The organism is Streptomyces brasiliensis (assembly GCF_014647875.1).
Classification (GTDB): Bacteria; Actinomycetota; Actinomycetes; order Streptomycetales; family Streptomycetaceae; genus Streptomyces; species Streptomyces brasiliensis.
Genome location: NZ_BMQA01000050.1, coordinates 1 through 48246 on the forward strand (window position 1 = coordinate 1; position 48246 = coordinate 48246).

51 protein-coding genes and 9 pseudogenes are annotated in these 48246 nt (G+C 68.9%); 30 read left to right on the forward strand and 30 right to left on the reverse strand.

Features of this window, described 5'->3' with window-relative positions:
* The first annotated feature begins 496 nt into the window (after nucleotides 1-496).
* From IEZ19_RS38735 to IEZ19_RS38745, 3 genes are all read left to right on the forward strand, one after another.
* On the forward strand, nucleotides 497-1204 hold the full coding sequence (locus IEZ19_RS38735) for a FadR/GntR family transcriptional regulator (RefSeq protein WP_189316132.1): 708 nt from the start codon (nucleotides 497-499) through the stop codon (nucleotides 1202-1204).
* Between the two features lie 344 nt (nucleotides 1205-1548).
* Nucleotides 1549-2910 (forward strand): MFS transporter, encoded by a 1362-nt coding sequence (locus IEZ19_RS38740; protein WP_189316089.1) that lies wholly within the window; start codon nucleotides 1549-1551, stop codon nucleotides 2908-2910.
* Nucleotides 2911-3442: 532 nt separating this feature from the next.
* Nucleotides 3443-3724: a hypothetical protein gene (locus IEZ19_RS38745; protein WP_189316090.1), complete on the forward strand. Its 282-nt coding sequence runs from the start codon at nucleotides 3443-3445 to the stop codon at nucleotides 3722-3724.
* A 170-nt stretch (nucleotides 3725-3894) separates the two neighbouring features.
* On the opposite strand, the gene tatC is transcribed toward IEZ19_RS38745, so the two are convergent.
* The 8 genes from tatC to IEZ19_RS38785 all read right to left on the reverse strand — a co-directional run bounded on the left by tatC (nucleotide 3895) and on the right by IEZ19_RS38785 (nucleotide 10312).
* Nucleotides 3895-4842, reverse strand: coding sequence for a twin-arginine translocase subunit TatC (gene tatC, locus IEZ19_RS38750; protein WP_189316091.1), 948 nt, complete (start codon nucleotides 4840-4842; stop codon nucleotides 3895-3897).
* A 388-nt stretch (nucleotides 4843-5230) separates the two neighbouring features.
* Entirely contained in the window at nucleotides 5231-5512 is a 282-nt protein-coding gene (tatA, locus tag IEZ19_RS38755; protein ID WP_189316092.1) for a Sec-independent protein translocase subunit TatA, read from the reverse strand.
* A 2-nt stretch (nucleotides 5513-5514) separates the two neighbouring features.
* A complete protein-coding gene (locus IEZ19_RS38760; protein WP_189316093.1) occupies nucleotides 5515-6327 on the reverse strand; it encodes a hypothetical protein in 813 nt (270 codons plus the stop codon).
* A 169-nt stretch (nucleotides 6328-6496) separates the two neighbouring features.
* Nucleotides 6497-6913: a hypothetical protein gene (locus IEZ19_RS38765; protein WP_189316094.1), complete on the reverse strand. Its 417-nt coding sequence runs from the start codon at nucleotides 6911-6913 to the stop codon at nucleotides 6497-6499.
* 287 nt (nucleotides 6914-7200) lie between these two features.
* Nucleotides 7201-7623 carry an ATP-binding protein gene (locus IEZ19_RS51530; protein WP_229841304.1) on the reverse strand — a complete coding sequence of 141 codons (423 nt, stop codon included), beginning with the start codon at nucleotides 7621-7623 and terminating at the stop codon, nucleotides 7201-7203.
* Between the two features lie 559 nt (nucleotides 7624-8182).
* The gene (locus tag IEZ19_RS38775; protein ID WP_189316095.1) at nucleotides 8183-8656 is read right to left on the reverse strand and encodes a transposase; all 474 of its coding nucleotides are present in this window, start codon (nucleotides 8654-8656) and stop codon (nucleotides 8183-8185) included.
* Nucleotides 8657-8895: 239 nt separating this feature from the next.
* A complete protein-coding gene (locus IEZ19_RS38780; RefSeq protein WP_189316096.1) occupies nucleotides 8896-9684 on the reverse strand; it encodes a zf-HC2 domain-containing protein in 789 nt (262 codons plus the stop codon).
* Between the two features lie 25 nt (nucleotides 9685-9709).
* The gene (locus IEZ19_RS38785; protein WP_189316097.1) at nucleotides 9710-10312 is read right to left on the reverse strand and encodes a sigma-70 family RNA polymerase sigma factor; all 603 of its coding nucleotides are present in this window, start codon (nucleotides 10310-10312) and stop codon (nucleotides 9710-9712) included.
* Between the two features lie 778 nt (nucleotides 10313-11090).
* Between IEZ19_RS38785 and IEZ19_RS38790 the strand changes: the two genes are divergently transcribed.
* From IEZ19_RS38790 to IEZ19_RS38805, 4 genes are all read left to right on the forward strand, one after another.
* Nucleotides 11091-11384, forward strand: coding sequence for a plastocyanin/azurin family copper-binding protein (locus tag IEZ19_RS38790; RefSeq protein WP_189316098.1), 294 nt, complete (start codon nucleotides 11091-11093; stop codon nucleotides 11382-11384).
* A complete protein-coding gene (locus tag IEZ19_RS38795; RefSeq protein ID WP_189316099.1) occupies nucleotides 11384-12385 on the forward strand; it encodes a metallophosphoesterase family protein in 1002 nt (333 codons plus the stop codon). The genes IEZ19_RS38790 and IEZ19_RS38795 overlap by 1 nt, the downstream gene beginning before the upstream one ends.
* A complete protein-coding gene (locus IEZ19_RS38800) occupies nucleotides 12382-12804 on the forward strand; it encodes a hypothetical protein (RefSeq protein ID WP_189316100.1) in 423 nt (140 codons plus the stop codon). Before IEZ19_RS38795 ends, IEZ19_RS38800 begins: the two co-directional genes overlap by 4 nt.
* A gap of 523 nt (nucleotides 12805-13327) precedes the next feature.
* Complete coding sequence (locus tag IEZ19_RS38805) at nucleotides 13328-13600, forward strand: hypothetical protein (protein WP_189316101.1); 273 nt, start codon at nucleotides 13328-13330, stop codon at nucleotides 13598-13600.
* A 63-nt stretch (nucleotides 13601-13663) separates the two neighbouring features.
* Here the strand turns inward: IEZ19_RS38805 and IEZ19_RS38810 are convergent.
* Nucleotides 13664-14076, reverse strand: a pseudogene (locus IEZ19_RS38810) (NADP-dependent phosphogluconate dehydrogenase); the annotation flags it as partial.
* Between the two features lie 24 nt (nucleotides 14077-14100).
* Complete coding sequence (locus IEZ19_RS38815; RefSeq protein WP_229841305.1) at nucleotides 14101-14733, reverse strand: acyl-CoA-like ligand-binding transcription factor; 633 nt, start codon at nucleotides 14731-14733, stop codon at nucleotides 14101-14103.
* Nucleotides 14734-14851: 118 nt separating this feature from the next.
* Between IEZ19_RS38815 and IEZ19_RS38820 the strand changes: the two genes are divergently transcribed.
* The 8 genes and pseudogenes from IEZ19_RS38820 to IEZ19_RS38855 all read left to right on the forward strand — a co-directional run bounded on the left by IEZ19_RS38820 (nucleotide 14852) and on the right by IEZ19_RS38855 (nucleotide 20205).
* Nucleotides 14852-15679, forward strand: coding sequence for a mycofactocin-coupled SDR family oxidoreductase (locus IEZ19_RS38820; protein ID WP_189316102.1), 828 nt, complete (start codon nucleotides 14852-14854; stop codon nucleotides 15677-15679).
* A 17-nt stretch (nucleotides 15680-15696) separates the two neighbouring features.
* On the forward strand, nucleotides 15697-16551 hold the full coding sequence (locus IEZ19_RS38825) for a mycofactocin-coupled SDR family oxidoreductase (RefSeq protein ID WP_189316103.1): 855 nt from the start codon (nucleotides 15697-15699) through the stop codon (nucleotides 16549-16551).
* Between the two features lie 106 nt (nucleotides 16552-16657).
* A pseudogene (locus tag IEZ19_RS38830) lies at nucleotides 16658-17499 on the forward strand (IS5 family transposase).
* 83 nt (nucleotides 17500-17582) lie between these two features.
* The gene (locus IEZ19_RS38835; RefSeq protein WP_189316104.1) at nucleotides 17583-18164 is read left to right on the forward strand and encodes a TetR/AcrR family transcriptional regulator; all 582 of its coding nucleotides are present in this window, start codon (nucleotides 17583-17585) and stop codon (nucleotides 18162-18164) included.
* Nucleotides 18165-18220: 56 nt separating this feature from the next.
* Nucleotides 18221-18994: an SDR family NAD(P)-dependent oxidoreductase gene (locus IEZ19_RS38840; RefSeq protein ID WP_189316105.1), complete on the forward strand. Its 774-nt coding sequence runs from the start codon at nucleotides 18221-18223 to the stop codon at nucleotides 18992-18994.
* 13 nt (nucleotides 18995-19007) lie between these two features.
* A pseudogene (locus tag IEZ19_RS38845) lies at nucleotides 19008-19151 on the forward strand (tyrosine-type recombinase/integrase); the annotation flags it as partial.
* A complete protein-coding gene (locus IEZ19_RS38850) occupies nucleotides 19148-19456 on the forward strand; it encodes a helix-turn-helix domain-containing protein (RefSeq protein WP_189316134.1) in 309 nt (102 codons plus the stop codon). The pseudogene IEZ19_RS38845 and the gene IEZ19_RS38850, both read left to right, overlap by 4 nt.
* A gap of 164 nt (nucleotides 19457-19620) precedes the next feature.
* The gene (locus tag IEZ19_RS38855; RefSeq protein ID WP_189316106.1) at nucleotides 19621-20205 is read left to right on the forward strand and encodes a hypothetical protein; all 585 of its coding nucleotides are present in this window, start codon (nucleotides 19621-19623) and stop codon (nucleotides 20203-20205) included.
* 24 nt (nucleotides 20206-20229) lie between these two features.
* Here the strand turns inward: IEZ19_RS38855 and IEZ19_RS38860 are convergent, their stop codons facing one another.
* Nucleotides 20230-20385, reverse strand: a complete 156-nt coding sequence (locus tag IEZ19_RS38860; RefSeq protein ID WP_229841306.1) for a S1 RNA-binding domain-containing protein — start codon at nucleotides 20383-20385, stop codon at nucleotides 20230-20232.
* A gap of 47 nt (nucleotides 20386-20432) precedes the next feature.
* On the opposite strand from IEZ19_RS38860, the pseudogene IEZ19_RS38865 reads away from it, so the two are divergent.
* A pseudogene (locus tag IEZ19_RS38865) lies at nucleotides 20433-20744 on the forward strand (IS3 family transposase); the annotation flags it as partial.
* A gap of 271 nt (nucleotides 20745-21015) precedes the next feature.
* Here the strand turns inward: IEZ19_RS38865 and IEZ19_RS38870 are convergent.
* The 6 genes and pseudogenes from IEZ19_RS38870 to IEZ19_RS38895 form a co-directional block, all read right to left on the reverse strand.
* A pseudogene (locus IEZ19_RS38870) lies at nucleotides 21016-21256 on the reverse strand (IS1380 family transposase); the annotation flags it as partial.
* A gap of 417 nt (nucleotides 21257-21673) precedes the next feature.
* Complete coding sequence (locus IEZ19_RS38875) at nucleotides 21674-23461, reverse strand: S8 family serine peptidase (protein ID WP_189316107.1); 1788 nt, start codon at nucleotides 23459-23461, stop codon at nucleotides 21674-21676.
* Between the two features lie 207 nt (nucleotides 23462-23668).
* Complete coding sequence (locus tag IEZ19_RS38880; RefSeq protein WP_189316108.1) at nucleotides 23669-24169, reverse strand: hypothetical protein; 501 nt, start codon at nucleotides 24167-24169, stop codon at nucleotides 23669-23671.
* A 273-nt stretch (nucleotides 24170-24442) separates the two neighbouring features.
* On the reverse strand, nucleotides 24443-24721 hold the full coding sequence (locus tag IEZ19_RS38885) for a hypothetical protein (protein WP_189316109.1): 279 nt from the start codon (nucleotides 24719-24721) through the stop codon (nucleotides 24443-24445).
* A gap of 262 nt (nucleotides 24722-24983) precedes the next feature.
* Nucleotides 24984-25283 carry a hypothetical protein gene (locus IEZ19_RS38890; RefSeq protein WP_189316110.1) on the reverse strand — a complete coding sequence of 100 codons (300 nt, stop codon included), beginning with the start codon at nucleotides 25281-25283 and terminating at the stop codon, nucleotides 24984-24986.
* A gap of 298 nt (nucleotides 25284-25581) precedes the next feature.
* Nucleotides 25582-26034, reverse strand: a complete 453-nt coding sequence (locus tag IEZ19_RS38895; RefSeq protein WP_189316111.1) for a hypothetical protein — start codon at nucleotides 26032-26034, stop codon at nucleotides 25582-25584.
* A 1079-nt stretch (nucleotides 26035-27113) separates the two neighbouring features.
* Here IEZ19_RS38895 and IEZ19_RS38900 point away from each other — a divergent pair.
* Complete coding sequence (locus IEZ19_RS38900) at nucleotides 27114-27446, forward strand: hypothetical protein (RefSeq protein ID WP_189316112.1); 333 nt, start codon at nucleotides 27114-27116, stop codon at nucleotides 27444-27446.
* 200 nt (nucleotides 27447-27646) lie between these two features.
* Here the strand turns inward: IEZ19_RS38900 and IEZ19_RS38905 are convergent, their stop codons facing one another.
* Complete coding sequence (locus IEZ19_RS38905) at nucleotides 27647-27814, reverse strand: hypothetical protein (RefSeq protein WP_189316113.1); 168 nt, start codon at nucleotides 27812-27814, stop codon at nucleotides 27647-27649.
* Nucleotides 27815-27953: 139 nt separating this feature from the next.
* Here IEZ19_RS38905 and IEZ19_RS38910 point away from each other — a divergent pair, with 139 nt between their 5' ends.
* A complete protein-coding gene (locus tag IEZ19_RS38910) occupies nucleotides 27954-28247 on the forward strand; it encodes a hypothetical protein (RefSeq protein WP_229841307.1) in 294 nt (97 codons plus the stop codon).
* On the opposite strand, the gene IEZ19_RS38915 is transcribed toward IEZ19_RS38910, so the two are convergent.
* Nucleotides 28178-29014 carry a hypothetical protein gene (locus tag IEZ19_RS38915; RefSeq protein WP_189316114.1) on the reverse strand — a complete coding sequence of 279 codons (837 nt, stop codon included), beginning with the start codon at nucleotides 29012-29014 and terminating at the stop codon, nucleotides 28178-28180. The two genes, IEZ19_RS38910 and IEZ19_RS38915, sit on opposite strands and share 70 nt — an antisense overlap.
* A gap of 175 nt (nucleotides 29015-29189) precedes the next feature.
* Here IEZ19_RS38915 and IEZ19_RS38920 point away from each other — a divergent pair.
* A pseudogene (locus IEZ19_RS38920) lies at nucleotides 29190-30508 on the forward strand (Tn3 family transposase).
* On the opposite strand, the gene IEZ19_RS38925 reads toward IEZ19_RS38920, so the two are convergent.
* Complete coding sequence (locus IEZ19_RS38925; protein WP_189316115.1) at nucleotides 30463-31290, reverse strand: class I SAM-dependent methyltransferase; 828 nt, start codon at nucleotides 31288-31290, stop codon at nucleotides 30463-30465. The pseudogene IEZ19_RS38920 and the gene IEZ19_RS38925 sit on opposite strands and share 46 nt — an antisense overlap.
* Before the next feature lie 72 nt (nucleotides 31291-31362).
* On the opposite strand from IEZ19_RS38925, the gene IEZ19_RS38930 reads away from it, so the two are divergent.
* From IEZ19_RS38930 to IEZ19_RS38940, 3 genes and pseudogenes are all read left to right on the forward strand, one after another.
* Nucleotides 31363-31965 carry a TetR/AcrR family transcriptional regulator gene (locus tag IEZ19_RS38930; protein WP_189316116.1) on the forward strand — a complete coding sequence of 201 codons (603 nt, stop codon included), beginning with the start codon at nucleotides 31363-31365 and terminating at the stop codon, nucleotides 31963-31965.
* A gap of 369 nt (nucleotides 31966-32334) precedes the next feature.
* Nucleotides 32335-32878: pseudogene (locus IEZ19_RS38935) on the forward strand (hypothetical protein); the annotation flags it as partial.
* A gap of 71 nt (nucleotides 32879-32949) precedes the next feature.
* Nucleotides 32950-34629 (forward strand): phytoene desaturase family protein, encoded by a 1680-nt coding sequence (locus tag IEZ19_RS38940; RefSeq protein ID WP_229841308.1) that lies wholly within the window; start codon nucleotides 32950-32952, stop codon nucleotides 34627-34629.
* Between the two features lie 299 nt (nucleotides 34630-34928).
* On the opposite strand, the gene IEZ19_RS38945 is transcribed toward IEZ19_RS38940, so the two are convergent.
* Both IEZ19_RS38945 and IEZ19_RS38950 read right to left on the reverse strand, forming a co-directional pair.
* The gene (locus tag IEZ19_RS38945) at nucleotides 34929-35210 is read right to left on the reverse strand and encodes a hypothetical protein (protein WP_189316118.1); all 282 of its coding nucleotides are present in this window, start codon (nucleotides 35208-35210) and stop codon (nucleotides 34929-34931) included.
* A 278-nt stretch (nucleotides 35211-35488) separates the two neighbouring features.
* Nucleotides 35489-36445, reverse strand: coding sequence for an AraC family transcriptional regulator (locus IEZ19_RS38950; RefSeq protein WP_189316119.1), 957 nt, complete (start codon nucleotides 36443-36445; stop codon nucleotides 35489-35491).
* A gap of 94 nt (nucleotides 36446-36539) precedes the next feature.
* Between IEZ19_RS38950 and IEZ19_RS38955 the strand changes: the two genes are divergently transcribed.
* The gene (locus tag IEZ19_RS38955) at nucleotides 36540-37607 is read left to right on the forward strand and encodes an acyl-CoA dehydrogenase family protein (protein ID WP_189316120.1); all 1068 of its coding nucleotides are present in this window, start codon (nucleotides 36540-36542) and stop codon (nucleotides 37605-37607) included.
* 763 nt (nucleotides 37608-38370) lie between these two features.
* Here the strand turns inward: IEZ19_RS38955 and IEZ19_RS38960 are convergent.
* The 3 genes from IEZ19_RS38960 to IEZ19_RS38970 form a co-directional block, all read right to left on the reverse strand.
* Complete coding sequence (locus tag IEZ19_RS38960; RefSeq protein WP_189316121.1) at nucleotides 38371-38517, reverse strand: DUF4240 domain-containing protein; 147 nt, start codon at nucleotides 38515-38517, stop codon at nucleotides 38371-38373.
* Nucleotides 38518-38679, reverse strand: coding sequence for a DUF4240 domain-containing protein (locus IEZ19_RS38965; RefSeq protein WP_189316122.1), 162 nt, complete (start codon nucleotides 38677-38679; stop codon nucleotides 38518-38520).
* Nucleotides 38680-39569: 890 nt separating this feature from the next.
* On the reverse strand, nucleotides 39570-39854 hold the full coding sequence (locus tag IEZ19_RS38970) for a hypothetical protein (protein WP_189316123.1): 285 nt from the start codon (nucleotides 39852-39854) through the stop codon (nucleotides 39570-39572).
* A gap of 580 nt (nucleotides 39855-40434) precedes the next feature.
* Here IEZ19_RS38970 and IEZ19_RS38975 point away from each other — a divergent pair.
* The 5 genes from IEZ19_RS38975 (at nucleotide 40435) to IEZ19_RS38995 (ending at nucleotide 43005) form a co-directional block, all read left to right on the forward strand.
* Nucleotides 40435-40680 (forward strand): hypothetical protein, encoded by a 246-nt coding sequence (locus IEZ19_RS38975; RefSeq protein ID WP_189316124.1) that lies wholly within the window; start codon nucleotides 40435-40437, stop codon nucleotides 40678-40680.
* Between the two features lie 132 nt (nucleotides 40681-40812).
* Nucleotides 40813-41229, forward strand: coding sequence for a hypothetical protein (locus IEZ19_RS38980; protein ID WP_189316125.1), 417 nt, complete (start codon nucleotides 40813-40815; stop codon nucleotides 41227-41229).
* A 192-nt stretch (nucleotides 41230-41421) separates the two neighbouring features.
* Nucleotides 41422-41784: an ArsR/SmtB family transcription factor gene (locus IEZ19_RS38985; RefSeq protein WP_189316126.1), complete on the forward strand. Its 363-nt coding sequence runs from the start codon at nucleotides 41422-41424 to the stop codon at nucleotides 41782-41784.
* A complete protein-coding gene (locus IEZ19_RS38990) occupies nucleotides 41768-42340 on the forward strand; it encodes an SRPBCC family protein (RefSeq protein ID WP_229841309.1) in 573 nt (190 codons plus the stop codon). The genes IEZ19_RS38985 and IEZ19_RS38990 overlap by 17 nt, the downstream gene beginning before the upstream one ends.
* On the forward strand, nucleotides 42340-43005 hold the full coding sequence (locus IEZ19_RS38995; protein ID WP_189316127.1) for a dihydrofolate reductase family protein: 666 nt from the start codon (nucleotides 42340-42342) through the stop codon (nucleotides 43003-43005). The genes IEZ19_RS38990 and IEZ19_RS38995 overlap by 1 nt, the downstream gene beginning before the upstream one ends.
* A gap of 452 nt (nucleotides 43006-43457) precedes the next feature.
* On the opposite strand, the gene IEZ19_RS39000 is transcribed toward IEZ19_RS38995, so the two are convergent.
* From IEZ19_RS39000 to IEZ19_RS39015, 4 genes are all read right to left on the reverse strand, one after another.
* Nucleotides 43458-43796, reverse strand: a complete 339-nt coding sequence (locus IEZ19_RS39000) for an MDR/zinc-dependent alcohol dehydrogenase-like family protein (protein ID WP_189316128.1) — start codon at nucleotides 43794-43796, stop codon at nucleotides 43458-43460.
* A gap of 62 nt (nucleotides 43797-43858) precedes the next feature.
* Nucleotides 43859-44605 carry an SDR family oxidoreductase gene (locus tag IEZ19_RS39005; protein WP_189316137.1) on the reverse strand — a complete coding sequence of 249 codons (747 nt, stop codon included), beginning with the start codon at nucleotides 44603-44605 and terminating at the stop codon, nucleotides 43859-43861.
* Nucleotides 44606-44674: 69 nt separating this feature from the next.
* Nucleotides 44675-45745, reverse strand: coding sequence for an aldo/keto reductase (locus IEZ19_RS39010; RefSeq protein WP_189316129.1), 1071 nt, complete (start codon nucleotides 45743-45745; stop codon nucleotides 44675-44677).
* Between the two features lie 69 nt (nucleotides 45746-45814).
* The gene (locus IEZ19_RS39015) at nucleotides 45815-46540 is read right to left on the reverse strand and encodes an SDR family oxidoreductase (RefSeq protein WP_189316130.1); all 726 of its coding nucleotides are present in this window, start codon (nucleotides 46538-46540) and stop codon (nucleotides 45815-45817) included.
* Nucleotides 46541-46678: 138 nt separating this feature from the next.
* Here IEZ19_RS39015 and IEZ19_RS39020 point away from each other — a divergent pair, with 138 nt between their 5' ends.
* A complete protein-coding gene (locus IEZ19_RS39020) occupies nucleotides 46679-47242 on the forward strand; it encodes a TetR/AcrR family transcriptional regulator (protein ID WP_189316131.1) in 564 nt (187 codons plus the stop codon).
* 131 nt (nucleotides 47243-47373) lie between these two features.
* Nucleotides 47374-47775 (forward strand): annotated as a pseudogene (locus IEZ19_RS51535) (transposase); the annotation flags it as partial.
* Here the strand turns inward: IEZ19_RS51535 and IEZ19_RS39025 are convergent.
* Nucleotides 47766-48246 (reverse strand): annotated as a pseudogene (locus IEZ19_RS39025) (IS701 family transposase); the annotation flags it as partial. The pseudogenes IEZ19_RS51535 and IEZ19_RS39025 sit on opposite strands and share 10 nt — an antisense overlap.

Here is a 48246-nt window from a genome sequence, read left to right on the forward strand (position 1 = left end):
ATACAAGATCACACACTACCCGTTAGACGGAAGTTGGGGTACCTAACGAAGCCCTACTAGGAGGGCGGCGCGCCCACCGATCCCGGCTGTCGGCCAGTCTGAACTGGGCGTTGGCTTCGGCGGATGATTCCTGTGCGCCCTTCGAAGGTGATCACACGCCGCCGCGACGGGTGGATCTATGCCTACGTGATGGAATCCGGCGTTCTCGGGGCGCTGGAGCCCGCTGCGCTGTTCCGGCCGCGACCCTGCGACGAGGTCGTGGAACCGGCGGTCCGGCTCGATCTGGAGCCAGTCGTGTATAGCGCGGAAGACCCCCTGTACCAGGAGGCGTCGACCATCTTGCGCGTCGGGTGGGCCCCACTCTCTGGGAGCGTGATCCCGACAGGGCAGATTGAGCTGGACCGCTGGGCTACAGTGCTCAGTTGGGGACCGAACAGTTGCCGAGGGGGCAGCTTCGTGGTTCGGGGGGACCCCATCGGGGAAGGGACCTGTGTCTGTGACGGAGTCGCTGCGCCCACTGACACGGCCGCGCATCTACGAGCAGGTGGTCGCGAGGCTGCGGGAGTACGTGGAGCGGGAACACCTGCACGCGGGGGACAACCTGCCCCCGGAGCGTGAGCTCGCCGAGCGGCTGGGCGTCAGCCGCACTTCGGTACGGCAGGCCATCGTCGCCCTCGAGGTGCAGGGCCTGGTCGCGGTGCGGCACGGCGGCGGCACATATCTGCTGCGCGACCGGCTTGACGCCGAACCCCTGGAGACGATGATCGACCGGCGGCGCCGGCTCCCGGACGTCCTGGACGCCCGGGACGCGCTGGAGACCAAACTCGCCGCGCTCGCAGCCGCACGCCGCACCGACGAGGACCTTCGGGAGATCGACGCGGCCCTGACGGCCATGGCCGAGGCCATCGACCGCGGCGAACTCGGCATCTCCGAGGACAAACGCTTCCACGCCGCTGTCACCGCGGCCGCCCACAGTGCGCTGCTCGCCGCTTTCATGGCGGAGATCGCGCTGCCCATCGCCGAGAGCCGTGCCGAGTCACTGCGTCAGCCCGGACGCCCGGCGCTGTCGCTGGAACAGCACCGCGGCATCGCCGAGGCGATACGCGCGGGTGACCAGGAGGCTGCCGCGCACTCGATGCACCACCACGTGGTGACCGTCGGCCACGTCAAATTGCTGGGCTGGCAGGCAGAGGCCACGGACTGATCAGCGCCTGGACGGTGTGCTTCCGGACCGATGACGTCCAGGCCACGGCGGAGGCCGTCGAGCGGCGGCCCGTGTCGGCCGCGGACGTGCCGGACGGCGGCGGGATTGCGGCTCGCGGACACCTCGGATGCGGTGTGCGCGGTGCTCCATGCTCTGCTTCAACGCCTGGATGCGGCAGGGCAGATGACAGGCAGTTGCAGGCGGCGCGGCCGGGGCGGTCGGCCGCTTGGTGATGCGCCCTCACTCACGGCCACGCGCCCCCTTGACATGTCCGCAGCAGGGTAGCACCCTCACCGCAATTCACTCATTGGTCCAGTGGTTCAACCAGTTGCCCGGGAGGCGTCATGACCGCACCTGCGCCCTCTGCCACCACCGTCCCCGAAGGGATGTACAGACACCGCCGCCGTGCCGTGGTCGCCAGCACGGTGGGCACCGCGATCGAGTGGTACGACTTCTTCCTCTACGGCACTGCCGCCGCTCTGGTGTTTCCCCACGTGTTCTTCCCCGGCTCGGACCCGTACACCGGGGTGCTCGCCTCGTTCGGCACGCAGTTCGTCGGCTTCGCGGCCCGTCCGCTGGGGGCCGCGATCTTCGGGCACGTCGGAGACCGGATCGGCCGCAAGTCCACACTCGTGACCACCCTCGTCCTGATGGGGGCCAGCACTTTCCTCATCGGTGTACTGCCGGGCTATGCCTCCATCGGCCTCGCCGCACCCGTACTGCTGGTCCTGTTGCGGATCGCCCAGGGCATCGGTGTAGGCGGCGAATGGGGCGGCTCGGTCCTGCTGTCGATGGAATGGGGCGACGAGCGCCGCCGCGGGCTGATGGCCAGCTGGCCGCAGCTCGGCGTACCGCTGGGTCTTCTCGCCTCGACGGGCATGGTCAAGATGACGAACGCGATGTCCGGCGACGGCTTCGACAGCTGGGGCTGGCGGATACCCTTCCTCGCCAGCGTCGTACTGATCGGCATCGGGCTCTATGTGCGGCTGCGCGTGCTGGAGAGTCCGGCCTTCACCGAGGTGAAGCAGGAGCGCGTGGTGGTGCGCCAGCCGGTCTGGCGCGTGCTGCGGCACCAGCCGCGCGCCGTGCTGACCTCTGCCTTCGTCCGGATGTCGGAGCAGGCGCCCTTCTACCTCTTCATCACCTTCGTGCTCACCTATGGAACGCAGAAGCTGAGTATCCCCAGAGGCGACCTGCTGAACGACACGCTCGTCGCGGCGGCAGTCGGGTTGATCACCGTCCCGCTCTTCGGCCACCTGTCCGACCGTTTCGGGCGGCGCCTGGTCTACGCCATCGGTATCTGCTGCACCGGGCTGTTCGCGTTCCCGTACTTCGGTCTGCTCAACACCGGCAGCTCCGGTCTCGTACTCCTCGCGATTGTGCTCTCCCTGGTCTTCCACGACATCCAGTACGGTCCCCAGGCCGCACTGATCGCCGAGGGGTTCGGGACCAACGTCCGCTACAGCGGTGCCGGGATCGGATATCAACTCGCCTCGGTGATCGCGGGCGGACCAGCGCCGCTCATCGCGGCGGCGATCCTCGAGCACACCGGCTCCAGCACAGGGATCAGCTGGTACATCGCCGGCTGCTGCGCGGTCGCCGTGATCGCGCTGTTTTTCATGCCACGTCAGGCGCCGGCGCTCACGGCCTCGCACGGTACGGCTCCGTCGCGCAGCAAGGCCGCGTCCTCGCCGGGAGAGCTCTGACCGGCGGGGCGGTACAGACCTCGACCCGGTCGGGGCCGTACTCCCGAATCCCCGTTCTCCGATCACGCGGCTGTTCTCGGGTTCGTCCCGGGGATGGTCACGAGATCCCGATGCGACAGTAGCGGTCCGGGAGGCGGGCGCGCGCAGGACCGGGCAGTGCCAAGCCTGTCCCTGCCAGGCAGCCGTCGATGATCCGGGGCTTGTAAAGCTGACGATTTCGTTGCCGGATGAACAGGCGGAGGAACTGAAGCCGCTCACGCCCGGCAAGGGGGAGACCTCGGAGTTCGCGTCGCGGGCGATCGCCGGCGCGCTGGCGCAGCGACGGTCCGACCGGTTCTTCGACGCATATTTCGCCGAGGTGGGGACCCGTCATCGGCCGATGAGGCGTGGATCGAGGCGCAGTTCGCGGAGCGCCGCGCAGCCAGATGCGAGTGCCGCGGGAAGGGGTTGATGCTCGACACCGGTGCGCTGATCGCGATCGAGAGGCGAGGCCCGGGTCGTCGGGCTGGTCCGCCGGGCGATCGCCGAGGGCATGACGGTATCGGTGCCGACCGTGGTCAGCGTGCAGGCCTGGCGAGGCGGTCCTTGCCAGGCGCTGCTGTCCGGTTTCCTGTTCAGGGCGAAGCTCGATATTGTCGGGTACGGGCTGGAGGACGCGAGGGCAGTGGGCCGCAAGATTGCCGAGCGCGGGCACCCTGATGTCGTTGACGTGTTCGTGGTGCTGCACGCCAACGCCCGCCACCATGCGGTGGTTGCGTCCTATCCCGAGGACATCGTCAAGATTGGCCCGAAGATCCCCCTGATCGCTGTGTGATCGGCTCCGCAGGGAAGGCGTGCACCGACCTACTCGTGACCTACGGCCTGTACCGGCGGGCAGCTTGATCATCTGTAGGAGCATGAGACCCGATCATGCGGGACTGCGGTCGGGGGCATCGCCCGAGGTCAGCTGCGGTGAAGGGGTTTTGAGGCGCTACGCCCCTCAGGTCACGTCGTCTCACCGTCGGCGCGGTCGTCGTCAGCGTCCGGCTGCGCGGGCAGGGCCTGGCCGGCGGACACCGATTCCACTTTGCCGATGTCCTGCGGCGTGAGGTCGAGGTCGGAGATCTCGCCGTCGCCGGGTCCCTCTGCCTCTCTTCGGGCCTTGCGCCGGTCATTGAGAAGCGAAAAGACAACGGCGGCGAAATAGAACGCCCAGATCGGCGCGGCCAGCGCCAGCATGGTCAGCGGGTCCGTGCTCGGCGTCGCCACAGCCGAAAAGACCGTGATCCCCATGATCATGCCGCGCCACCAGCCGAGCATCCTCCGGCCGGACAGCACTCCGGTGAGGTTCAGCATCACCAGCAGCAGCGGCATCTCGAAGGAGAGACCAAAGACGACCACCATGCGGGTGACGAGGTCGAGCAGATCGTCCAACGGCAGCAGGTTGTCCACCCCGTGCGGGGTGAAGCCGATCAACACCTTCGCGGTCGTGGGCAGCACCTTGTAGGCGAAGAAGGCGCCGCCGAAGAACAGCGGGACGCCCGCGCCGACGAACGCGTAGGCGTATTTCCGCTCGTGCTTGTGCAGGCCGGGGGCAACGAACGCCCACAGCTGGTACAGCCATACCGGCGAGGCCAGCACGACGCCAGCCATCAGGGACACCTTCAGCGCCAGGGTGAAGGGTGCGAGCAGACCGCTGATCGTGATCCGCGCGCAGGTGGTGTCCGCGGTCTGCTTGGCCAGATCGGCGAAGGACGTCGGGCAGCCGACCGAGTCCAGCACCGGCCTGGTCAAGAAGTTCACGAGGCCCTTGTAGTAGAAGGCCGCGGCGATCGTGACGACCAGGATGGCAAGGACGGCCTTGGCGAGCCGGTTGCGGAGCTCACGAAGGTGCTCCGCGAGCGGCATCCGCCCCTCGGGATCCTTCTCCTTGTTGCGGGCCGACTGGGGCACGCCACGTCCTCATCTCGTGCGGCAGACCGGAGACAACCGGCCCTGCGTTAGTACTTGATCGGTCTCCGTCACCCGGTGGGGCGCGGGCTCGCCACGGCGCCGGTTGCGGCCGGTAGCGCGTCCAGGAGGCAGTTGGTCCAGGTCGGCACCACTTACTGCGAGCTGATCTGCCTTGCCCGGCCCGAGGATGGACGGCTCACGAAGGTCCTCGGACCGTCCACTGTCACGCGCCGCGCTCGGGCCGGGAAACAGCGCTGCTCCGGCCAAGACGTCGGCCTATGCCGCAGACAACGACGCGGGCGGCCCGACAGTGCGAGAGGTGAGCCGGCCGAAGAGGCTTCGGGCAGCGTCTCGTGCGGGGATGAGCCAGGAGCGCGCAGGACCGGGCTCAGCCTCCGTGGCTGGTCGTGCTGTCCGTGGGCGCGGTGCGGGTGGTGGCGGTGTCTCCGGGAGCGCCCGGGATCGTCCGCTGTCCCGGTGCAGGCTCGGGCTCGGGGCGTGGCTCGTTTGACGCGCCGTCGTCCTTCATGGCCTTGGTCTCGCTCTTGAGGATCCGCATGGACTTGCCCAGCGCCCGGGCCGTGTCGGGTAGTTTCTTCGAGCCGAAGATCAAAACCACCACCGCGACCAGGATCAGCAGGTGCCAGGGCTCCAGCGCATTGCGGAACATCGTCACACCACCCCTTCGAACGCGTCGGCCTTCATACCTGCCTCGGCGATCCGTGCCGCTTGTTCCTGCGCGGCATCGGTGGGAGCGGGAGCGCCCGCGGCACATCGTGTCTTGCTGCCCCCAGCATGCCCCCATGGCTCTCCGGGCGCGCGCAGAGCCCCGGCCGCCGCCCGAAGAAGCGTCCAGCCCACGACCGGGCCTTGCGGAAGGTTGACGCGGCGGAAGGCGCACACCTTTGGCCGCGGACGACGGCTCGCCGCCGCGGGCGGGCGCGTCCAGCACGGTTGCCCGTCCGCCGATACGGCGAAGAGTTCCCCCTCCGCGTCCCGGCCGCACTCGGCCGGGACATCACGCTGCTGGACGCGGTCGATGTCCACGACCCGGCAGGACTCTGCACCGGCGGATGGCCAGCACTCGTCGTCGCAGAAGGGGATACGCAGGAAGTGGCTGGGCAGGCCGGCGTCCGTGCCCGCACCCGCGGTCTCGTGCGCGGGCGCCTGGGAGGAGGTATCCCGGTGCACTTGGCACGGCGGTTTCACCGGTGTCCGCCGCCCGCGCCATCGGGAGATTCCCACGGGGTCGTCCAGCCAGGCCTCGCAAGTGAATTCGTCGCCGAGCTCGACCGGCAACGGGCGTACGGCGAGGCGCAGTTCGCTGCCTGTGACCTGCATGGCCACCTGCGCCGGCTGCCCGGCCCGCGGAGTGTGCGGGGGCGTTTGGGCCGGATGGAGGCCCAGCCGCTGCCCCTGCAAGCAACCACGTTCGGGCACCTGGAACAGCCGATGGGTCTTCGCGTTCGACCACGGTGCGTTCATCGGCTTTCCCTGGAGTGACCGTTCCTGTCGCCGACTGGCGCGATGTTCACGCGTGGCTGTCGGGCGTGGAAGGCGAGGCGAGTGGAGTTGGCCGGCTGCTGCGGGGGCGGGCCGGGTGTCGATGTCCTTGCGGTGCATGTCTCCTTCTTCCTGTCGGGTCGGGGTCGATTCAGATCCTGGGGCGCCCGGCGGCCGTCCAGGCGGCGTATTCCTGGCGGACGTAGAGACGGCGGCTGGGGGCGAGCGTGATCGCGTCGGGGTGGTGCGGGCCGGCCACCAGGTCGGGATGGCGGCGGTCGTGCAGGACGAGTTGTTCGGCGGTTTCTGCGGCGGCTGCGACCGGGCCGGGGCCGGGGTCGTCCAGGGCCATCCGGTCCATGAGGGCGGCCTGGCGTAGCCGCCAGGCGCGTTCGGCGGCCGTCGCATCGACCGGGGGGCCGGTGACGGGCCTGGCCTGGCGGCCGTCGCATTCGGCCCCGAGAGCGAGCACTTGGTGCATCTCGCGGCGCAGGTCCGGCGCATTCGCGTACGCCTCGTGCGGGGGCGGGGCGCTGATGCCTTCGCCGCTGTTCGGGGTGGCGTTCACGCTCATACCTCCGCCGGTTCGTAGGGGCTGGTACCGCAGCGTTGACACAGCACCGTGTCGTGGCCGGGGCCGTCGTGAATCAAGGGTCGACGGGTGTGCCGCGGACCGCCTGGGTACCTGGGGCCGGGCTCGAGCAGCCGTCGATGGGGCACGGCCTGTGGGTCGCGAAGGCCCACTCGGCGGGTCGTCGGGTGACCCGGCGTCGCAGCTGCCCCCGGTGACCCGTCGCTGTGCGGCAGTGCCGGCCCCGGCAGGGGGTCGCAGCTCGTGCGGAACGTCCGGCCCGGTCATGGCGAGCACCTCAGGCAGGCGCGGACTTCGCGGCCGCTGCGTGTCTGGTGGACTTCGGTCGACTGAGCGAGGTACTGGACGATGCCGGTGCCGCGGCCGTGTTCGTCGGGGGCGATGTCGGGGCGATGGTGTTCCACGGTCGTGCCGGAGTCAGTGACCACAATGTGCAGAGTGCCGTGGTCGAGGACGAGTAGCAGGGTCATGCGCTCGTGGCCGTACTGCGCGGCGTTGGCGGCGAGTTCGTCGACGATGAGAACGGCGGAGTCCCGCTCGCTTGCGGGCACACTCCAGGTCTCCAGCAGATCGGCCGCGAAGTGACGAGCGGCGGAGACGTGCGCCTCCTGCGCGGGCAGGGTGAGCAGCGCCTGGTGCCGGCAGGGCTGGCCGAGCAGTGAACTCGGGCTGGGAGAATCGGTCACAAACATGGTCTTCTGGCTCTTCTGTGGATGTGCGGAGGCCGGAACGGGGGAGACCGCCAACAACTTCGGGGCGGTCGGTGGGCGGGATCCTGCATGGGCGCGCTCATTGAGTTCCACGGGCGACGCATGCCGAACGGTTCGAGTCATTCGCCCCTTTTGTTCAACCTCTTGCGAGCCTGTCAATGCCAGCGGCCTGGCTGGACTCACTCGCCTCTGTCAGAGCTCGATGCCGTACTCGGCCGAACCAGGAACCGACGGCTCGGTCTCCTCGCCCGTGATCTCCCGGACGGCCTTGCGGGAACTCACGCCGTAGAGCCGGACGAACCTGCATGCCCACGTCTCGGCTCGGTCGCGACACTCGGCGTGCAGACATCCTGGATCCTCTCCTCCGGGCTGCACGGACTTCGGAGGAAAAGGAGACTCGAGGTCGCCGGCCGTTTGGTGAACCGCATACCGCTGCTCGCGCGGGGGAGGGGAGAACACCTCGGCCGGGCCGTCGTAAAGACCAGGGCGGCGAAACCGACCACTCGGACGGGGAGTGCACGCCCCGTCGGCGCACTCACGCATCAAGTCGGCTGAGGACTGGGCCGATTCGTTGGAGCCGGGGGTGAGGGTGACCAGGGCCCGGAAACCGTCGGCGCGCCGCGAGAAGGACCAGGGCGCCGGCTTCGGCCTCCTCCCGGTGACTCCACCCAGGACTGAAGGACCCCCAACCCGCGTCCAGGATGCTCTTGTTCAGGCCGGCCCTGGCGGCGGCGCCGTTCGGGCGGAACGCGCCGTCCTGGCCCGGGTCGGGCTTGGGCGCAGCCGTCTTGGTCATGCCCGCCGTGTTCAGTCGCTCGTGCGCGATCACGTCGTGGTCGCGGATCAGCGCGCGAGCGGTCTTGTGGTGGAAGTCGAGACGCTTCCTGCGGGCCTTGGCGTACACGTTGGCGACCTTCCGCGCGGCGGCCCGGTGCGCCTTGGTTCGGCGGCCGGTGCGTTGGGGGAACGTCGCGAGGTGCCGCTGCGCCTCAGCCAGCTCCTGCGCCACCGTGCCGAGAAAGCGCGGGTTCGGCTCGTGCTCGCCTTCGGTGCTCCCCTCAAAAGGACTCTGATGGTCATCGGCTGCACGTCCTCAGCGCGCTCCTTCAGCCTGGTCCACCGGCTTGAGGCGGCTCGCTTCTTGTCGGCTGGCCAGCCCCCCCTCGGCCCGCGGCACGACCCTTCGGTGGCGACGTCTTCTTGGCCTCTTGTGCCTCCGTGCGCTCACACCCGACAGCTGTGGTCGCGTCACGCCCGGATTGTGACCAGCTTCTGACCGTTGTCTGCGTGGATCTCGAAGTACTCGATGGCTCCCGGGGACATGGCGACCGCTCCTGGGATCGTGGTGCCGGGAGGGTACGTGCCTGCCCGCCAGGTAGCGACGTCCGTCCTGGATCCGCCGGGCCCGACCGCCTGCAGCCGGCAGGTGATTCCGGCGGGTGCCCCCTTGGCGGAGACCTGCAGGACACTGCCCCAGGCAGAGGGCCAGGCCTTCACCGAGGCGGAGACGCCGGTGGCGGGATCGCTTCCGGAGAAGGTGCGCCAGGCAGTCGGCGCGGTCGGCCCAGGCGGCGTCGCCTGACTGCCCACGGATCCGACAGCCGCCAGCCATGTGCCGCCGGCCGCTGCCGCGATCAACGTCAGCGAGGCGGCAGCGCCGGCCAGTTGCAGACGCCAGGTCCTGCGGCGCCGGGACGTGGCCTGCTGGAGCAGCCTCTCCAGCACACCCCCCTCTGGCACCTGCGACACCGCGGGCGTGGCGGGCCGTTCGGGCGGGGAGCCCTGCGCGCCTTCGGCTGCCCGTGCCACTAGCCGGTCGGCCAGGTCCCCGTCGGTCGTCGGCACCGTCTGGCCTGAAATTTCGGCTTCGGTCACCGTCGCCAGCAGCGCAGGCAATCCCACCAGCTGGGTGTGTTCGGCCCGGCATTCGGCGCATTCCGCGAGGTGGATGCGCACCCGTTCCATTTCCGCTGAGGGCAGCGTGCTCAGGACGTATCCTCCCAGCGCCAGCCGGAGGGCGTCGTGCTCCGCACTCATGGTCGCCACCTCTTGCCCGCCACGGTCATGGCTCGATCCCCCGTTCCTGCAGCGCCAGCCGCAGGGCGTGCAGGGCGTAGTACGTTCGCGACTTCACGGTGCCCAGCGGGATGCCCAGCACCTGCGCGGCCTCCGCCATGGTCCGGCCACGGTAGTAGGTCTCCAGCAGGACGGCGCGGTGGTCCGGGGACAGCGACCGGACCGCGTCGGCAACCGCCCAGCTCTGCAGTGCCTGCTCGATCTCGTCCTCGCCAGGTTTCTGCTCGGCGGCTCGCTCCAGCACCTCGCCGCCGGCCTCGGCCGGCCTGGCCTGCCGGGCCCGGTGGGCGTCGATGACCAGGTGCCGGGCGACCGTACACAGCCATGCCCGGGCCGGGCCGCGTGCGGGGTCGAACGCGGCGGGATGCTGCCACGCTCGCAGCATTGTCTCCTGCACCACATCCTCCGCCCATTGCCGATCTCCTGAGGTCAGTCGCAGCACGTAGTGGAACAGGGCTCCTGCGTGCTCCGCGTACAGGGTGCGCAGCAGTTCCTCATCTGCGGTCGAAAGGGTCCCTTTACCAGAGTCACGGTGCGCGGAGCGATCCGGATCGGTCCTTGGGCCACGCTTTCGGGAACTCCAGGGCATAAGCCGATCATCGCGCACATGTACCGCTTTGTCGTGTAACGCAGGGCGCGGTACTGGTGACACTCTGAGAGCGCCGCGGGCGATACGCCCATGCCAGGCCTTGCGACACCACAAGGACCAAGTGTGTGCGGCCCTCAGGGGGCCAGCTGATCTGCGGCGATACCAAGAGGTCTCACAAAAACTGCATATCTACCGAACCGTGAGAACCCCGCCGTCCGTGGAGCCGGACAAGAGCCGACTTAGGCGCAATTCCTCATCGATTCCCCATGCGACAAAGGATGGACCAGAGGTGACCGAAAAACACCACGCGACGCACGCACTTCTGGCGCCGGCCACGCTCACCCCGCCCCCGCCCCCGCGCATCGAAGTCGGCGCCACCGCACAGCCTCGGCCAGTGCTCGATCGCTGGGTCCGTAAGGCGCACGCGCCCATGAACCCGGCATCCACACACATCCCTGCGGTTGCGTGCGCCCAGCCGAAGCAGTCCCCGTCTCCGCCTGACCAGTGAGGAACGGACACCATGTACCTGAACTTTCGCACACCAGGCCGTCGATCACGGACTGCGGCCGGGCTGGCCGTCGCCTCCATCGCCACTGCCGGCGCGCTGGGGCTTCTCAGTTCATGCGGCCAGCCGTTGCATTCCTCGTCCACCGGAGCCGGCGCCATCACACCCGGACCGGGTCAGCACCAGACGGCAGGCATGCCCGGAGCCACGGGGCCAGGGAACACGGCGGGCTCCGCTTCCGGCGCCTCGCCGATGCCCAGCATGAGCATGCCCATGACTCCCTCGAGCACGGGCGTGCCAGCCGCACCGGTGACCGGGAACGCCGTGGCGATCAAGAACTTCGCCTTCTCCCCGGCCACGCTGAAGGTCAAAGTGGGCACGACGGTGACCTGGACCAACCAGGACACCGACGCCCACACCGTCACCAGCGCAGGATCGGGCGGCCCGTTGCATTCGGCCACCCTGGCCACCCACGCCACCTACAGCTACACGTTCACCAAGCCCGGCACCTACGCCTACCTCTGCACCATCCATCCGTTCATGACCGGCACCGTGGAGGTGACCTGATGACCGACTACTACGACAGTCACGACGAGGCATCGGCCGGAGACGCCGGTCAGCCCGATACCGAACACGGTATGAATCGGCGTCAACTCCTCCGGCATGCAGGGTGGTTCGGCGGCGCGGTGGTGCTGACCGTGGCCAGCGGAGAGGTGATCAGCCACATCGCGGACTCCCGGGGCACCAACGCCGGGGCCGCCGCCGGGGCCGTTGCAGCTGGAAGCGGCGCGCTGCGGTTCGTGCAGGTCTCCGACAGCCATATCGGATTCCAGGGCCCGGCGAACATGGACGTGGTCGGCTCATTCACCAAAGCGATCAACCAGGTCAACTCGCTCGGATTCAGACCGGACTTCGTCATGCACAGCGGCGACCTGACCCACCTGTCCACGGCCGGGCAGTTCGACCAAGTCAAGCAGCTGATGGCCGGAATGACGACAGACCGCATCTTCACCGTGCCGGGCGAGCACGACTCCATCGGCGATGCAGGCCGCGCCTACCGGCGGACCTTCGGCATGGGCACGCTCGGCGATGGCTGGTACAGCTTCGACACCCACGGCGTGCACTTCATCGCCCTGGTCAACACCCTGAGCCTGGAGAAGCTCGGCCACCTCGGCAACGAACAGATCGACTTCGTTCGCAAGGACATCGCCGGACTGTCGTCGGACACCCCCATCGTGGTCTTCAGCCACATCCCGCTGTTCGCCATGTACCCGCAGTGGGGCTGGAGCACCGACGACGCCCTCAAGGTCATCGCCCTCCTGCGCCGCTTCTCCTCCGTCACCTGTCTCAACGGGCACGTCCACCAGCTGTTCACCAAGACAGAGGGCAACATCACCTTCCACTCCGCCACCACCACCGCCTACCCCCTGCCCAAACCGGGCCGCGCCCCCGCCCCCACCCCGCAGGTCGTCCCTGCCCGGCAGCTCAAAGACGCACTCGGCATCCGCAGCGTCGGCTACCGCCAAGGCGACCGCGAACTGGCCATCAAGGATCAGAGGCTGGCATGAACACCCGGAGATTCCTCGCCCCCACCCTGCGGTCAGCGACCGCTGCAACCCTCGCTGCCAGCGGATACATCCACGCCCAGCTCTACATCGACGAGTACCGCTTCATCCACATCATCGGCCCCCTGTTCCTGCTCCAGGCCAGTGCTTCCTTCGCCCTCGCTGCCCTGCTGCTGGTCGGGACACCACCCCTGCTGCTGCGAACCGCCGCGGCAGTTGTCGCGCTCGGCGCCCTCGGCGGCTTCACCGCTTCGCGTACCGTAGGCGTGTTCGGATTCACCGAGCACGGTCTGCAGCCCGAGCCACAAGCCGTCCTCAGCCTCCTCGCCGAAACCGGCACGCTGCTGTTCCTCGCCATCTGGCAGGTGACCGTGACCAGACAACCCCGCGCTGCCCGACCGCCCGTCAGGACACCCAACTGAGCCACCACCCGCACACCACCCAACTGAACCACCACCACGAAGCCGCCCGGGATGCCTGCGTTCCGGCTCGGGGTGCGGCGGGACCGGCAAAGCCACACACCGCCGCACCCCGAGTTACCACGACAGAACGACACGGCAGCGCAGGTCGATCACGCGGGTGCTCACCGGTTGCCAGGATCTCGTGTCGGCCCAGGCACTGCACGCCCTGCTGCTTGCCGAAACCCCCTCGCTCGGCCTGACCACCGACCACTCTCTGCCACGCTCGCGAGCCGCAGGCGGACAGCGGTGTGGATGCCATACGCGAACAGACAGGCCGGCGGGGCGCACCGGCTGCGTCCCGCCGACCGGCACCGCCACCCCCAGCCGTGCCGCGGCTGCAGCACACCCCGCCCGCGGACACCGACATCGCCGAGAGGGCCAGTCGCAACGCTTGCGACATCGGCTTCGCCGCCGAACACACCGTCGACCTCACCAGCGCTATCTGCGCAGCCCGCCCCTCATTCCGGAACCAAGGAGTACCCCCATGTACCTGGAACCGCGCCCAGGAATCGCCTGGCCGAGCCCGCACCTCCGCGAACTCAAGGATGCCGTACGCGCCCTGCTCAGCCTGGACGACGACACCGCCGTCATAATCCGCCAACTCATCTGTGGCGACGTCGGCCACCCACCGCTGGAAACCGTCGTCGAGGTGCTGCCCATGGACGGCGAGGCCCATCGCTGGACGCTCCACCGCCCCGCTGAGCAGATCACCGAGAACGAGCTACGGGCCACCCTGCTCCACCACCGACCGTGCTGACCGGAACCTGACCTGACTGCCCCTGAATTCCGAGAACTGCGCGACGAGCGACTTGCGGTCACCTCAGCGGGTGTGCAAGCTGCCGGCGCGGTCGGTTCGGCGGTAGGTGTGAGCGCCGAAGTGATCGCGCTGGGCCTGGGTGAGAGCGGCCGGCAGTCGGGGTGTGCGCAGGGTGTTGTAGTGGGTGAGGGCGGCGGGGACGGGGACGCCGTCGCGGGCGGCGTGGGATACGACCAGGCGCCAGGGAAGCTGGGCGTTGCCGACTTCGTGTGCGAATCCTGGATCGGCGAGGAGGCTGGGCAGGGGGCGGCGGTGTAGGCGTCGCGGACACGGTCCAGGAACGCGGCGCGGATGATGTAGCCGGCACGCCAGACGGAAGCGACGGCGGCGAGTTCGACGTCCCAGCCGTAGGCGTCGCTGGCCTCCTTCATCTGGTGGAGGCCCTGGGCGCAGGACACGACCTTAGGAGCGTTCAGAGTCAAGCTGAAAAGAAACCACTGTCAGGTCGCGCCCGAGGGACTGCCGTCCGGTCGCGGGATCAGGAGTTGGAGCAGTCGTTCGAGCAGGGTGGGGAGGTCGTCGGTGGGGTGGGTGATCCAGTACTCGTGGGCGGTGAGGGTGGCGGTGAGCGCAGCGGCGCCGACCGCCGTGGGAAGCAGGTCGTCGGGGGGTGAGTCGAGCCGGGCGGCGGCGAACCTGGTGACTGAGGCGCGCCACTCCGCGTACCGGGCGGCTGCCTGGGCCTGCACTGCGGGAGCCGTCAGCAGCAGCTGCGCGCGATGCAGCGCCCACGTGTGCTCCTCCGGCGGATGATGGAGAGCGGCCGGAATCGCGCGGTAGAGCACCTCGTGATACGGCTCCTCCGGCGGCGCGGCATCCAGCAGTGCCTGCAGGCGGGCTTGCTCGGCAGACGTCTCCACCCACAGCACATCGGCCTTGGTGGTGAAATAGCGGAAGAACGTCCGCTGGCTCACCCCGGCGGCAGCGGTGATGTCCGCGATCGTTGTCTCGGCGAAGCCCTTGGTGAGGAACAGTTCCTGCGCGACCTCGGCCAGCCGATGCGCGCTGGTCAGAGCGGGGCGCCCGCCGAGATTGCCGCTGGTCCGGCCCCGCATGCCCGTCGAGGTTGCCATGCCTCCATGATTGCACGGCGAAGTCGCGGCGCTCTGAGGGGTTTACTTATGTCACAGTGCGCCATAACCTCTGCGAGCAGCGATCCGGATGTCAGTGTCGATGTCAGGAGGACGCCTCATGGGGCGAGTTGAGGGCAAGGTCGCGTTCGTCACCGGGGCCGCCAGGGGCCAAGGGCGAAGTCACGCGCTGCGGCTGGCGCACGAAGGCGCCGACATCATCGCGGTCGACACCACCGCGAAGGTCGACAGCGTCCCCTATCCCCTCGCCACCGCCGAAGATCTCGCCGAAACGGTCCGCCAGGTCGAGGCGACGGGTCGGCGCATCATCGCCGTAGACGCCGACGTCCGTGACGTTGCCGCGCTGACCAAGGCAGTCGACCACGGCGTGGCCGAGTTCGGGCGGCTGGACATCGTGCTGGCGAACGCCGGCATCTCCAGCCCGGCGCCCACGCTCGAGATGAGCGAGCAGACCTGGCAGGACATGATCGACATCAACCTCACCGGCGTCTGGAAGACGCTCAAGGTGTCGGTTCCGCACATCATCAGTGGCGGGCGCGGGGGCGCAGTAGTCATCACCAGTTCTCTGGCGGCGATCTACGCCAATGAGAACACCGCGCACTACAGCGCTGCGAAGGCCGGCCTGGTGATGCTGATGAAGATCATGGCGAAGGAGCTCGCCCCGCACCGCATCCGGGTCAACACCGTGCACCCGACGACGGTGGCCACCGAGATGATCCTCAACGACGCCACCTACCGGCTGTTCCGGCCCGACCTGGACAGCCCCACCCGCGCGGACTTCGAGGAAGCGGCCCGTACACTCAACCGCCTCCCGGTCGCCGCGCTCGAACCCAGCGACATCAGCAACGCGGTGCTCTACCTGGTCTCCGACGAGGGCTGCTACGTCACCGGAGCCACGCACGTCATCGACGCGGGCGGCGCACTCTGACGAGAGGAGACCCCGCAATGGGACTGCTGGACGGCAAGGTCGCGCTGATCACCGGCGCCGCTCGCGGCCAGGGCCGCTCGCACGCGGTGACCTGCGCGCGCGAGGGGGCCGAGGTCATCGTCACCGACATCGCGCGGCAACTACCCACCGTGCCCTACCAGATGGCCACCTCGGGCGATCTCGCCGAGACGGTCGACCAGGTCAAGGCCCACGGCAAGGTCGCGCTGGCCCTTGAGACCGACGTCCGCGACCAGTCCGACCTGGACGAGACGGTCCAGCGAGGCATCGCGGAGTTCGGCAAGATCGACATCCTGATCGCCAACGCCGGGATCTGGACCCAGGCACCGTTCTGGGAGCTCACCGATCAGCAGTGGGAGGAGATGATCGGCGTCAACCTCACCGGCGTGTGGAAGTCCGCGAAGGCCGTCGCCCCGCATATGATCGAACGCCAGACGGGCTCCATCGTCATCACCTCCTCGACCAACGGCCTGGAGCCTGGCCTGAACTACGCCCACTACGTCTCGGCCAAGCACGGCGTCATCGGGCTGATGAAGAACATCGCACTCGAGCTCGCCCCACACGGGGTTCGCTGCAACGCCATCAGCCCCGGAGCCATCAAGACCCCGATGACCGACCACCAGGCGGCGTGGGACATGTTCGCCGGCCACGAGGGCGGCACCGAGGCCGACATGATCGAAGGCGGCTACCACTTCCACGCGCTCAAGGGCGCCACCTTCCTCGACCCGCAGGTCATCGCCGACACCGCCCTCTACCTCAACTCCGACCTGGCTGCCACGGTCACCGGGGTCACCATCCCGGTCGACGCCGGCCACCTGCTGCTCACCGGGGTCAACGCGGAGCCCGTCAAGTAAAGCCAAGAGCTCGCGCAGATAGGCGGCGTGGGGAGCCCGGCAGTAGAGCGGGCACAGGTCCCGACGTTCACGGAGTTGCGACACTCTGTGACCGTCGGGGAGACCTGTGCCCGTCCTTCCCTCATGGCTGACCGGCCCGCTCCGGGACCAATTCGCCGCACTGCTGCCGCAGCGGCCCGAGTTCGCTCCGGCCACCCGCTGGGCTGCCACCGACGCCGGATCGGCGACCGGATCGTCTTCGACAAGCTGCTGCAAGTCCTTCGCTTCGGCTGCTCCTACGAGGCGATCGCGGACTCCACATGTTCGGCCACCACGATCCGAGGCCGCCGGGACGAGTGGATACGCCTGGAGCTATTCGCCCGGCTGAAGCAGATCGCGCTCGACGCCTATGGCCGCATCGTCGGTCTCCTCCTGGGCCAGATCTCCGTGGACGGCGCCATCACCAAGGCCCCCAGCGGCGGCGAGGCGGCCGGACGTTCGCCGGTCGACCGGGGTAAGCAAGGCATGAAGCGGTCGGGCATGACCGACGGCTACGGCATCCCGCTCGGCCGCGTCCTGGCCGGCGCCAACCGCCACGACTCGCCACTGCCGGCGGCGACTCCGGACTTGCTGACCGAACTTGGGCCACTACCGGACGAGATCACCGTGCACCTCGACGCCGGATACGACTCGGCGAAGTCGCGCACCCTGCTCGGCGAGCGCGGGCTGCACGGCCTAATCGCTTGGACGGGGGCCAAGGCACCGGTCCAGGCCACCCAGCGGTGGCACGTCGAGCGCACCCACGCCTGGCAGAACGCCTTCCACCGGCTCGCACGCTGCTACGAACGGCGGGTCAGCGTCATCGAGGCCTTCTTCGACCTCGCCGACACGATCATCACCGTCCGTAGCCTCATCCGTCGAGCCTGGACCACTCATCGCTGGAATACACGCCCCCAACGCCAACCATGACCGGTCGCCTACCTGCGCGGCCTCATAGCCGCGCACCGGGAGCCGTGTTGCCTCAGCGTCTATAGCGGTGCTACATTGTAGCGATGCTACAGAATACAGTCGGTGGCGCCCGCGAACGACTGCTCGCCGCCGCCTTCGAGATCGCCACACGTGACGGTGTCGACGCGGTCTCCACGCGTGCGGTGTGCACCGCCGCACGTGTGCAGGCCCCGTCGCTGTACCACCACTTCGGCGACCGGTCGGGACTGATCCGCGCGGTCGTCGATGCGGCGTTCGAGGAGTACTTCCACCGCAAGGACACCGCTACCCCGGTGGATGACGCGGACCCGCGTGCCCGCGTTGCCGCAGGATGGGACGCGCACATCGCGTTCGCGCTCGCCTACCCGAATCTCTACCCGGCGATGTACCCGACATCGGGCCCGCTGCCGAGCCAGGTCGAACGAAGCAGTGCGCTGCTGCGCGCCGGTTTCGACGAGCTCGAGCAGGCAGGCGCCCTCCGGCCCGGGATCACTGCGGCGCTGGCGACGAACGCGCTGCGCGCCGCCCTACGCGGCGTCGCCCACGCCGTCGCCGCGAACCCCGACAACGGCGACAACGATGCGACGTCCGCCGTCGTCCGCGACGCGCTCATCCATGCGCTCGTCGCGGACCGGGCACATAACTGACTCCTCACCGATCCGGCCCCGGACCGAGCGAGAACCCGCACGATGGAGCAACACCCATGACCGATCTGCTCGCTGGCAAGACCATCCTCATCACCGGCGCCTCGTCCGGTATCGGCAAGTCCGCCGCGCTTCTGTTCGCCCGCGAAAGCGCGAACGTCGTCATCACCGCCCGCCGCAAAGCCGAACTTGACCGTGTCGCCGAGGACATCACCGCCGACGGAGGCAACGTCCTCGCCGTTCAGGCCGACACCACCGACGCCGGCGAACTGCAACGAGCCGTCGCGGCCGCGGTCGAGAGGTGGGGGCGCCTTGACGGTGCCCTGAACAACGCCGGCCGAACCCAGGGCGGCGGCCGCCTCGCCGAGGTCACGTTCGAGACCTTCGACTCCGTCCTCGAGACCAACTTCAAGGGCGTGTGGCTGGCGATGCGCGCCGAACTGCAGGCGATGACCGCGGAGGGCGCCGCTGGTGGCTCGATCGTGAACATCAGCAGCATTGGAGGCACCTTCGGCGCTGCCGGGCAGAGTGTGTACGGGGCGACGAAGGCCGCCGTAATCGCGTTGAGCCGCGCCGCCGCAGCCGAATACGGCCGCGACGGTGTCCGCGTCAACGCCCTCGCGCCAGGCGCCACGATGACCGAGATGATGGTCTCCTGGCAGCAGCGCGACCCGAGCATCGTCGAGCACCTCAGCTCCCTCGCCGCCCTGGGCCGCCCTGGCCAACCGGACGAGATCGCCGAAGCCGCTGCCTGGCTCCTCAGCGACCGCGCAAGCTACGTCACCGGCATGACCCTCGGCGTCGACGGCGGCACCGCCCCCTGGCCGCACTGAGTCGTCCTGAGCGGAGCGGTTCGTGCAAGAACAGGTCGGTCACGGCTACGCCAGCACGACCGCGATCTACACCGGGGTCTCGGACGACTACCGCAACCGGCTGCTGGAGCGGGCCCTGAAGGAACGCCACGGCGATCTGTGGGAGGAGCCGGCCTGATCCGCAAGACGGGCGTCGTCTGGCACCTGCGGCTGCGCATGGCGGAGAAGGGAATGTTCCAGACCTCCGCGCTGGTTCCGCTTCTCGCAGAGAGGGGCGTTCACCTGTCCCGGGAGCAGGTGTTCCGACTGGTGACGCAGCCGCCTCAGCGACTGTCGATGGACACCCTCGCGGCGCTGTGCGACATCCTCGACTGCCAGCCGAACGACCTGCTGGAGGTCAAGGTCGTCAAGACCGCGGGTGAGACGAGGTCGGCGCAGCCGCGACCCCGTCGCACCACGATCCGACGCCCTGACCTGACGTGACCCGGCAGGGCAAGACCCCCGTAGGATCCGGCAACGTCTGCACGCGCTCCTGCCGGGCCTGGACCTCTTGAAAGTGGCGCTTCCCGGATCAGCCCAGGAATGTGGCCCGGTCAATGTCTGTGCCAGGCCCTATCGTGCAGGCATCGTCGTTGAGGAGGGCAACCGTGGGATTTTCGGGCCACCTGGTCTTCGGCCGCAGTGAGCGCTCACTGCTGGAGGCATCGGCTTTCAACGGCATTCACCGGGAGCTGAAGGAGACTGTGCACGCGTGGCCGCCGCGGCCGCAGGGCTGGCAGACACTCCAGCTTGATCACGGCCTATGGGAAGAAGAGGATCTCTGCGCCCTGGTGGAGTGCACCGGGCAGGCGGCTTGCGTCGCTGACGTCTACGACAGCGACGTCGCCCTCGTCACCGGGATGAGCGCCGACGGACAGAACTGGCAAGCATGTCTGAACCTTCAGGTGGCCGCAGCGCTGTGGGCAGAGGAACCCGAGGACTTGTACGACCAGAGCATGTGGGTGAACACACCGGAGTTCAACGAGGCCGTGCAGCGCAAGCGCGCTGAGCTTGACGCTGAGGTGCCGACCTCTGCTCAAGGCGCTCTGGCGTGGGCAGCAGCGGCCGGCGTCGGAGACGCGGCAGGGCAGTCGGAGATCGAGGACCTGCTGCGTTCCCAGCAGACCTTCGTGGAGGAACTGTTTGACGCGCTGCTGGACAGGCTGGGCTTTCCCGAGGCCGCACAGCGATGAGAAACGGCCGCTAGGTCTCAGGAATCAGAGGTTCTCAGCAACGGCGCAGAGCCTTACGCGGTGCCGTGGAAGGTCAACTTCCGCAACCCGCACCGTGGTCTGGTCGCCCTCGCTCACGAGCTGGTCAGGGCTTTCGTCAGGCGTGCTGGTCAGCTCGGAGACGTGGAGAAGACCCTCCACGTCGCGAGCGAGCCGGACGAAAACACCGAACGGGAGGATCTTCGTGATACCGGCACCAGGTCACCGCACCGGCACGCGCCGAGCGCCAGGCGGCCGAGGACCGGGCAGTCGCTGAGATCCGCGCCATCCACGCCGGACACCACGGCGCCGTCGGCGCCCCGCGCGTGCATGCCGAACTCCGCTCGCGCGGGCGGAGGATCAACCGCAAGCGGGTGGCCCGGCTGATGCGCGCCAACCACATCGTCGGCCGGCATCTGCGGCACAAGAAGCGCACCACGATCGCGGACAAGACCGCGCCTCCCGCCCCGGACCTACTGATGCGCGACTTCAGCGCGAAGACGTTGAACACCAGGTGGTGCGTGCACCGACGTTCACGAAGACTGCGGATGACGCGGTGTGAGGTCTGGTAGGGGCGTAGTGGTTCCTGTCCACTGCCCGGCATCGGCGATGGCGCCCCCGGACCTATCAGGCAGCGGCCGCAGTGACGATGCAACGGTGGCTGGCGCACTGCTTGGCTCGCGATGCAGCACCCACCTCACCCCCTGATCGCGGCCCGCACTGCCCGCGATGACGGGTGGTTCACCGCGCCGCTGCGGCGCTGGACGGATGGGCGGAGGCTGAGCTGCCTCACTTCTTGGGCTCTGCGGTGGCCAACTCGCCTTTCAGTAGCAGGGTCTGGGTCCAGACGAGCAGGTCGACGGCGGTCAGGGCCGACTTCAGCCAGGCCGTGTTTGAGCGCGAAGTGGCGGGAGGGGAAGCGGCCGAAGCCGGTGGCCTTGCCGCAGCGGATGCGGTCCTCGACGCGGGTGTGTGCTCGGTGGCGGACCTCCAAGTGCTGCAAGGAGCCTTGGCCGTAGGGAGTGTGGCCCGCCCGGGCACCGGAGATCGGCAGCCACATTACGCAGCCTTGCCTGTCGGCGGACACGCTTCCATCAGCGATCAACCGGTGCCGCCAGGACCGGCGACAGCACCCCCGGATCATCAAGGACAGGGGCAACGAGTCATACCGGCCCTGGAGGCCACGAGCCCGAACCGGGCTCTACGAGGAAGGTAATGGGCTGACCGAGAAGGACGTGGCCGACGCCCTTGGCGTCACCGCCGGTGGCGGTGGGTCAGTACGAGACGCGCGTCTCCCGTCCGCGGCCGGACCTGGGCGAGACGCCGGGCTTGGGTGAGCCGGGCGGGGGCGAACGGGGGTTTCCGTCCCCGGCGCCTTGCCTGTGAGGAGGCGGCGGGGACGGAACAGTGGAGGCCGTGATCGTGCCCCGACCCTACGACAGGGCTGTGTTCAGGCTTCGGGCCAGGCACGGCCGACGGCCGCGTACGGGTCGGGCTGCCAGCTGGTGGGGATACCTAGAGCGGTGGGCGCGTCGGCGATCCCGGCGCCTGTGCGGGGGTCCGCGCCCGGCAGGGGCCGGCAGGCGGTGCGCAGCAGCCCGTACAGGTGGTCGGCGCGCTCGGCGGTGCGGGGCGTGACCTGGGTGCGCAGGCGGTCGTGGTGGGCGAGGAGCAGGGCGGCTAGCCCGGTGACGTGGGCAGCGGCGACCGCGGTGCCGTCGGCCGGCGTGTAGCCGTCACCCAGCGCGGTGGTGATCACCGCTGCGCCCGGGGCGATGAGGTCCACGCCGGGCGCGGTGGGGGTGAACGGCGCCGGGTACGGGCCGGGCCACGGTGGCTGCGTGGCAGCGAGCGGGCTGCTGGTGGGGTAGGTGCCGGTGTGTGCGAGCGCCCCCACCGCCAGGATCCCGGGCAGGGTGGCCGGGTGGGTGAGGGGTCCTGCGGTGTCGCCGGCCGGGGCGATGACGGTGATCCCCGCGGCGTGCGCATCGGCGAGTTTCCAGGCGGCCAGCTGGGACGGTACGGGGTAGGCGAGGCTGAGCTGGGCGATGTCGATGTCGTGGGTGATGCAGTACTCGATCGCTGCGAGCAGGTCGCTGAGGTGCCCGCCGGGAAACAGTTTCAGCGCGTGCAGCTCGGCCTCCGCCGCGATCCCGGCGATGCCGGTGCGGTTGTCCGCCGCCGCGATGATGCCGGCGCACCACGTACCATGCCCGGTCACGTCCACGCCCCAGGTGCCGTCGGTGGCGCCGGTGAAGTCGTGCCCGTGCTGGACGGTGTCCTTCAGATCCGGATGGCCGGTGTTCACTCCCGAGTCCAGCAGCGCGACCCTGATGCCGTGCCCCCGGTAGGTCGGGGGAATCTGATGCAGCCGCATCGCCTGCATGCCCCAGCCGGTCAGCGCCCGGCCCGGGAAGCCCTCGAACGTGTCCGACAGGGCCTGCACCGTAACGACCGCCTCCCCGTTGACAGGTTGGGGGCTACCGGTGCGTGTGGGCCAGTAGCCGGCCAGCGGGCGGACGTAGAGGGCCTGCAGGGTCTCCGGGGTGTCCGTGGCCAGAGTCAGCACCACCCGGCCGTCCGGGCCGGTGACGCCGTGCACCGGCCCGCCGCTGCCGATCGCCCACACGTGCGCCCCGTGCACCTCGTCCTGGTCGCTGCCCATCACGCGCAGCGTGAGCTGCTGGGGTTCCTCCAGGGTGACGGCCAGCATGGGGTCGATCACCGGCGCCGGGCTCAGGCCCACCGGTGGGATCGGGGTGTAGGACAGGGGCTGGTCGGTCTCCACGACCACCTGTGGGTTCGCCGCCAGGGCACGGGCCCGCTCCTGCGGCATCCTCACGACCGCCACCGGCGGGCAGGCCGGGTGCGGCTCGGCGATCGCCCCCAGACCCCGCTGGCGCGACGGCCGCACCTGCGTCAGAAGCTCCACATCGGGGTCTTCCTCCAGCAGCGCGAACAGCGCCGAGAACTCGATCGGCGGCACCCCGTGCGGAAGCAGTCCCAGGGACCGGGGCGCGACCAGGTACCGTCTCCACCCCGCCCGCACACCCCGCCCGTCGGGCTGCGGCTGTGTCTGCTTGGCCGGTTCATGCCGCTGCTCGCCCTGACCGCCCGCCGCACCCACGGCCGACCGCTGCTGCCCAGCCTCGCCCGCCGCGCCTTGCGCACGCGGGGTCTTCCCGCCCTTGCCGCCACTGCCCGGCTTCATGTTGTTGCCGCCTTGCTGTTCACTCATCACCCAACCGCCGTCTCGCACGAAGAAGTCGCCGCACGCCTTGGATCATCAAGCAGCCCGTCGGCCGGGGGAGCGGGCGTGCCTACGTTCCCCCGGCCGACGTGTCACCGCGCCGTCGCTTCGCCAGCCTGGCGCGGCAGCATCGGGCCGGGCAGCGCCCTGCTCGCCCACGGGGAAAAGGGGAGCAAGCGCCGCCCGGCCGAGGGTTCACATGCTCAGCGGCGACAGCTGTCCGAAGCCACCGTGGCCCTGGAACTGGCCGAACGGGATCTGCGGCTGGAGGCCGGGAACCTGCCCGAACTGCGGCTGCGGCCCATGGCCGTTGACGGGGCTCCGGCCGGTGATCTGCGTGAGCGCGGTGTGCACGACGGGTGCGATACGGCGCGCACACTCGGTCAGGACGCTGCTCCAGGCGTGCGGCGGGATCTGCCCCTGCGCCTGGATGGCCATCAGGATCTGCGGGTCCATTCGCAGCTGCTCCACCATCGCCGCGACGGCCGTAGCCGCACACCTGAGCGACACCTCCGTCACCAGCAGCGGCACCTGCTGCTGCAGCACCTGCTGAGCGAACTGCTGCTGGCCGAACTGGTCCCACGGCTGCTGCCCGTACAGCGGCTGCGTGACCGCCGGTTGGCCCGGCAGCTCCTGCTGGCCGTAGGGCTGCTGGGTCTGCGGCTGGCCGACCTGCTGGGGGGTGTAGACCGACATGCGGGCTCCTCCTCGAGTTCTGTGGAAGCAGACGAAACGGCGACCGGCAGGACCCGACCCGCCGCCACCGAGCAGCAAACCACCAACCGGCCAAGAACACATTCCAGGACATACCGCCATGCGACGGAGTCGCCCGAGGGGCGCGTTGACGATCAGTCCAGGGGGCGACGCGCCCTGGTCGTGAGCGACCGGGATGGGGGCCGCTTTCGGCCCGGCCTGCGCCACGCCCCTGCAGTGCGATCGCGTGCGATCAGCGAGGCAGCAGCCGTCCCGTCACTCGCACACCAGCTCGGCTCCCCGTCTGGTGGGTCGCTGTGAGGGCCCAGTCCTGCCTGGTGCAGGTCGTCGGCGAGGCTGCGGTCGTCCGCATGGTGTTTCCAGCGCCTGGAGCAGGGCGCGGGCCATTTCGCCGTTGGGCCAGGCGTCGGTGGGGATCGGGCCCAGCAGGTAGCCGGTGATCCACAGCCGGGCCGGCATCCCGGCCGTGGCGTCCCGCAGTGCCGCGGAGAACGCCGGGTCCGCGGCTGACTCGAAGCCGGAATCCGGCAACACTGCCCACAGGGTGAGAGGCCACAGCCCTTGAGTCGGGGGCCATCCACTGCCGCTCAGTAACACCGGACCCGCCGCACGAGGGCCCGGTACCGAGGTGCATCCTGCCCCGCTTCTGCTTCGACATGGGTCGCGCCCAGAACAAGGACCCCAACTGCCGTCGGACAGATCACGTTGACATGCAGGCAGCAGCCGAACGGCGGGCTGCCCGGACCTCCTGCCCCTCGCCGAAGACCGGCGGTCTGTCACTGTGCGCAAGCGCGTGTCACGCGCGTCGGCCCCGGCCCGGCCCGGCCCGGCCCGGCCCGTGACGTGTCGGGGCTACTTCAAGCGCCGACTGCCTCTCACGCAGGCCGTACGGGTTGATCTCCGTGCACCGGTCGTCGGCCCCGGTCAGGTCGAAGCCCTCTTCCCACTCCGCAGTGTTCAGCCAGTTCACCGGGCCGCCGACCCGGAACTGAGGATGCTCCCAGCAAGGCGCGACCACACAGAACGCGTACACCCGAGGCTGCCCGTCGCCATTCCCGCGCACGAACTTCTCCTCGCAGATGAGGAAATGGCCCATGTCGTCGATCCTCGTGGACCTCCTCCGGCAGGGTGACCACCCGGGTCACCTTGTCGTCGTCCACGTCGACCTCGACCGGACCCACCGCTTCGCCACCGCGGTCCTGCCCTTCGCATCACGTAGTCGGCGGCACGCTACCGGCGCCAAGTCCGATCAGGGATCGGACGCCAGAACCTCACTCTCGGCCACCTGTCACTTCGCCGTAGCTTCGGGAGCCGAAGGCCTGCTTGTGCTTCCACGGCTGTGCGGTGTGCCCGGGAATCGCTCCCGGGCACACCGCACAGCACGCCGCCCTATGTCAGCCGATACCGAAGGGCTGACCCGCCTGGCCGAAGCCGGGCTGCTGGTACTGCTGCGGGTACGGCTGGCCCATCGACTGCTGGCCGAAGCCGCCGCCCCACTGCTGCTGTCCCTGGCCCTGCTGGCTCTGCTGCACCAGCGTCAGGATCGCGGTCGGCAGCGCCTGCTGCACGGACTGCTCCACAGCGCTGCGTACGCCCTGGTGCAGGGTGTGGTGCAGGGCGACAGCCAGGTACGGGTGGGCCTGGTGGGCCAGGCCCTGCTGCTGCAGCTGCTGCTGGACCTGCTGGATCTGCTGCAGCGTCTGCTGCATGCGCTGCGCGATCTGCTGGCTCGCCTGCAGGCAGGCCTGCTGGATCGTCTGCTGGACGACCTGCGCGAGCTGCTGCTGCGGGCCACCCATCTGCTGGCCGAACTGCTGCAGGGGCGGGGTAGCGGTCATCACCGACATGAAGGCTCCATTCGATGCCATGGGGAAGCCGACATAGAGGTATATATCGGCTGTTTCGGAATGATTCCGACGCGCTGAAGCTATGGCGACGTCGCCCCGGCCGCAATCGGGCGAGCCGCTCAGAAGCAAGGAATCCCCCCGATCGGATCCGGCGAGCGTACCGGCCCGCCCCGGCGCGAAGCCTGCGCCCTTCGACCTCGCGGCACTCGACGACGCGGACCTGCCGGAGGCGCTCGCCGAGCTCGCGGCGGCGCGAGCGGACGAGATGGACGCCGACACCGTCAACCTCGAACTGTCCAACGCGCCCAAGGCGATCGGCTGGTGGCAGGCCCAAGGATGGATCACGGCCGACCCCACGCTCGGGATCGAGCGCAGCCCGGCACCGCCGGACCGCACGAAGGCACATCCTGTGCCTGAACATCGAGGAGCTGTTCCCCGCCGACAAGCGCGGGCGGGTCGTCTCCGAGGGCGGGGCGCTCGAGTGGATTCACTGGCAGTCCGGCACCGCCCAGTGCCTGCCCCGGCTCATCGCCGGCCGCACCCACGGCCCGCTCTTTCCCACCGACCGCAAAGCCCCCGCCCGCACCCCGACCCTGGACACCAGCCCGGTCACCGGCCGCAAGGCTGTCCTACCGCCGGGCGGAAGAGATCTTCGAGCAGAGCAGGCGGCTGCCGGCCAACACCCTCGTCGGCCTCGACGACTTCGACGACCTGGAGGGGTGGACACGCCACCGGCTCCGCCACAGCGCGCTGACCCACGATACGGAAGACGGCACCTCAACCCCGATGCTGCTGGCCCGCTCCCGCCATGCCTCCGTCCGCTCCCTGGAGCGGTACGCGCGACCCGGCGTCGACGCGGTCACCCGGCCCGTCGCCTCACGTGGCCCCGCCGCCCGCCGTCGCGGTTGATCGCAGCGGCCTACGGCACGTTTCCGAAACATTCCGGCTAACCTCGCGGTAGTCCACAAATCGCACTGTTCGGTGGCATCATGAGTAATGAATTCCGCATCATGACGATCGTCCGACCGGGCGACACCTGATCCTCTTCCTGCCTGTCAGTACGGGAAGGCGGTGAGCACGTGAGCGACACCGAGCAGGAGCCCACTGCGGCCGAAGGGACAGAGGCGGAGACCACCCCCGAGGAGCCAGCGGCCACGACTGAAGCCGGCCCTGCGGAGGGCGAAGAGTCGGCCCCCGAGGCGGCGGAGACGGGAGCTGAAGAGCCCGCGACCACCGCGGCCGAGGAGACCGGGGCTGAAGAACCCACCCCCGAGGAGCCAGCGGCCACGACTGAAGCCGGCCCTGCGGAGGGCGAAGAGTCGGCCCCCGAGGCGGCGGAGACGGGAGCTGAAGAGCCCGCGACCACCGCGGCCGAGGAGACCGGGGCTGAAGAACCCACCACCGAGGAGTAGGAGAACGGCTGTGCGCGATGGCGGTCGCGCACAGCCACGACGGCAGCTCGAACGCGGGCTCGGGAAGCTCCTTACGCGGAATCGCTGGTGTCCAGCTCGCTGCCCGTACGCACTGGCCGCGCATCCCGCCGCGCAAGGGACGAATCCCCGGACGCCTGCAGCACCGTCGGTGCCACCGTGGACGAGTCTGCGCTGGTCACCTACCGAAAGCGGGCCACCATCATCAGGTCGTCGACGCTCTCCCGTACGAACCCGTCCACGATGCCAAGACCGCTTGGGCGTTCACGCAGCATCACATCGCCCGGCTCTTCATCATCCGTGATCTGCCAGTAGTCCGCCGAGCCGGGGCAACCCGAGAACTCGTACACCCAGTGGCCCACACCTGGTCATGCTGCCGGAAACGAGCACCCTACTGATCGGGCACGAAAGCTGTGGAGTGGAGTCGCCCGAAAGGATGAGACGCGCTGCGCAGGCCGGCGAAGAGGCGACTGGGACGGTGGTCACGCGATGCGAGAGGCGTATCACGCGGGGCTGACCTCGATCAGTGATGGCCTGGTGGAGATCGCGAACCTGGTCGGTTCGGCCACCTGGATCATCTCCGACCTGCTCGCCGAGACCGGTCGGACCGAGGAGGCTGTCGCCGTCCTGGAACCACACGTCCCCACCAACTGCGGCTCTCTGGTGGGCCACCTCATCGACCTCGGCCGAGTCAAGGACACTGCGGCACTCCTTCAGCAGCGCAAATCCGAGCCGGTCGCGTCTGCCTGGACGGGCACTCTCTCCACCGCACCCCCGCTCTGACGCCGCCCTGTCCGGGCCACACCTGTCGGCGGGGAAACCATCGTCAAGCTCCGGTGAGATCGGTCAGACGTCCCTGAGACGGGACCACAGATGGCCTGCCCCGTGATGGCGACCAGGGACTCCGGCTCCTCCTGCATGCCGCGCGGGGAGACGCGGATCCACGGCCCGCCGTGCCTCTTGACGATCGCCACCCCGCCTGTGGTGCCCTCGGCCAAGGCGCGGTCGAAGCGGTCCAGCGAGGCCCGCAGCCTGCCCTGGTCGCCGGCGTCCTGCGGCTGGCCCAGGGCGGCGTAGTGGACGTCCTCGTAGTCGGTGGGCAGGTCGTCGTCCGGGTTGCGCCACCGGTCCGCACCCACCAGCCAGATCCCCCGCCGGCGCAGCGCGTCCCGCAGCGACACCAGCGTGCACGACTCGTCCGGGATGCGCTCGACGCGGCCCTTGTCGTCCACGACCGTCGCCCGCCACTGATCGGGAACCACCCCCTCCAGCGGCACCGTCTCCGCCGGGTCGAAGAACGCGCCCTCCCCCAGCGGCTGCTCCGGGTACCGCTTGAGCAGGTCGACCGCGTCCATCACCAGGCGGTACGCGGTGTTGTTGCACTTCAGCCCCAGCGCTTTCAGCAGCGGCGCGAGCATCCGCCGCCGGTGCGCCGAGTACGACGAGCGCAGCACCGTGCGGACCCGGGCCTTGTAGTGGGCTTCGTTCGCCGCGGCCTCCGCCGCCAGGGCCTTGAACGTCTTCTCCCTGCCGACCACCGGGAACATCACCCGCCGCACGAATGCCGGACGGCTCCGACAGCGCCGCCTCCGGGGCGAAGGTCACCACCCGCAAGGGTGAGCCGTGGATCACTGCGCCGAAGCTGGAGAAGCTGGACGAGCCCACTGGCTCCAGGCCCTGCAGGAGGAGGTCGTACGCCGTTGGGGCGTCCTCGATCTGCTGGACGTGCTGAAGAACGCCGACGTCGCGACCGGCTTCACCGACGAGTTCGCCTCCGTCGCCGCTTACAAGCGCATCGGCCGTGCCACCCTCCAGCGCCGTCTGCTGCTCGCGCTCTTCGCGCTGGGCACGAACATGGGCATCCGCGCGATCGTGGCGACCGGCGAGCATGGCGAGACCGAGGCCGCGCTGCGGCACGTGCGCCGGTACTTCATCACCGTCGACAACCTGCGCGCCGCCGTGACGAAGCTGGTGAACGCCACCTTTGCCGTCCGGGACACCGCATGGTGCGGCCGCGGCACGGCGTGCGCCTCGGACTCCAAGAAGTTCGGGTCCTGGTCCTCGAACTTCATGACCGAGTACCACGCCCGCTACGGCGGCAACGGCGTGATGGTGTACTGGCACGTCGAGAAGAGGAACGTCTGCATCTACTCCCAGCTCAAGAGCTGTTCGTCGTCCGAAGTCGCGGCGATGATCGAGGGCCTGCTGCTGCACTGCACGGACGCCGAGATCGAGTCCAACTACGTCGACACTCACGGCGCGAGCGTCGTCGGGTTCGCCATCACCGAGCTGCTCAACTTCCGCCTGCTGCCGAGGCTGAAGAACATCGGCAGCATCCGCCTGTACCGCCCTGACGACGACCCGCCCGGCTGGCCCGCGCTGGGCGGCTCTCTGACGCGGCCGATCCGCTGGGATCTGATCGCCCCGCAGTACGACCAGATGGTCAAGTACGCCACCGCCCTGCGCCTAGGGACGGCGGAGGCCGAGCAGGTATTGCGGCGCTTCACCCGCGACGGTCCGAAGCATCCCACCTACGCCGCGCTCGACTCGGCCGTGCAGTGCGCACGATCTTCGCCTGCGGCTACCTCGCCAGCCCCGGCCTGCGCCGAGAGATCCACGGCGCGCTCCAGGTCGTGGAGAACTGGAACAGCGCGAACACCGTGCTGCACTACGGCAAGGACGGTGCCCTGACCGGCCCGGACAAGGAGCACGCCGAGACCTCGATGCTCGCGCTCCACCTGCTCCAGTCGAGTCTTGTGCACATCACCACCCTGCTGCTGCAGCAGGTTCTCGCCGAACCGGCCTGGGCGCAGAAGCTGTCGGACGAGGACCGGCGGGGCCCCACCACACTGTTCTGGTCGAACGTCAACCGGCACGGCACCTTCCGCCTCGAAATCGACAAGCGGCTCGACCTGCTGCCTGTGACCGTGCCCGGACCCGTCGAGCGCGTCGAATGTCCGCGCGGATTCCTAGGTCGGCGACGACTCGGCGGATGGACTCAGGAGGTGGTAGCGCGTACGGCGGTCGCGGCCAGGGTGGTGTAGTTCATCGTGAAGCGCCCACCCAGGGAGTCGATGGCGCCCCCGACCGCGTCCAGTATCTCGGCCAGCTGATCGGGACGGAGTTGAGTGAGACCACCGGTGGTGGGTAGTAGGTCCAGCCATTGGTCGCGCGTGTAGGACTGCTCCCAGTCGAATCGCCACTGTTCGGGATCGTTGAACTGTTCGGTCTCGCGGATCTTGTCGGCGAACTTCGCGTACGCCGCCTGGTAGAGGTCGAGCGGACGTCGGGCCGGTTGGCTGTTGAGCGGGGAGTCGGGCGCCGCCCGCCGGTAGGCAGCGGCGAACGGTTCGGCCACCTCAGCAGGCGGCTCGTACACGTGCCCGAAGATCGCCAGCCGTCCCCCTGGACGCAACACGCGTGCAGCCTTCACGGCGCCGGCGACCGGATCCACCCAGTGCCACGACTGAGCGGCGATGACCGCGTCGAACGTCCGACCGGCCGACTGCCAGGCTTCGAAGGCCGCCACCTCGACCTGCAGGCCACGGGCTCGCGCGAAGTCGGCCATCCGCGCATCGGGCTCGACACCGAGCACGGAGCAGCCGGCGGCCTGGAACTGGCGGGCTGCGATGCCGGTGCCGCAGCCGACGTCGAGCACGTCAGGACCGGGGCTTCCGGCGACGATCCGCGCCACCAATGCATCGGGGTAGCCGGGCCGGGCTTGATCGTAGCGTTGCGCGTCCGCGCCGAACGATTCGGCCATCCGCCGGGCCCTATGCGGCTCCGCCGGAGACGGTTCTGGTTGCTCTCGCGGTAGAATGGGCATGCGCCCACCTTAGTGGGCGTGCGCCCACTGGGCAAAGAATGTCAGCGGAGCGACGCACGAGAGGATCTGTAAGTGCCGACTGGGGTGCATCTTCGCGACGCACGGCAGCAGCTGTTCGAAGCCGCCGAACGGGTACTTCTGCGGGACGGGCCGAACGGGCTGACCAGCCGGGCCGTCACCGACGAGGCGGGCTGCGCCAAAGGCGTCCTGCATCGGCACTTCACCGACTTCGACGCCTTCCTCACCGACCTCGTGCTCGACCGGGCCGCGCAGCTTGAGACGCAGGCGAGTGCGCTGCGCGAGTCCGCCGGCACCGGCACGGTGGCCGACAACCTCACCAGCGCGCTGACCACCTTGTTCGGACCGATTCCGGTGGCAATCATCCCGCTCATCACCTTCCGGGACGAGCTGCGCGCACGGCTGCGGCAAGCCAGGCCCGGAGGCGGCATCGCGATCCTTGCCCAGGCCACGACCGCGATCTCCGCTTATCTCGCCGACGAGCGTGAACTGCGCCGCATCGCGGCCGACGCCGACATCGACTCACTCACCCTCTCCCTGGTCGGTGGAGGGCATCTTCTGTTCGCAGACCGCGACCCCGGCCCGCCGGCCACGGCAGTCGTCAACAAGCTCGTGACAGCGGTCATCGCCGATGCTGTGCAACGACGACCGGCTTAGGGCGCGTATTGAGTCGTGATCAAGTGGTGGTCTGAGCGAGGTCTTCGAACTGCCCCACCCGGCGTCCTGGGCTCATGCTTGCCCGCGCGACCAGTCGAGTCCCTTCCCTGGACCGGGAAGGGACTCGTTGGTCGGCCTCGGGACTGGTGGGCTTGTCGCGTATTCCAGCTCGGATCGCCGCGCGACGAGGTCGAGGGCGCTCTGGCCCGCGCCCGCGCCGAGGCCGCAGAACCGATTGTCCTCCGCGGGCCCTCAACGCCCGCTCCCTGACCCGCAGTGCGCTATGCCTGGCCCCAAGAGCCCTCAGGCCATTCGAGATCCAACAACCTGAGGCGCGGATCCGCCCCGGGGAAATTCGCAGATCCTCATCAGGCCGCGACGCTCAACCCCGACGACCCGACGCCGTGCATCACGGAGATATGGGTGGCGCTCGGCCTCGGCTGTCCGAACTCCGAGATGGACAGGCTGTGGGCGGAGATCGTCACGCGTGCCCCACACCACTACGAGGCGCACTTCTCGGCGCTGGAGCGCTGGTGCGCGAAGTGGCGCGGCTTGCAGCGGCTGGCGTTCGACTTTGCCGAGCGGGCGGCGGCGCAGGGGCCTCCCGGTTCGCTGCTGACGGCTCTGCCGCTCATCGCGCACGTCGAGCACGACGAGTCGGACGACACCGAGGCCGACCGCACGCCGGAGATGTGCGCGCGCGTCGACGCGGCGATCGCCGACGCGCGCACCCGCGCCTGCCCGAACTGCGGCACCTGCCGGCGGACTACCTCCACCTGCAGGACCGGAACGAGGCGGGCCTGAGCAGTTCAAGCTGGTCGACGGCTATGTGGACGCGCTGCCGTGGCGGTACCGCAACGACAAGGCCGGGTACTACTGCGGCGTCCGCAACACGACGGCGGCGGCGGTGCGTGTGGGCACCGCAGTGCAATCGCCCATAGGGTGCCTATGGGCATCCAAAACGCCACGGGAAGAGGTGGGCAGGTGGTTGACGTGGATGCTGTGGTCGTCGGCTCGGGCATCAACGGTCTGGTCGCCTCGGCCGAGCTCGCCCTGGCCGGGTGGTCGGTGGTCCTCGTGGAGCGGGCCGAGCGCATCGGTGGATTCATCGCGGCCGAGGAGTGCACGTTGCCCGGCTACGTGCACGACACCTATTCCTCCTGGCACCCGCTGTTCGTCTCCGGCGCTGCCTTCGCACGCCTCGGCCCGCTGCTGCGCGCGCACGGACTGAGCTACTGCAACACCGAGGAATGGGTCACGGCGAGCGTGGCCGACGACGGTCGGGTCACCCTGGCGCACCGGGATCCGGAACGTACGGCGGCGGGCTTCGCGCAGGAGGCCGACCGGGCGGCGTATCTCGCCGAGTTGGAGCGGATCGGCGACAACATGGCTGCGATCGGCGGGCTGATGGGCAGCGAGCCGCGCTCGACCGCGTTCCTGCGCCACGCGGCCGGCCTGTTCCGCACCGGCGGGCGCGCCGGCACCGAGCAGTGGCTGCGCTCGCTGGCCACCAGCGGTCGCGCCTACGCTCGTACCCGGTTCTCGGGGTACGAGGTGGACCATCTGTTCTCCCCGTGGCTGCTGCACGCCGGGCTGGCGCCGGACCACGCGTCGGGCGCACTGATGATGCCGCTGCTCGCCGCCACCCTGCACGGGTTCGGCGTGCCGGTGGTGGCCGGAGGTGCCGGCCGGTTCCTCGACGCGTTCCTGTCGTTGCTCGACTCGCTCGGCGTACGCGTGGAAATCGGCACGCGTGTCGAGACCGTCCTCGTCGAGGACGGCCGCGCCGCAGGCGTGGTGACCGACCGGGGGGTCGTCCGGGCACGCCGGGCCGTACTCGCTTCGGTGACCCCCACCGCGTTGTACGGCAGTCTCCTGCCGGAGTCCGCGGTGGCTCCCGCGGTGCGTGACGCCGCCGCGCGTTTCCGCTACGGGCGGGGCGCGATGCAGATCCATGTCGCGCTGTCCGAGCCGATCGGCTGGCGGGACGAACGTCTGGGCCAGGTACCGATCCTCCATCTGACAGACGGTTCGGCCAGCACCGGCATCGCGTGCGCGGAAGCGGAGGCGGGGCTGCTGCCCAGGCGGCCCACGGTGGTCGTCGGGCAGCAGTACCTGCTGGACCCGACCCGTGTCCCTGCGGGCGCCGCCGCGCTCTGGCTGCAGCTCCAGGAGGTTCCGTTCGCACCTGTCGGAGACGCGGGCGGCGAACTGGACACCACCGAGGGCTGGAGCCCAGCCCTGGCCCAGGGGTACACCGACCGTGTCATGGCCCGGATCGCCTTGCACGCACCTGACGTGTACGACAAGGTTCTCGCGGTCGATGTGATCACACCTGTGCAGCTCGCCGAGCACAACCCGAACGCGGTCAGCGGCGATCCCTACGGTGGTGCCGCGGAGCTGGATCAGGACTTCTGGTGGCGTCCGTCACCCACGTGCGGGCGGCACGCGACCCCGATCCACGGCTTGTGGCACATCGGCGCCTCCACCCATCCGGGCGCGGGCCTGGGCGGTGGTTCGGGACACATCGTCGCCACCACGTTGACCACCCGCCCACGACTGGCGCGCGTCCGCCACCTGCTCGACAGACGCAGAGGCACGTCGGGTCGACAGCCCGCCGACGACGAACCGGGGCGTCCTACTCAAGCGCCGCACTATCCTTGACACAGCCAGAAATCGATGGCCGACGGAAGTCGGTGGCCTGACCCTGTACGGCATGGACGAACCGCAACGCAGGATCCGCGCGCCCCACACAGCGTCCACGATCACCGTCTACCGGGCGTACTCCCCGGAGATGGGCAGCCGTCAGCGTGTATGCGAAACGGGGAATACGGCCCTGGGACCATCCAGCCTTCCAGCCAGCCCGTGAGCCCTCGGGCGAGGGACAACGTAGTGGGGGACCAGGACGCAACAGTCGTTGGGATCCCAGTCCCAGATGCGGCCTTCGGCGGTACTGAAGTCGATCATGGTCCACATGCAGCAGCCGCGGTCCATGATGAGGCGCCTCCCAGCGGCCGGCACTGCCTGCGGCCTGCAGTCCCGCTCGCCCAGGTCAGGGCTTCGGCCTGCATCTGCTCGGCCGAGGTGAACTGCCGCCCGGTCCAGAACGAGTCGTTACGCCCGGCGGTGCAGCGCAGGTGCATCGCGGAAGCCGATGCCGCTTTCCCGAACAGCTCGACCTCCGTGGTGGCGCTGGACGCCTCCCACTCGCCGTCCCTGCCGATGCCGGACCAGGTTGCGGACATCGTCACCAAGCCGGGCTGACACGTTTTCTGAAGATCGCTTTGCGGGACGGCGTGGACCCCGCTCATTCGGTGCCAAGCTCGGCGAGCGCTGCCCGCCGCTGGGCGCATTGCACGCCCGGCGAGGGCAGCGGCTCCCCCTGTTTTTTCAGGGGAGGAGTTGCGCCCAAGTGGCTGGCTGCTTATGGCCGTCCAGCCGGTCGCCGAGGTCGTCTCGTCCTGTCGGACGCCAGGGCCGATGGCGGGTGGCCGGCCGTCGGGTTCGGTCTCGACCGGGTCGGTCAGCTCGATTGAGGCAATTCTTCACTCGGCGCCTGTGGGTTAGGGCGATTCGTCGTCGATGAGATGTAGGTGGTGGTCGGAGTACGCCGGAAGCGGCCGGGTGACACGCCGTACTCGCGAGTGAATGCTCCGGAGAAGGCGAACTCTGTCGAGTACCCGACTTCGCGAGCAATCGTTGCCAGCGTGGCGTCGGTCTCCCGGAGCAGCCGCGCACCGAGACTCAACCGCCAGCTGATCAGGTAGGACATTGGTGGCTGGCCCACTCCTGCGGTGAAGCGTCGGGCGAACACCGTGCGGGGTAGCCCAGCCACCTCGCTCAACCGGTCTACCGTCCACTGCTGCTGCGGGTTCTTGTGGATTTCCCGTAGGACGGCGGCAATCGCGGGGTCGTCAGTTCGTGACCACTCGGCCGAGCCGTACTGCTCGTGCCACTGACGGAGCGTGTGGACCAGGATCAGGTCCAGCAGCGCGGGGAGCGTCGCCGCCGTGCCCATGTACGCCTCGGAGGCATCCGTGCTGAGGAGGTCGATCAGGGCTCGCATCTGAGGTAGGCGGTCGTAATCCGGCGACACTGTGATCAGGTCGGGCAGGGCGCGGAGGTATTGCGGGGTGCGGCCGCGCTCTAGGTGGTAGACGCCGCACAGGAACTCGAAGCCGAACGGCCCCGGCTTCCGCGGAACGGGGCTCGTCACTACCGGTGACAGGTCTTTCAGCATGCAGGGGACGTGGCTGAGGCCATGTGCGGCACCGGAGGTGATGAGCACGACATCGCCCGGTTTCAGGGGGGCCGGTTCCTCGTCTTCGGAGATCAGCCAGCAGGTGCCGCGCAGGACGACATGGAAGCCGATGCCGTCGAAAGGGGGGAACCGAACGCCTTGGGAATCGGACTGTCTGATCACACGGCTGCCGGGCTTCCCGACCCGAACGGTGCGGACTACCTCACTCACCAGGTCCATGTAGCCGATTTTAGCGGTGCCGTAGTTCAGCCTCGTATGAACCGGTGCGGCTCGCGTATGGTCCGGTGCCGCGGCCGGTGGTTAGGTTTGAAACATGATCGATTATGCTCCCGAGCACAAGACGAGCGAGATTCTCCGAACCCAGGCGGAGAAGGCGGAAGCAGCGGATCGACCCGCCATGGAGAGCCTGGACGCGCTGCGCAGAGACGGGGTTTTCGCGTTGCGGACACCGCGGGAGTACGGGGGAGCCTGGGCAGGTGCGGAGAGCGTGGCCCGGTGCCTGAGCGACCTGGGCCGGTCTTGCCCGTCCACGGCCTGGATCGCTGGTACGTGCGTGACCTCGAAGAACCTCGCTGTCAGGAGTTTCCCGGATTCGTCGGTGCGCGAGTCTCTCTTTGCCGACCCGGACGTGCTCTTCTGCGGGTCAGGCGTTCCCGCCGGCCTGGGCGAGCGCGTGCCTGAAGGCGTCCGCGTCAGTGGCCGCTGGCTGAATGTCTCGGGGTGTGAAGACGCGGTCTGGGCCGGACTTGCCCTGATGGTGGAGGGCAAGTTTTCGTTCGCTGCCGTACCGGTGGCAGATCTGACTGTCGAGCGGACCTGGCACATGGCCGGTATGCGCGCCACGGGCAGTCACACCCTGGTCGCTGAGCACGTACTGGTGCCAGCCGAGCACGTCATGCCCGCAGCCCCCTTCCTCGTGGAGGACATGTTGCTCTACGCAATGACGGCGCTGGGCCCTGTGGTGGGGGCTGCCAGGGGCGCACTCGATGCGATCGACGCGATGTTCGCGTCGGACAGGAAGCCGTTCATGAGCGCGTACTCCCGCATGGGTGAGTCCTCTGGGGCCCGGCAGTGGTTGGCGGAGGCGACCCACCTGGTGAATCGTGCTGAACGGACCATGTTTGCGATCGCACGGGCCGTGGACGCCTCCGACGTGTCCGAAGCCGACATGCCCCGTCTGAAGATGGAACTCGCGGACGCCGGCCGTGACTGCCGGGCCGCGGTTGAGCGCATGCTCGACCTGCATGGTGCGAGCGGATTCAACACCTCCAACGTGCTTCAGCGGTACTGGCGGGATCTCGCCGTCGCCAGCCGTCACCCCCACCTCAACCCGTACCTTGCGGTCGAATCCTTCGGTACGAGGCTGGTCGAGCGCCCCTGAGCGCCGCGAGCCCATGAGGCAGACCCGTCCCATTCACTTCACCCGCCGAGACCTGACTGGCCACGCGAAGTGACCCTGTTGATGCGGGGGTTCGGCGCCTTGTCCGCCGGTCTCGATCAGCGGCTGGACGACCCGGGAGGCCCGAGGTCAGCCCTTCCTGATCGGTCCGGCGGGCGAGTACGACGTGGCGTTGAACCGCTATTTCCCGGTGTGGCCCGCGTCTTGATGGCGTCCTGCCGGGTGGTGTAGTTGATCAAATCGCCTAAATCCGCAGGTCGGCGGAGGTGGCTGCGCGCGACCGGGCGTTCAACTCGCCTCAGCAAGGCGCCTCGTGGACCGTCGCTTCTTCGAACGTACGTGGGGCCTTGAACCGGAACGCGTAACGCTTGATCCGCTACACCACGACGCGGGTCACGACCCGCGTCTTCACCGTGGAACACGCAGGCGGCGCATGCCTCCAGGACGGCCTTCTGCCGGCGACCAGACGATCCTCTGACCGTTTGTCGCCGTGAGGTACGCCACAGGGCTGGCGGAGAAGCACCGCGCACCGCGATTCGAAGGGCGTGCACGCCCAGGTCGCGAGCTCGGCACCGTCGGCAGTCGAAAATCTCGCGGCCGCGCGACGGCGGTGGCCGCGCGCGGCGGTGCCGGACACATCCCTCCGTGTCCGAGCCCGTGACGTCGTCGGTGCGGCTGCTGCTACGTGGAAACGGCGCCCATCCCTGCACGGAAACCGCGCCGAGCTCCACCACGTCACAGCTGCTCACCGAAGCACCTCTGTGAGCCAGGTGAAGGTCGCGGGGTTCCTTAGCACCCGCGGATAGGCGTCGGGGCCGTCGGCGACGACGGCCGCACGCGTGTAGAGGAACGCGTCGCCAGAGAGGCCCCGGTCGTATTTCTGGAGGTCCAATCAGTACAGCGCCCAGGCCAAGTGCTCGGCGAATCCGGTTACCAAGGACACCGGTCCGGCCGTCAGCCGCGCGGTAAGGGCCGTCGCGAGGCGGTCGGCATCAGGGTCAGGCCCGGCCGGTCGGAACTCTTCGAGCAGCGCCCAGAACGCGTCCTCTTCCATGCCGGCCATCCTGGCACTCGGATCTGGCAGCGGGAGACTGTCGGCTGTCGCGAAGGGCGCACCACAGGCGCGCCAGATAGAGCGGTGAATCACCGTGAATGCAGACTCCTCTGACGAGGCCGCAGCCCGGCCGTTCGCCCGGGTCAGCACTCAAGCCATCCGCAATCGACCGCAGCTTCCCAAGTTGTCGTTCAGCCGAGGCGTCACGGCCATCAAGGCCAAGTCCTGCCCTACGGGACATGCGAGTGTCTACGATCCCTGTCCAGCTCCTCGAAGCCTGGGATCGAATAGCCCTGCAGGCCCGGACCCTACTGGGTGAAGTGGACATCACGGAGTACGAGCAGGTGTCGCGGGACCTGAGCCACTCGGACACGGGCATCGACCTCTTGGAAACCCGTGTCCTTCCCAGAGCTCCGTCAGCTGGCACATCGTCACGAACCGGACACCACTCGACTTTGCCGAAGCCCTGCCCCAGGGAGCGGCGCCTTTCTGCTGTGGCGGTCAGACGAGACCGACGCACTTTGCCCGAACGTGAGGAGCATGATCACGGCGAAGGCGAGAACCGCGCTGCGCTCGCCACCCTGGGGTGCGCGCCATTCGAGGGCGAGGGCGCATTCGCCCCACCACCGGGTGCAATCCGCCGTCCCTTTGGTCGCGGTGGGTTTCGCCGACGTCGTCCGCCTTGCTCTTGAGGAGGAAGGGGTCGGACTCCAGCCCACAGGCCGGGCAAAAGTAGCGGTACGGGCCGAGCACGATGCCTCCCCCTGGTGGGCTCGGGCGGTCAGGACGCTTTCACGGTAGCGGCGGCACGGTATGTGACGCACAGCTCCGCCCGTGTTCGAGGCGTTATCGAACGCCGCCGGCCCTCGCAATCACGGGAACGCCGGGCGTCAGCTCCCCGCCATCGGGCCGACCGTGGTGGTGCCGTGTGCCCTGCGCAGACGCGGGCTCCTCCGGTGGTGGTGTGTCGTCGCGCCGGCCATGAGGGCGATGCCCAGGCAGAAGATGAGCGCCAGTGCGAGGCCAGAGCAGAAGATGGCGAGCGGTCCGAGAGTGGCGATGTGGTGTCCGAGTACCGACACGGCGTAGTCCGGGCCGCCGGACAGGTTGTCGGCGATCGCCAGGGCCGTGAAAGCGCCCGCTGCCGCAAGGAGGAGCAGTCCGAGGAACCGCATCCGATCCACCTCCTCAGGAAGTCGTTCTGTAGTACGTCTACCTGCGACACGACGATTTACACCACGCCCGGGCGATGAGGTGTGGCGCCCACCGGGATCAGTCGCGGTAGTTGGCCGCGAGGCCGTCACGGATCCGGGCGACGCCACTGGCACCTCGCGCTGCCCGGCTGCCATGGCGCTGCGCTCGTGTGCCAGGACGACGGCGTCCTGGTGCCGTGACGGGCTCGACCCTTGTCCGCTGGCACGAAGGGCATCTTCAGGCCGTTGCCGGAGGCTTCGAAGACGGCTCTGTGCTGCTGGCCGGACCGGACGAGGAGCCGTGGGTACTGTCGGCCTCAGGTGCCGCGTTCGGTGCCGGCGAAGGCAACCCCTGGGCCTATGCCGGCAGCCGCGAGCTGAGCGACCTGCTTCCCGCACTCTCGGCCGGCAACGTGTACTTCGGCAACCCCGCGCTGTTCGCCGGAACGCTCGGCCTGCTCGTCGACGGCGCCGCACCCATGGGCTCGGTCACGGTGTCCAACGCCCTGACCCGCAATTGCGGGTACTGGCCAACAGTCTTCCGGCCGGCAGCGTGCTCCGGGTGGTGCAGGGCACCGTCGACGGCGCCGGCCCGTCCGTTCCGGAGCCCGGAACGACCTTCCGCGAGTTCGCGTCCTCCGACCTCGCCAAGGGCTACCTGGACCTGACGATCGACACCAACGCGCCCCGGTTCGTCCGGGTCGAGGTCCGCAGCGCCACGGGAGAGGCCATCGCGCTGTCCAACCCGGTGTGGCTGCTGCGCGGCGACCCGGCCGGCGGCATCCCGGCCGGCCGCCAGGTGCGCTGACCGCGGCAACCGGGAGCACTTCTCGGGGGACGGCGGCCGGCGCGGCCGGTCCCGGGCTCGTGCCCGTTGCCACTTGTGATCGGGAGTTACGCCGAATGATCTGCAGTCCCGCCGCAGGTCCTTGCCGACCTCGTGGCCGACGTCGCCGAGATCCGCCCGCTCCTCGACATCCCGCAACCCGTCGTGACGCGAGTCCGAGTGCACGTCACCGCCGGGCAGATGGCAGGGATGATCGCGATCGTGCTCCACGACCTCGACGCCCAGAAGCAAGCCCAGGACTGGTTCTCGACCGCCGCCGCGACTGCTCAGGAAGCCGGGGACCGCCAGCTGCAGGCATGGGTGCTCGTCCGTGCGGCGGTGGTCCCGATCAACTACGGCGCCCCGCAGACCGCCGCAATGATCGCCGAGCGGGCCCCGCATGCCGCTGAAAGCCCGTCAACCGCCGTGGCGAGGCTGGCCGCTGCTGTCGCCGCCCGCGCCTACTCCCTGACCCACAGCCCGAGTAGACCCGCCAGGCGGGCGCCGCCGCCTAGGTGTTGCGGGGGATGACGTTGGTGACAGGCCGGTCGAGTTGAGGTAGCGCCGTTCCGTCCGGCTGCTCGCGCAGGATGGGCGACGGACCTCGCAGCGGTCTTCCACCTGCCTGACAGTTCCAGCCCGTCATGCGTCACACAGCCCCTCCTGTGACGCGGCCGGGCGACGGTGCGTTGACGCATTCCGATATAGGCATATGATGGCGTCATGGCACGAGCGGCGACGACCTCGGACGCGTTCAACGCGATCGCCGAACCGCAGCGGCGGGAGATCCTGGTGCTGCTGCGGGGCGGCGAGCGGCCGGTGACCGACCTGGCGCGGAACCTGGGGATGACCCAGCCGCAGGCATCCAAGCACCTGCGGGTCCTCCGGGAGGTCGGGCTCGTGCGGGTCCGCGGGGCGGGCAAGCAGCGGCTGTACGGCCTGGACGCCCGCGGGCTGCGGCCGGTCCACGAGTGGGTGGGCGGCTTCGAGCGGTTCTGGAGCGAGAGCTTCGACCGGCTGGACGAGTACGTGCAGGAGTTGAAGCAGGCAAGGCAGGAGGGACCACACGATGGCGACGACCAGTAGCGGCGGCGAGGCTGCGCACGCGACCGCGGACCGCGAGATCGTGATCTCCCGGGTGATCGGCGCCCCGCGGGAGCTGGTGTTCGAGGCGTTCACGCGAGTCCGGCACCTGTCGCGGTGGTGGGGACCGGAGGGCTTCACCACCAACACGCGGTCCTTCGAGTTCCGCGTCGGCGGGGAGTGGGACTTCGTGATGCACGGGCCGGACGGGACCGACTACCAGGAGTGGATCACCTGGCGGGAGATCGTCCCGCCGGAGCGGATCGCGCTGCTGCACGGCGAGTCCCGCGACGATCCGAACGCCTTCGAGTCGGTACTGACCTTCGAGCCGGCCGGCGAGCAGACCCGGATCGTGATGCGCGCGGTGTTCCCCACCAAGGAACTCCGCGACGAGGCCGTGGAGAAGTACCACGCGATCGAGAGCGGCGAGCAGACGCTGCGCAACCTGGCGGCCTACGTCGCGGAGGTCGCCCGGGAACGGTCCACGGGCCGCGGGCCGGCGACCGCCGGCGAGCCCATGACTGAGCAGGAGACCGGGCAGGAAGGGACGGTGCGCTGATGGCCGGGAAGGTGTTCTTCAGCGTGACGATGTCACTGGACGGCTTCATGGCGCCCGAGGCCGTGCCCGTCGAGTACGTATTCTCGCCCGAAGGTCAGAACGACCCGAGGGCCCAGCGCTGGATGACGAAGTGGTCGGAGCTGCAGGCATGGCTGTTCCCGCAGCGGTGGTTCCGGGAGAACCTCAAGCTCGGCGAGGGCGGCGAGGAAGGACTCGACAACGACATCGCACGGGCGACGTACGAGCGCACCGGTGCGAGCGTCATGGGCAAGCGCATGTTCGACGGCGGCGAGCTGGCATGGCCGGAGGAGGCGCCGTTCCACACCCCGGTGTTCGTCGTCACCCACACCAAGCGTGACCCGTGGGAGCGGCCGGGCGGCACCACCTTCCACTTCGTCAACGACGGCATCGAGAGCGCGCTGCTCCAGGCCCGCGAGGCCGCCGGCGACCGCGACGTGCGCATCGCCGGAGGTGCCGAGACGATCCAGGAGTACCTGGACAGCGGCCTGATCGACGAGTTCTCGATTACGCTCGCACCCGTCCTGTTCGGCACCGGCATCCGCCTGTTCGACCGCGTGGACCCCGCCCGCCTCGCGCTGGACCAGGCCCGCACGGACGCATCGTCCCGGGTGACCCACCTGACCTACACCGCCGTGAAACGCTGAGAGTCATCACGTAACGCTGTGATGTCCGTCCGGTCTGTGTACGGAGCGGGCGCGCCTGGGGTCCGGTGTGGTCCCACCAGGTCGCGGCCCGCGTCTTCGGCACGGATTTAGGTCGCACCGGTGCGAGCAGACGTGGTCGGGTGGCCCGGAGGCGAAACCCCTCCGGGCCACCCGACCACCCATGTCTGACGCCAGGTCACCACCCCGCCGCCCGAGGTATGATCACGCACCGCAACCGCCAGGTTGCCGAGAAGACCTCACTCTCAGGGTTGGCGAACACAATCGGGTCCGCTGAAGGCGCGGGGCCGGCTCAGGGAGGTTCCAGGTCTCGTTCACGTTCTTGGCGAGCTTCCGCCGGTGTTCGTTCCAGTGATCAGTGAGCGCTGCAACGGCTGGCTCGCCGCTGTCGGCCAGTCAGTTCATCGCGTAGGCGTGCCCCACCAGGTTCCGCATCAGAGGTGCCGCCTCCACGGTGTAACCCTGGTCGTACAGATCAAGGCCCTCGGCTTCACGGGCTGCCTACCGTCGGCGCGTGACTCGACGACCGTGCCGATCGCGGTGCCGTAGACCGGCTCGCCGACCCGGAAGGCGGGCACCCGGATTTGAGCGGTCTCGAACATCAGGTCGCCGCTCGCCGCGATCACCTGTTGGTACAGGTTCCGCACCCGGACCTGGCCGGCGGCCAGCTTCTGCGGAGGGAGCGTGACCACCTCGAGCAGTGAGCTGGGCGGCTGAGCCAGATCCCCACGATGCTCGCGCAGGACGACGGCGTATGGTCCCTGGACGGTCATGATGGAAGTCTCTCGGTCGGTCGTAGCCGGGCCTGAGCCTGTGGCGGGACGGCAGGGCGAGCTCAGAGCTGGGTTTCGCCGCCGTCCACGGCCAGCTCGATGCCGGTGGTGTACGTGGCGTCGAAGGCGAGGAATGCGGCCGCCTTGGCGAACTCCTCGACGGTGCCGTAACGCTTCATGGGGTTGCTCGCGGTCCGCTCCGCCCTGAACTGGTCGGCGGCCTCTTTGGACAAGTTCATCGTTTCCAGAATCCCCGAGTCGATGGGACCCGGGCTGATCGCATTGACACGAATTCCTCGCGGAAGCAGCTCGCGGGAGAAGGTGCGGGCCATCGAGCGCAGCGCCGCTTTGCCGGCCGAGTAGATGCTGGTGTCGACCAAGCCGATGACGTTCGCGATCGAGGTGGTGAGGACGACGCCGGCGTTCGTGCTCAGCAGCGGGGCGAGCTTCTGCACAGTGAAGAAGGCGCCCTTGACGTTGATCGCGAATAGTTCGTCGTACATCTCCTCGGTCGTCGACTCGAGGGGCGTGAGGGGTGAGATGCCGGCGTTGACGAACAGAGCCTCGATCGAGCCGAGCTCGCTCTTCACACGGTCGGCGAGCGTATCCAGGTCGGACAGTGAGGCCACATCGGCCCGGACGGCCACGGCATTCTCGCCGAGCCGCTCGCGCGCCGCGTCGAGCTTGGCCTGAGACCGGCCGGTGATCACCACGCGGGCTCCGCCTTGCACCAGCAGCTCTGCTACCGCGAGCCCCATGCCGCTGCTGCCACCCGTGATCACGACATTCTTGTCGCTGTAGTTACCCATGCCGAGGTTGCTCCGTTCCATCGCCAAAAACGTGGTGGTATGTCTGGATGTCGCCGTTCATGAAGTGAATCAGCGGCGGGTTTCGATCTTCATGTCACCTGAGGTGACCGTGCGGATGTGATCGCTGGCGAGCAGGCCGTGCGGAATGCCGAGGTCGATGGCGCTGACCTCGTCGAGGCGGGCCAGCTGGGAAGGAGTGAGGTCGACCTGCAGGGCACCCAGGTTGTCCTCCAGCTGCGCGATGGTGCGGGCGCCGATGATGGGTGCCGTCACGCCCGGGGAGTGCAGGGTCCAGGCCAGTGCGACCTGGGCGGGTGTGCGGCCCAGCTCCGAGGCCACCTCCTTCACCGCATCGGCGATGGCGAGGGTACGTTCGGTAACCATTCCCAGGGCGGCGTTGAGGCTCTTGCGGCTGCTGGCGGTTTCGCCGGCGACCGGGCCCGTCGGGTTCAGGTCCTCCCGGCTGTACTTGCCGGTGAGCAACCCGCCGCCCAGCGGAGAGAAGGGGACCACGCCCAGTCCCATCTCGCGTGCCATGGGGATCAGGTCACGCTCCCCGGTACGCTCGATCAGGCTGTACTCGATCTCCAGCGCGACCAGCGGCGACCAGCCGCGCAGGTCGGCGATCGTCTGCATGCGCGACACCTGCCAGGCCGGGGCGCTGGAGATCGCCACGTACAGAACCTTGCCCTGCCTCACCAGGTCGTCCAGGCCGCGCAGGATCTCCTCCACCGGCGTCCTGAAGTCCCAGACGTTCAGATAGAGCAGATCGATGTAGTCGGTGTTCAGCTGCCGCAGGCTGGCTTCCACCGACGCCAGCATGCTCTTGCGGTGCGTACCCCCGGAATTGGGGTCACCGGGCTGGCGCAGCGTCGAGTACTTCGTCGCCAGCACCAGTCCGTCGCGGTTGGTGCGGGTGAACTCGCCCAGCAGTCGCTCGGAACTGCCGTTGGTGTAGGTGCTGGCGGTGTCGAAGAAGTTGCCGCCGAGCTCGGTGTAGCGGTCGAAGAGCTTGCGCGCCTCCTCGCGTTCGGCGCCCCAGCCCCACTCGGTGCCGAACGTCGCCGTGCCCAGCGCCAGCGGTGAGACCCGCAGTCCGGAACGGCCCAGCAGTCGGTAGGTGTCGAGAGTGAGTGGCATCGTGTTCTCCTGTTAGTTGTGGTTCGTGGCGTTCGAGAGGTGCGGATCAGTGGTCGGCTCACCCGAGTTTCAGGCGCCGAGCCCGTAGCCGCCGGCCACGGCGACGTCCTGACCGGTGACGTAGCCGGCGGCGTCCGAGGCGAGGAAGGCGACGACTTCCGCGATTTCCTGGCCGGATCCAAAGCGCTCGAACGGGATCTTCGTGCGCATGGCGTCCCGGCCGCTCTGGGGAACTCCCAACTTGTCGAACAACGGGGTCTCGGTCGCCCCGGGACTCACGGCGTTGACGCGGATCCTGCGCGGAGCCAGTTCGAGCGCGAGCGAAGGCAGCATCGCCAGCAACGCGCCGCGCGTCGCCGCCCCCAGCGTGGCGCCAGGGCTGCCGCGACGGGCTCCGATGCCCACGGTCAGCACGATCGATCCGCCGTCGTTCATGAGCGGAAGGGCCTTCTGGAGGGTGAAGTACTGGCCCTTGAAGTTGACGTCGACCTGCTCGTCGAACGACTCCTCCGTCACATCGTCGACCGGTGCGGGGCGGAAGATCCCGGCGTTGAGGAACAGCAGGTCGAGAGACCCGAAACGTTCGGACACCGTCGCCACGAGAGCGTCGGTGTCGGCCAGAACACGTGCGTCGGATTGGACGACGAGTACGTCGTCGGGAAGCTCGAGCCTTGCTCGCGCGAGGGAATCGGGGTTCTGTCCGGTGACAGCGACCTGGTAGCCACGGGCGTGCAGTAGTTCGGCGGTCGCTCTGCCGATTCCGGTGGTACCGCCGGTGATGAGCGCTGCGGGCATGGGGGGCCTTTCGTCGAGCGGGCAGGGTCGGACATCATCAGTAACCGGAGGGGTCTCCGCTTGCGTCACTGTACACTAACCGGAGATGTCTCCGATTCGTTCCCCGCACCTCACCCGACACTCCCGATCGCGAAGGCCATGACACCTCCACGAAGCACCCTGCGCGCCGATGCCCAACGCAACCGAGAGCACCTGATCGTCACGGCCGCTGAGGCTTTCGCCTCCGGACAGGCGATCTCGCTGGACGCGATCGCCAAACGCGCGGGCGTGGGAACCGGCACCCTCTACCGACACTTCCCCACCCGAGAGGACCTGGTCGAAGAGGTCTACCGCGACCAGATCCGCCCTCTGCGCGATGACGCGCGAGTCCTCCTGGCTACCGAGCAGCCTGCACAGGCTCTCCACACCTGGATGCGCCACTTCGCCGAGTGGGCGGGCGAACGGCGCGGCATCTGCGAAGCCCTGGTCGCCATGAGCGCTTCCGGACGCTTCGGCACCGGACCGGTCTGCGATGAGGTCCAGCAAGTCCTGGGGATGGTGCTCGAGGCCGGCGCCGAGGCAGGAGAGCTGCGCAGCGACATCGATCCGGTCGACGTCGGCAGCATCCTCGCCGGCGTGCTCTCCGTGGCCGGTGCGCTCGAGCAGCGCGCCCAACTCGACCGCATGCTCACCGTCGTCGTCGACGGGCTGAGGCCGCACTAGGCAGGTCGAGGACGTGCCTGTCCTGCGCTGGTGTCCCGCGCCAGTAGTTGATCATTAGGGCGCGTATCGAGTCGTGATCAATTTGCGGGAATCGCCCTCGCGACGGGGCCTGGGTCGGTAGGTCTTCTTGCGTGACGCGAGGGCAACTGACTGACGAGGAATGGGAGTTCATCGGGCCGTACGTGCCGATCGGCGAGTACGGCCCGTATCCCGAGCGGCTGCGGCAGCAGTTCGAGGGGGTGATCTGGCGGTTCAAGACCGGCGGGCAGTGGCGGGAGATGCCGCAGGAGTTCGGCGCCTGGTCCACTGTGCACAACCGCTTCCGGCAGTGGCGTGACGCGGGCGTCTTCGAGGCCCTGCTGGAGGGCCTGATCGCGGAAGCAGCGAAGCGGGGCGAGGTGGACCTGTCCCTGGTCAGCATCGACTCCACCACCGCGCGCGCTCACCACGACGCCGCCGGGATGCACCTGGACCAGGACCTCCTTACCGCCCTGGAGAAGGCCGCTGCCGAGGAGGAGAAGGCCAGGGCCCGCAGCACGAGGCGCTTGGCCAGCTCTCCTTTGGTGGCGAAGCCACGTTCGTCGGGGACCTTCGCCGCCCGGCAGCGCTCGCGGTCGTCCGTCCAGGACCTGGGCAGGTACAGCTCCCGATCTACCAACGTGCGGCTGGTGCTGGTGCTGGTGCTGGTGCTGGTGGCGTAGGCGGCGAAGACGCCAATCTGGCAATTCTCGGTGCGTCCGCCGGTACCGGAGTATTGGCCCTGCACCCCGGCAGAGGTGGTGCCCTTCTTGACGAAGCCGGTGTCGTCGATGACGAGTACCCCGGCGTCGTCGCCGAGGTGCTTGGCGACGTATGACTGCAGGTCGTCGCGGACGTCGTCGGCGTCCCAGGTCGCTCCGTTCAGTAACCGCTGGAGGCCGTCGGGGGTGCGATGCCCGGCGAATTCGTCGGGTAGCTCCGGCGCATTGCTGCGCCGGAGCCCCCTCAGAACCGGCCGTGCCCGC

Coding starts and splice junctions, on each gene's coding strand:
- IEZ19_RS38740 (WP_189316089.1), top strand. CDS start 1,549: ATGACCGCACCTGCGCCCTCTGCCACCACCGTCCCCGAAGGGATGTAC.
- IEZ19_RS38785 (WP_189316097.1), bottom strand. CDS start 10,312: ATGCCCTGGAGTTCCCGAAAGCGTGGCCCAAGGACCGATCCGGATCGC.
- IEZ19_RS38995 (WP_189316127.1), top strand. CDS start 42,340: ATGGCCGGGAAGGTGTTCTTCAGCGTGACGATGTCACTGGACGGCTTC.
- IEZ19_RS38970 (WP_189316123.1), bottom strand. CDS start 39,854: ATGCGGTTCCTCGGACTGCTCCTCCTTGCGGCAGCGGGCGCTTTCACG.
- IEZ19_RS39020 (WP_189316131.1), top strand. CDS start 46,679: ATGACACCTCCACGAAGCACCCTGCGCGCCGATGCCCAACGCAACCGA.
- IEZ19_RS38910 (WP_229841307.1), top strand. CDS start 27,954: ATGCGAGAGGCGTATCACGCGGGGCTGACCTCGATCAGTGATGGCCTG.
- IEZ19_RS38985 (WP_189316126.1), top strand. CDS start 41,422: ATGGCACGAGCGGCGACGACCTCGGACGCGTTCAACGCGATCGCCGAA.
- IEZ19_RS38965 (WP_189316122.1), bottom strand. CDS start 38,679: ATGGAAGAGGACGCGTTCTGGGCGCTGCTCGAAGAGTTCCGACCGGCC.
- IEZ19_RS38815 (WP_229841305.1), bottom strand. CDS start 14,733: ATGGCAACCTCGACGGGCATGCGGGGCCGGACCAGCGGCAATCTCGGC.
- IEZ19_RS38955 (WP_189316120.1), top strand. CDS start 36,540: ATGATCGATTATGCTCCCGAGCACAAGACGAGCGAGATTCTCCGAACC.
- IEZ19_RS38840 (WP_189316105.1), top strand. CDS start 18,221: ATGACCGATCTGCTCGCTGGCAAGACCATCCTCATCACCGGCGCCTCG.
- IEZ19_RS38820 (WP_189316102.1), top strand. CDS start 14,852: ATGGGGCGAGTTGAGGGCAAGGTCGCGTTCGTCACCGGGGCCGCCAGG.
- IEZ19_RS38780 (WP_189316096.1), bottom strand. CDS start 9,684: ATGAGTGCGGAGCACGACGCCCTCCGGCTGGCGCTGGGAGGATACGTC.
- IEZ19_RS38745 (WP_189316090.1), top strand. CDS start 3,443: ATGACGGTATCGGTGCCGACCGTGGTCAGCGTGCAGGCCTGGCGAGGC.
- IEZ19_RS38805 (WP_189316101.1), top strand. CDS start 13,328: ATGTACCTGGAACCGCGCCCAGGAATCGCCTGGCCGAGCCCGCACCTC.
- IEZ19_RS38760 (WP_189316093.1), bottom strand. CDS start 6,327: ATGAACGCACCGTGGTCGAACGCGAAGACCCATCGGCTGTTCCAGGTG.
- IEZ19_RS38950 (WP_189316119.1), bottom strand. CDS start 36,445: ATGGACCTGGTGAGTGAGGTAGTCCGCACCGTTCGGGTCGGGAAGCCC.
- IEZ19_RS38790 (WP_189316098.1), top strand. CDS start 11,091: ATGACTCCCTCGAGCACGGGCGTGCCAGCCGCACCGGTGACCGGGAAC.
- IEZ19_RS38835 (WP_189316104.1), top strand. CDS start 17,583: ATGCTACAGAATACAGTCGGTGGCGCCCGCGAACGACTGCTCGCCGCC.
- IEZ19_RS38895 (WP_189316111.1), bottom strand. CDS start 26,034: ATGTCGGTGATGACCGCTACCCCGCCCCTGCAGCAGTTCGGCCAGCAG.
- IEZ19_RS38880 (WP_189316108.1), bottom strand. CDS start 24,169: ATGTCGGTCTACACCCCCCAGCAGGTCGGCCAGCCGCAGACCCAGCAG.
- IEZ19_RS38800 (WP_189316100.1), top strand. CDS start 12,382: ATGAACACCCGGAGATTCCTCGCCCCCACCCTGCGGTCAGCGACCGCT.
- IEZ19_RS39010 (WP_189316129.1), bottom strand. CDS start 45,745: ATGCCACTCACTCTCGACACCTACCGACTGCTGGGCCGTTCCGGACTG.
- IEZ19_RS38990 (WP_229841309.1), top strand. CDS start 41,768: ATGGCGACGACCAGTAGCGGCGGCGAGGCTGCGCACGCGACCGCGGAC.
- IEZ19_RS39000 (WP_189316128.1), bottom strand. CDS start 43,796: ATGACCGTCCAGGGACCATACGCCGTCGTCCTGCGCGAGCATCGTGGG.
- IEZ19_RS38925 (WP_189316115.1), bottom strand. CDS start 31,290: ATGCCCATTCTACCGCGAGAGCAACCAGAACCGTCTCCGGCGGAGCCG.
- IEZ19_RS38945 (WP_189316118.1), bottom strand. CDS start 35,210: ATGTCCGCAACCTGGTCCGGCATCGGCAGGGACGGCGAGTGGGAGGCG.
- tatA (WP_189316092.1), bottom strand. CDS start 5,512: ATGTTCCGCAATGCGCTGGAGCCCTGGCACCTGCTGATCCTGGTCGCG.
- IEZ19_RS38890 (WP_189316110.1), bottom strand. CDS start 25,283: ATGGGCCATTTCCTCATCTGCGAGGAGAAGTTCGTGCGCGGGAATGGC.
- IEZ19_RS38825 (WP_189316103.1), top strand. CDS start 15,697: ATGGGACTGCTGGACGGCAAGGTCGCGCTGATCACCGGCGCCGCTCGC.
- IEZ19_RS39005 (WP_189316137.1), bottom strand. CDS start 44,605: ATGGGTAACTACAGCGACAAGAATGTCGTGATCACGGGTGGCAGCAGC.
- IEZ19_RS39015 (WP_189316130.1), bottom strand. CDS start 46,540: ATGCCCGCAGCGCTCATCACCGGCGGTACCACCGGAATCGGCAGAGCG.
- IEZ19_RS38875 (WP_189316107.1), bottom strand. CDS start 23,461: ATGAGTGAACAGCAAGGCGGCAACAACATGAAGCCGGGCAGTGGCGGC.
- IEZ19_RS38795 (WP_189316099.1), top strand. CDS start 11,384: ATGACCGACTACTACGACAGTCACGACGAGGCATCGGCCGGAGACGCC.